The organism is Streptomyces sp. NPDC020362, assembly GCF_040642095.1.
Classification (GTDB): Bacteria; Actinomycetota; Actinomycetes; order Streptomycetales; family Streptomycetaceae; genus Streptomyces.
This window is the reverse complement of the sequence record NZ_JBFAET010000020.1, coordinates 1-56,523: the sequence shown is the minus strand read 5'-3', so window position 1 is coordinate 56,523 and position 56,523 is coordinate 1. Positions and strand designations below refer to the sequence as shown.

At 71.7% G+C, this 56,523-nt stretch carries 48 protein-coding genes, 1 other RNA gene and 3 pseudogenes; 31 read left to right on the top strand and 21 right to left on the bottom strand.

The window, feature by feature from the left end:
- Positions 1-75 precede the first annotated feature (75 nt).
- Complete coding sequence (locus AB0H32_RS11435) at positions 76-951, bottom strand: ABC transporter ATP-binding protein (RefSeq protein WP_361117870.1); 876 nt, start codon at positions 949-951, stop codon at positions 76-78.
- On the bottom strand, positions 944-1,858 hold the full coding sequence (locus AB0H32_RS11430; RefSeq protein WP_361117867.1) for an ABC transporter permease: 915 nt from the start codon (positions 1,856-1,858) through the stop codon (positions 944-946). The genes AB0H32_RS11435 and AB0H32_RS11430 overlap by 8 nt, the downstream gene beginning before the upstream one ends.
- Before the next feature lie 201 nt (positions 1,859-2,059).
- On the opposite strand from AB0H32_RS11430, the gene AB0H32_RS11425 reads away from it, so the two are divergent.
- Positions 2,060-2,686, top strand: a complete 627-nt coding sequence (locus AB0H32_RS11425; protein WP_361117864.1) for a TetR/AcrR family transcriptional regulator — start codon at positions 2,060-2,062, stop codon at positions 2,684-2,686.
- A 226-nt stretch (positions 2,687-2,912) separates the two neighbouring features.
- On the opposite strand, the gene AB0H32_RS11420 is transcribed toward AB0H32_RS11425, so the two are convergent.
- The 4 genes from AB0H32_RS11420 to AB0H32_RS11405 form a co-directional block, all read right to left on the bottom strand.
- Complete coding sequence (locus AB0H32_RS11420; RefSeq protein WP_361117861.1) at positions 2,913-3,848, bottom strand: ADP-ribosylglycohydrolase family protein; 936 nt, start codon at positions 3,846-3,848, stop codon at positions 2,913-2,915.
- An 8-nt stretch (positions 3,849-3,856) separates the two neighbouring features.
- Complete coding sequence (gene galE / locus AB0H32_RS11415; RefSeq protein WP_361117858.1) at positions 3,857-4,837, bottom strand: UDP-glucose 4-epimerase GalE; 981 nt, start codon at positions 4,835-4,837, stop codon at positions 3,857-3,859.
- Between the two features lie 77 nt (positions 4,838-4,914).
- Complete coding sequence (locus tag AB0H32_RS11410; RefSeq protein ID WP_361117927.1) at positions 4,915-6,525, bottom strand: glycosyltransferase family 2 protein; 1,611 nt, start codon at positions 6,523-6,525, stop codon at positions 4,915-4,917.
- Positions 6,526-6,569: 44 nt separating this feature from the next.
- The gene (locus AB0H32_RS11405) at positions 6,570-7,841 is read right to left on the bottom strand and encodes a glycosyltransferase family 87 protein (protein ID WP_361117855.1); all 1,272 of its coding nucleotides are present in this window, start codon (positions 7,839-7,841) and stop codon (positions 6,570-6,572) included.
- A gap of 251 nt (positions 7,842-8,092) precedes the next feature.
- Here AB0H32_RS11405 and AB0H32_RS11400 point away from each other — a divergent pair, with 251 nt between their 5' ends.
- Positions 8,093-9,598: a glycosyltransferase family 39 protein gene (locus tag AB0H32_RS11400; RefSeq protein WP_361117852.1), complete on the top strand. Its 1,506-nt coding sequence runs from the start codon at positions 8,093-8,095 to the stop codon at positions 9,596-9,598.
- Here AB0H32_RS11400 and AB0H32_RS11395 read toward each other — a convergent pair.
- Positions 9,546-10,043 (bottom strand): MarR family transcriptional regulator, encoded by a 498-nt coding sequence (locus AB0H32_RS11395; protein ID WP_361117849.1) that lies wholly within the window; start codon positions 10,041-10,043, stop codon positions 9,546-9,548. The genes AB0H32_RS11400 and AB0H32_RS11395 overlap by 53 nt on opposite strands.
- Before the next feature lie 127 nt (positions 10,044-10,170).
- On the opposite strand from AB0H32_RS11395, the gene AB0H32_RS11390 reads away from it, so the two are divergent.
- On the top strand, positions 10,171-10,584 hold the full coding sequence (locus tag AB0H32_RS11390) for an organic hydroperoxide resistance protein (RefSeq protein ID WP_361117846.1): 414 nt from the start codon (positions 10,171-10,173) through the stop codon (positions 10,582-10,584).
- A 62-nt stretch (positions 10,585-10,646) separates the two neighbouring features.
- Here AB0H32_RS11390 and AB0H32_RS11385 read toward each other — a convergent pair whose 3' ends face one another.
- The 7 genes from AB0H32_RS11385 to AB0H32_RS11355 form a co-directional block, all read right to left on the bottom strand.
- Positions 10,647-12,869 (bottom strand): CDP-glycerol glycerophosphotransferase family protein, encoded by a 2,223-nt coding sequence (locus AB0H32_RS11385; protein ID WP_361117843.1) that lies wholly within the window; start codon positions 12,867-12,869, stop codon positions 10,647-10,649.
- A gap of 6 nt (positions 12,870-12,875) precedes the next feature.
- Complete coding sequence (locus AB0H32_RS11380) at positions 12,876-15,086, bottom strand: CDP-glycerol glycerophosphotransferase family protein (protein WP_361117840.1); 2,211 nt, start codon at positions 15,084-15,086, stop codon at positions 12,876-12,878.
- Between the two features lie 125 nt (positions 15,087-15,211).
- Complete coding sequence (locus AB0H32_RS11375; protein ID WP_361117837.1) at positions 15,212-17,476, bottom strand: bifunctional glycosyltransferase family 2 protein/CDP-glycerol:glycerophosphate glycerophosphotransferase; 2,265 nt, start codon at positions 17,474-17,476, stop codon at positions 15,212-15,214.
- A 154-nt stretch (positions 17,477-17,630) separates the two neighbouring features.
- On the bottom strand, positions 17,631-18,542 hold the full coding sequence (locus AB0H32_RS11370; protein WP_361117834.1) for a carbohydrate ABC transporter permease: 912 nt from the start codon (positions 18,540-18,542) through the stop codon (positions 17,631-17,633).
- Entirely contained in the window at positions 18,539-19,882 is a 1,344-nt protein-coding gene (locus tag AB0H32_RS11365) for a sugar ABC transporter permease (RefSeq protein WP_361117831.1), read from the bottom strand. Before AB0H32_RS11365 ends, AB0H32_RS11370 begins: the two co-directional genes overlap by 4 nt.
- A 7-nt stretch (positions 19,883-19,889) precedes the next feature.
- Positions 19,890-21,272, bottom strand: a complete 1,383-nt coding sequence (locus AB0H32_RS11360) for an ABC transporter substrate-binding protein (RefSeq protein ID WP_361117829.1) — start codon at positions 21,270-21,272, stop codon at positions 19,890-19,892.
- A 163-nt stretch (positions 21,273-21,435) separates the two neighbouring features.
- On the bottom strand, positions 21,436-25,116 hold the full coding sequence (locus AB0H32_RS11355; protein ID WP_361117924.1) for an FHA domain-containing protein: 3,681 nt from the start codon (positions 25,114-25,116) through the stop codon (positions 21,436-21,438).
- Positions 25,117-25,525: 409 nt separating this feature from the next.
- Between AB0H32_RS11355 and AB0H32_RS11350 the strand changes: the two genes are divergently transcribed.
- The 4 genes from AB0H32_RS11350 (at position 25,526) to AB0H32_RS11335 (ending at position 31,424) form a co-directional block, all read left to right on the top strand.
- Positions 25,526-27,214: a serine/threonine-protein kinase gene (locus AB0H32_RS11350; protein ID WP_361117826.1), complete on the top strand. Its 1,689-nt coding sequence runs from the start codon at positions 25,526-25,528 to the stop codon at positions 27,212-27,214.
- 200 nt (positions 27,215-27,414) lie between these two features.
- The gene (locus tag AB0H32_RS11345) at positions 27,415-28,647 is read left to right on the top strand and encodes a serine/threonine-protein kinase (RefSeq protein ID WP_361117822.1); all 1,233 of its coding nucleotides are present in this window, start codon (positions 27,415-27,417) and stop codon (positions 28,645-28,647) included.
- Positions 28,648-29,100: 453 nt separating this feature from the next.
- The gene (gene prfB, locus AB0H32_RS11340) at positions 29,101-30,207 is read left to right on the top strand and encodes a peptide chain release factor 2 (protein ID WP_361117819.1); all 1,107 of its coding nucleotides are present in this window, start codon (positions 29,101-29,103) and stop codon (positions 30,205-30,207) included.
- 305 nt (positions 30,208-30,512) lie between these two features.
- Positions 30,513-31,424 (top strand): hypothetical protein, encoded by a 912-nt coding sequence (locus AB0H32_RS11335; protein WP_361117816.1) that lies wholly within the window; start codon positions 30,513-30,515, stop codon positions 31,422-31,424.
- 105 nt (positions 31,425-31,529) lie between these two features.
- On the opposite strand, the gene AB0H32_RS11330 is transcribed toward AB0H32_RS11335, so the two are convergent.
- Positions 31,530-31,721 (bottom strand): hypothetical protein, encoded by a 192-nt coding sequence (locus AB0H32_RS11330; RefSeq protein ID WP_361117813.1) that lies wholly within the window; start codon positions 31,719-31,721, stop codon positions 31,530-31,532.
- Between the two features lie 241 nt (positions 31,722-31,962).
- Here AB0H32_RS11330 and ftsE point away from each other — a divergent pair, with 241 nt between their 5' ends.
- From ftsE to AB0H32_RS11300, 6 genes are all read left to right on the top strand, one after another.
- Positions 31,963-32,652, top strand: coding sequence for a cell division ATP-binding protein FtsE (gene ftsE, locus AB0H32_RS11325; RefSeq protein ID WP_055707746.1), 690 nt, complete (start codon positions 31,963-31,965; stop codon positions 32,650-32,652).
- Between the two features lie 43 nt (positions 32,653-32,695).
- A complete protein-coding gene (gene ftsX / locus AB0H32_RS11320) occupies positions 32,696-33,613 on the top strand; it encodes a permease-like cell division protein FtsX (protein WP_361117809.1) in 918 nt (305 codons plus the stop codon).
- A 67-nt stretch (positions 33,614-33,680) separates the two neighbouring features.
- Entirely contained in the window at positions 33,681-34,871 is a 1,191-nt protein-coding gene (locus AB0H32_RS11315; RefSeq protein ID WP_361117807.1) for a S41 family peptidase, read from the top strand.
- 58 nt (positions 34,872-34,929) lie between these two features.
- Positions 34,930-35,472, top strand: coding sequence for an SsrA-binding protein SmpB (gene smpB, locus AB0H32_RS11310; protein ID WP_361117921.1), 543 nt, complete (start codon positions 34,930-34,932; stop codon positions 35,470-35,472).
- Between the two features lie 110 nt (positions 35,473-35,582).
- Positions 35,583-35,951: a transfer-messenger RNA gene (gene ssrA / locus AB0H32_RS11305) on the top strand.
- Between the two features lie 111 nt (positions 35,952-36,062).
- Complete coding sequence (locus tag AB0H32_RS11300; protein ID WP_361117804.1) at positions 36,063-36,749, top strand: hypothetical protein; 687 nt, start codon at positions 36,063-36,065, stop codon at positions 36,747-36,749.
- A 23-nt stretch (positions 36,750-36,772) separates the two neighbouring features.
- On the opposite strand, the gene AB0H32_RS11295 is transcribed toward AB0H32_RS11300, so the two are convergent.
- Positions 36,773-38,026 (bottom strand): MFS transporter, encoded by a 1,254-nt coding sequence (locus tag AB0H32_RS11295; RefSeq protein ID WP_361117801.1) that lies wholly within the window; start codon positions 38,024-38,026, stop codon positions 36,773-36,775.
- An 84-nt stretch (positions 38,027-38,110) separates the two neighbouring features.
- Between AB0H32_RS11295 and AB0H32_RS11290 the strand changes: the two genes are divergently transcribed.
- Complete coding sequence (locus tag AB0H32_RS11290; RefSeq protein WP_361117798.1) at positions 38,111-39,082, top strand: LysR family transcriptional regulator; 972 nt, start codon at positions 38,111-38,113, stop codon at positions 39,080-39,082.
- Positions 39,083-39,113: 31 nt separating this feature from the next.
- Here the strand turns inward: AB0H32_RS11290 and AB0H32_RS11285 are convergent, their stop codons facing one another.
- Positions 39,114-39,749 (bottom strand): hypothetical protein, encoded by a 636-nt coding sequence (locus AB0H32_RS11285; RefSeq protein ID WP_361117795.1) that lies wholly within the window; start codon positions 39,747-39,749, stop codon positions 39,114-39,116.
- A 153-nt stretch (positions 39,750-39,902) separates the two neighbouring features.
- Between AB0H32_RS11285 and AB0H32_RS11280 the strand changes: the two genes are divergently transcribed.
- The 3 genes from AB0H32_RS11280 (at position 39,903) to AB0H32_RS11270 (ending at position 43,137) form a co-directional block, all read left to right on the top strand.
- Positions 39,903-41,288, top strand: coding sequence for a nitrate/nitrite transporter (locus AB0H32_RS11280; protein WP_361117792.1), 1,386 nt, complete (start codon positions 39,903-39,905; stop codon positions 41,286-41,288).
- A gap of 94 nt (positions 41,289-41,382) precedes the next feature.
- Entirely contained in the window at positions 41,383-42,534 is a 1,152-nt protein-coding gene (locus AB0H32_RS11275; protein WP_361117789.1) for a uroporphyrinogen-III synthase, read from the top strand.
- 51 nt (positions 42,535-42,585) lie between these two features.
- Positions 42,586-43,137, top strand: a complete 552-nt coding sequence (locus AB0H32_RS11270; protein ID WP_361117786.1) for a YciI family protein — start codon at positions 42,586-42,588, stop codon at positions 43,135-43,137.
- On the opposite strand, the gene AB0H32_RS11265 is transcribed toward AB0H32_RS11270, so the two are convergent.
- A complete protein-coding gene (locus tag AB0H32_RS11265) occupies positions 43,132-43,599 on the bottom strand; it encodes an ATP-binding protein (protein ID WP_361117783.1) in 468 nt (155 codons plus the stop codon). The two genes, AB0H32_RS11270 and AB0H32_RS11265, sit on opposite strands and share 6 nt — an antisense overlap.
- Before the next feature lie 226 nt (positions 43,600-43,825).
- Here AB0H32_RS11265 and AB0H32_RS11260 point away from each other — a divergent pair, with 226 nt between their 5' ends.
- From AB0H32_RS11260 to AB0H32_RS11230, 7 genes and pseudogenes are all read left to right on the top strand, one after another.
- The gene (locus tag AB0H32_RS11260; RefSeq protein WP_361117780.1) at positions 43,826-44,677 is read left to right on the top strand and encodes a helix-turn-helix transcriptional regulator; all 852 of its coding nucleotides are present in this window, start codon (positions 43,826-43,828) and stop codon (positions 44,675-44,677) included.
- 7 nt (positions 44,678-44,684) lie between these two features.
- Positions 44,685-44,882: a DUF397 domain-containing protein gene (locus AB0H32_RS11255; protein ID WP_361117777.1), complete on the top strand. Its 198-nt coding sequence runs from the start codon at positions 44,685-44,687 to the stop codon at positions 44,880-44,882.
- Between the two features lie 98 nt (positions 44,883-44,980).
- On the top strand, positions 44,981-45,175 hold the full coding sequence (locus AB0H32_RS11250; RefSeq protein ID WP_361117918.1) for a hypothetical protein: 195 nt from the start codon (positions 44,981-44,983) through the stop codon (positions 45,173-45,175).
- Positions 45,165-45,689: pseudogene (locus AB0H32_RS11245) on the top strand (DUF6879 family protein). Before AB0H32_RS11250 ends, AB0H32_RS11245 begins: the two are co-directional and overlap by 11 nt.
- Positions 45,665-46,236: pseudogene (locus tag AB0H32_RS11240) on the top strand (DUF5753 domain-containing protein). The pseudogenes AB0H32_RS11245 and AB0H32_RS11240 overlap by 25 nt, the downstream one beginning before the upstream one ends.
- A 95-nt stretch (positions 46,237-46,331) precedes the next feature.
- Positions 46,332-46,556 (top strand): DUF397 domain-containing protein, encoded by a 225-nt coding sequence (locus AB0H32_RS11235; RefSeq protein WP_361117774.1) that lies wholly within the window; start codon positions 46,332-46,334, stop codon positions 46,554-46,556.
- 90 nt (positions 46,557-46,646) lie between these two features.
- Entirely contained in the window at positions 46,647-47,123 is a 477-nt protein-coding gene (locus AB0H32_RS11230; protein ID WP_361117771.1) for a hypothetical protein, read from the top strand.
- On the opposite strand, the gene AB0H32_RS11225 is transcribed toward AB0H32_RS11230, so the two are convergent.
- On the bottom strand, positions 47,107-47,628 hold the full coding sequence (locus tag AB0H32_RS11225) for an anthrone oxygenase family protein (protein WP_361117768.1): 522 nt from the start codon (positions 47,626-47,628) through the stop codon (positions 47,107-47,109). The genes AB0H32_RS11230 and AB0H32_RS11225 overlap by 17 nt on opposite strands.
- A gap of 298 nt (positions 47,629-47,926) precedes the next feature.
- Here AB0H32_RS11225 and AB0H32_RS11220 point away from each other — a divergent pair, with 298 nt between their 5' ends.
- Entirely contained in the window at positions 47,927-48,490 is a 564-nt protein-coding gene (locus AB0H32_RS11220; protein WP_361117766.1) for a helix-turn-helix transcriptional regulator, read from the top strand.
- A gap of 6 nt (positions 48,491-48,496) precedes the next feature.
- Here the strand turns inward: AB0H32_RS11220 and AB0H32_RS11215 are convergent, their stop codons facing one another.
- Positions 48,497-49,036 (bottom strand): peptidoglycan-binding domain-containing protein, encoded by a 540-nt coding sequence (locus tag AB0H32_RS11215; protein WP_361117763.1) that lies wholly within the window; start codon positions 49,034-49,036, stop codon positions 48,497-48,499.
- A 357-nt stretch (positions 49,037-49,393) separates the two neighbouring features.
- On the opposite strand from AB0H32_RS11215, the gene AB0H32_RS11210 reads away from it, so the two are divergent.
- The 6 genes from AB0H32_RS11210 (at position 49,394) to AB0H32_RS11185 (ending at position 56,429) form a co-directional block, all read left to right on the top strand.
- The gene (locus AB0H32_RS11210; RefSeq protein WP_361117761.1) at positions 49,394-49,987 is read left to right on the top strand and encodes a CGNR zinc finger domain-containing protein; all 594 of its coding nucleotides are present in this window, start codon (positions 49,394-49,396) and stop codon (positions 49,985-49,987) included.
- Between the two features lie 270 nt (positions 49,988-50,257).
- Complete coding sequence (locus tag AB0H32_RS11205) at positions 50,258-50,842, top strand: sigma-70 family RNA polymerase sigma factor (protein WP_079071569.1); 585 nt, start codon at positions 50,258-50,260, stop codon at positions 50,840-50,842.
- A gap of 59 nt (positions 50,843-50,901) precedes the next feature.
- Positions 50,902-51,666, top strand: a complete 765-nt coding sequence (locus tag AB0H32_RS11200) for a zf-HC2 domain-containing protein (RefSeq protein WP_361117757.1) — start codon at positions 50,902-50,904, stop codon at positions 51,664-51,666.
- Positions 51,667-51,726: 60 nt separating this feature from the next.
- Positions 51,727-54,084, top strand: a complete 2,358-nt coding sequence (locus AB0H32_RS11195; protein WP_361117754.1) for a UvrD-helicase domain-containing protein — start codon at positions 51,727-51,729, stop codon at positions 54,082-54,084.
- Between the two features lie 376 nt (positions 54,085-54,460).
- The gene (locus AB0H32_RS11190; protein WP_361117751.1) at positions 54,461-55,876 is read left to right on the top strand and encodes an NAD-dependent malic enzyme; all 1,416 of its coding nucleotides are present in this window, start codon (positions 54,461-54,463) and stop codon (positions 55,874-55,876) included.
- A 271-nt stretch (positions 55,877-56,147) separates the two neighbouring features.
- Positions 56,148-56,429, top strand: a complete 282-nt coding sequence (locus AB0H32_RS11185) for an HU family DNA-binding protein (RefSeq protein ID WP_217784782.1) — start codon at positions 56,148-56,150, stop codon at positions 56,427-56,429.
- On the opposite strand, the pseudogene AB0H32_RS11180 reads toward AB0H32_RS11185, so the two are convergent.
- Positions 56,429-56,523: pseudogene (locus AB0H32_RS11180) on the bottom strand (sugar kinase); the annotation flags it as partial. The gene AB0H32_RS11185 and the pseudogene AB0H32_RS11180 overlap by 1 nt on opposite strands.

Sequence of the window (56,523 nt, the reverse complement as noted above, 5' to 3'; positions counted from 1 at the left end):
TCGAGGGACCACCTTTCATAACATACTGTCACTAGAGGTATGAAAGGGATAACCACGCCTGAGGTAAGAGGGGGCTCAGGAAGGAAGAGGCACTTTGGACGCCTCGGGTTTCGCTGCCGTCTGCTTCGGCGTCGTCTTCTTCGCCGTCTTGTCGCTCTTGTCGCCGGTGAAGGCCTCGTACTCTCTCATGACGTCCTCGGTCGGCCCGTCCATGCGCAGTTCGCCGCGCTCCAGCCACAGGACCCGTTCGCAGGTGTCGCGGATCGACTTGTTGTTGTGGCTGACCAGGAAGACCGTTCCCGCGCTCTGTCGCAGTTCACGGATCCGCTCCTCGGAGCGCACCTGGAACTTGCGGTCGCCGGTGGCGAGGGCCTCGTCGATCAGCAGGACGTCGTGGTCCTTGGCCGCGGCGATGGAGAAGCGCAGCCGGGCGGCCATGCCGGAGGAGTAGGTGCGCATCGGAAGGGTGATGAAGTCGCCCTTCTCGTTGATCCCGGAGAACTCGACGATGTCCTGGTAGCGCTCCCTGACCTCCTCGCGGGACATGCCCATGGCGAGACCGCCGAGGTGGACGTTGCGCTCGCCGGTGAGGTCGTTCATCAGGGCCGCGTTGACGCCCAGCAGCGAGGGCTGGCCGTTGGTGTAGATGTGGCCGTTCTCGACCGGGAGCAGACCGGCGACCGCCTTGAGCAGCGTCGACTTGCCCGAGCCGTTGGTGCCGATCAGGCCGATCGCCTCACCCTTGTAGGCGATGAACGACACCGCCTTCACCGCGTGCACCCGGCGCACGCCCGCCGCCTTCTCGGTCTGCTTGCGGCGCATGATGCGGTTGAGGGCGGCGGTGGCGGTGCCGCGGCCGGCGCCGGTGCCGTTGACGCGGTAGACGATGTCGACGCCGTCGGCGACGACGGTGGGGATCTTCTCGGTGTTCGCGGGGGTCTGCTCAGCCACGGCCGTACGTCTCCTCAGCCTTCCAGAAGTAGATGAAGCCGCCGATCCCTGCGAGCAGCGCCCAGCCGGTGGCTGCCGCCCACACGTGCGGGGGCAGCTGCTTGCCGTGGAAGCTGTGGATCAGCGCGTACCGCATGAGGTCGATGTAGACGGCGGCCGGGTTGGTCTCCAGCAGGATCGTGACGATGTGCGGCAGGTGGTCCTTCTTGGTGAGCTTGCCGATGCTCCACATCACGCCGGACACGTACATCCAGGTGCGCAGCACGAACGGCATCAGCTGGGCGATGTCCGGGGTCTTGGCGCCCCACCGGGCCATGATCATCGACACGCCCGCGTTGAAGACGGACTGCAGGATCAGCGCGGGGATCGCAAGCAGCCAGCGGGGGGTGACCGGGATGCCGAAGGACAGGATGATCACGACCAGCGCGGTCATCGAGAACAGCAGTTGCTGGAGCTGCTGGAGGCAGAAGGAGATCGGCATGGCGGCGCGCGGGAAGTGCAGGGCGCGGACCAGGCCGAGGTTGCCCGAGATCGCGCGGGTGCCCGCCATGATCGAGCTCTGCGTGAACGTCCAGATGAACACGCCCGTGACCAGGAACGGGATGTAGTCCGGCACACCCTTGCTGGTGCCCAGGAGCACGCCGAAGATGAAGTAGTAGACCGCCGCGTTCAGCAGCGGGGTCATGACCTGCCAGACCTGGCCGAGCTTCGCCTGGCTGTACTGGGCGGTGAGCTTGGCGGTGGCGAAGGCGGTGATGAAGTGGCGGCGGGCCCAGAGCTGGCGGACGTACTCCGGCAGGGAGGGGCGGGCGCCGCTGACCGTGAGGCCGTGCCGGGCGGCCAGCGCCGCGAGGTCGTCGTCGGCCGGGACCTGAGTGGGGGGCGGTGTGTGGAGGACCTGGCTCACATCCGCTGCTTTCGCTCGGGGGAGGGGGGAGCGTCCGGCTGCCGCCGGGGCTGGGGGGTCCCCGTCCGTCGTCCGGCGTTTCCTTACGCTTCTCTTCATGTTCTCTTACGTCGGGACGGGACCGTATCGTCGCAACGTGAGCGTAGAACCATCGACCGTCGGAACGCAACCGTTTCGTCGTAACGCCCTATGCTGGTCCGCATGACGACGAACGCCGACGAGGCCCCCAAGCGTGCGCGCCGACGGGCCCCCGCCGGGGCCGCCGTGCTCCGGGAGGACGTGACCGAGGCCATTCGCGCGGCCGTCTTCGAGGAACTGGCGGCCGTCGGCTATGCCCGCATGTCCATCGAGGGCATCGCGCGGCGGGCGGGCGTCGGCAAGACGGCGGTGTACCGCCGCTGGCGTTCCAAGCTGCATCTGGTGCTGGACGTGGTGTCCGCGATGGCGGTACTGGGCCTGCCGGTGCCGGACACCGGCTCCCTGGAGGGGGACCTCCGCCTCCTCTACGAGGTCACCTCCCGAGCCCTGCGCCACCCCGTAGCCTCGCAGATCATTCCCGATCTGCAGGCGGAGGCGGCCCGCAATGCCGACATCGCGGAGGCCCTGCAGAAGGCGCTGCGGGACGGGCAGGAGGGGGTCGCCAGCAAGATCGTCGCGGCGGCGGAGCGGCGGGGTGAGGTGCGGGCCGGAGTCGACCCCGACCTGGCCCTGGACCTGATCTCCGGTCCGCTGTACTGGCGCTCGGTGGTGATCCGCTCCCCGAAGCTGCCGAAGGGCTACCTGGAGAACCTGGCCCGGGCGACGGCGGGGGCGCTGAAGGCGCTGTGAGACCGCCCGGCACTGCGGTCGGGAGGGGCCGGACCGCCTGCCCGGGCTTGCGGGGTACCGCCGCGCCCACCCGCGCCGCCTGAGGCCCCCCAGGTCCTTGAGGCAGTGGAGGGGGGACACGACTGCCCGCAGCCGGGAGCGCCCTGAAGGGGCGCGGGGAACTGCGCGACCGGCAACCACGTGCCCGCACCCGGGACACGGCCGCAGCGAATTCGGCGGATGTCCGCTACAGCAACCGCTGGGCGAGGCCGGCCAGATCCGGCGCCCTCAGCACCCGCTCCCCGAACCCCGGCAACGGCACCTGCACCGCCTCGGCCCACCCCACCGGCACCGCCGTCACGCCGTACACCGCTCCCGCCAGTGCCCCGGTGACCGCCGCCACCGTGTCCGTGTCGCCGCCCAGGTCGATCGCCGCGCGTACCGCCTCCTCGTAGGACGCCGTCGTGCGCAGGGCCCAGACCGCCGAGCCGAGGCAGGGCCAGACCGCGCCGTTGAACTCCGTGGCCAGGTCGGGGTGCCAGTCGGGGGAGAGGACGGTCGCGTACCGGGCCCGGTGGTCGGGGTGGAGCGCGGTCAGGGTGGCGGGCAGGGCGGGCAGCGGGTCCGCGCCGGTCAGGGCGATCCGGATCAGCTCGTGCAGGACGGCCGTGCCCTCCCAGGCCGCCCGGTCGCCGTGGGTGAGGGCGGACAGGCGGCGGGCGGCGTCCATGGTGGCCTCACGGCCGTGGCGGGCGAAGTGCACCGCCGAGGGGGCGGCCCGCATCAACGCCCCGTTGCCGGCCGCCCGCTGGTTGACCTGGAAGTGCAGGGCTGCGGCCGTGTCCCAGGGGTCGCCGCTGCTCAGGACCGCCTCCGTCTGCAGGCCTATGTCCTTGGGGCCGGCTGCCGCCCACCGCTGGAAGCGCCGGAAGACGTCCGGGAGATCCAGGCCGCCGCGTTCCAGCAGCGACTCGGCGGTCAGGACCGCCAGTTGGGTGTCGTCGGTCGCCTCGCCGGGGTCCCAGCCGCCGCCCCCGCACATCTCGCCGCCGTACCCGGGGTGCGGGAAGCGGGCCGAGAAGGCGCCCTCCGGGCCGAATTCGAAAGGGGCCCCCAGGGCGTCGCCCACGGCGGAGCCGAGGAGGGTGCCGACGGCGCGGTCGGCACGCGAGGGGGCGGTCATTCCGGGACCTAGGACCTTGCCGCCTCGGGGTGCAGTCGTACCCAGCCCTCCCAGGCCGAGGTGATCATGTCCTGGACGTCGTACTTCGCCGTCCAGCCCAGTTCCGTGGCGATGCGGTCGGCGGAGGCGACGACCCGGGCGGGGTCGCCGGGGCGGCGCGGGGTGACGGTGGGGGGACGGTTGTAGCCGGTGACCGCGTTGATCTGGTCGATCATCTCGCGGACGGAAACGCCCTCGCCGCGGCCGATGTTGAGGGTCAGGTCGTGGCCGGGCGTGGAGCGCAGCGCGCGGGCGACCGCCACATGGGCCTCGGCCAGGTCGACCACGTGGATGTAGTCGCGGACGCAGGTGCCGTCGGGGGTCGGGTAGTCGTCGCCGAAGATGCGCGGGGCCGCGCCCTCGGTGAGCTTCTCGAAGACCATGGGGACGAGGTTGAAGACGCCCGTGTCGGCCAGGGCGGGAGTGGCCGCGCCCGCCACGTTGAAGTAGCGCAGGGAGGCGGTCGCAAGTCCCGTCGCCCGGCCCGTCGCGCGGACCAGCCACTCGCCGGCCAGCTTGGTCTCGCCGTAGGGGGAGAGAGGGAGACAGGGGGTCTCCTCGGTCACGAGGTCGACGTCCGGCATGCCGTAGACCGCCGCCGAGGAGGAGAACACGAACGACGGAACCTGCGCCGCCGTCACCGCCTCCAGCAGGACCCGCAGGCCCTCCACGTTCTGCCGGTAGTAGTGCAGCGGCAGGTCCACGGACTCGCCCACCTGCTTCTTCGCCGCGAGGTGGACGACCCCGGTGACCTCGTGCTCGGCGAGGGTGCGGGCCACCTTCTCGCCGTCCAGGACGGAGCCCACCACCAGCGGCACCTCCTCCGGCACGCGCTCGGCGACGCCCGTGGTCAGGTCGTCGTAGACCACCGTCCGCTCGCCCGCCTCGGCCATCGCACGTACGACGTGCGCCCCGATGTATCCGGCGCCGCCGGTGATCAGCCAGGTCATGTACTGCTGTCCCCTCATCTGCCGGCCGGCGGTGGCCGGCGGCTCTCGGTCACGTGTCGCTCGGTCGGTTCTGGTTCTCAGTGAAGCAGGCGGCGCAGCCGCCCGCGGGCGATCTTGACGACTCCGCGCAGCCCGGTGGCCACGCGCAGTGCCAGCGCGCCGGAGTGTGTGGTGTACGGCTGGACCAGCAGCACCCCGTGCCGGGTGCTGGGGACGGCGCGCCGGCGCAGCCGGCCGGCGCCCACGAGAGCGTGCGCCGTGGCGTCCCGGTGCGTGCCGTCCGCGAAGCGCACGGTCAGGCGCAGGTCCCAGGTGCCCGCGCCGAGCGCGGCCAGGCCGACGGGCACCTCGGCCGCCCAGCCGTCCGCGCCCGAGGGCGTGAAGGGAGCCGTCGCGCGCTGGACCGTACGCCCGTCCTCCCTGCACTGCCATTCCACCTCCACCTCCTGCGGACCGGCTTCGGCCAACCGCCCGTACAGCTCGTGCAGCCGCAGGTGCAGGCGGGTGTCACGCGCGCGTGGGCGCAGTTCGCCGTCCACGGTGAGAGGCAGGACCCGGGGCGGGCGGGTCAGGAAGGGGGTGAGGGTGACCTGGGGGAGGTCGGCGGACCAGACGGGCGTGCCGTCGGGGATGCGGGCGTAGGGCGGGAGCAGCCGGGCCGGGCGGGCGGCCAGCTCCTTCAGGCGGGGCAGGTCGCACGGCTCGGGGGACTCCAGGACGACCCGGGCGAGCAGCCGGCCGGGCGCCGTCGGGTTCAGCTCCCAGTCGGCGGCGTCGTAGCGTGCGAGGTACTCGCGGGTGTGCGCCCACCACGCGCGCTGGTAGGACGCGTCGCGCAACCCCAGCTCGCGCGCGTACATGCGCACCTCGTGGTCCAGGAACTTGGCCCGCGCGGCCCGCGCCAGTTCCTTCTGGCCGGCGCCGAGCAGGATGTCGTACGCCAGTGCGCACGCCTCCGTACGCGCCTTCCAGTTGTCGATGCGCCCCCGGTCCAGGGAGAGCGACAACCGCTCGGCGGACCGGCGTACGTGCCACACGTACACGAGGTCGGGCACGAGCGCCATGCGCGGTGTGGCGGCCAGGACACGCGCCGTGAAGACGATGTCCTCGTAGAGGAAGCGCCCTTCGGGGAAGCGGATGCCGTGCTCGCGCAGGAAGTCGGTCCGGTACAGCTTGTTGACGCACAGCGTGTCGTGGACCAGGCGGGGGCGCTGTGCGGGGCGCGCGAGGACGGTGTGCGCCGCGTAGAGGGGCTCCTGCCAGGGCTGTTCATGCCCCGAGGGCAGCTCCCGGCGCACGCACAGGCCACCCGCGACCTCGGCCTGCGCCCCTGTGGCAGCCGCCAGCAGGGCGTCCACCGCACCGGGCGGCAGCACGTCGTCGCTGTCCAGGAACATCGTGTACGGCTTCGTCACCGCGTCGATCCCGGTGTTGCGCGGGCTGCCGCAGCCGCCGCTGTTCACCTCCCGGCGCACCACCCGCAGCCGGGGCTCCTCGGCGGCCAGCCGCGCGAGCAGCTCGCCGCTGCCGTCGGTGGAGCAGTCGTCCACGGCGACGACCTCACCGACCGCCGGCCCCTGACCGAGCGCCGAACGCACGGCCTCGGCGACATGGGCGGCGTCGTTGTAACCGATGACGACGACGCCGACCTGAGGGGTCGGCTGCGGGTCTGGTGAGTCCGGAAGCATGAGTTCCACAGGCAGGGAGCGTAGAAATGCTCGGTAATAACCGGTTAAGAGATGCTTAGCGCTCGATCCTGAAGACGGTCGGAATCGGGTCGGGGTTCCGTCGCGGGCGCAGACTTTCCGGCGGGCGGCCGCGCGGAGCGCCACAGCCGGACGAAGGACAGCACCGCCGCGCCCACCAGCAGCCCGTTGCGGGCCAGCATCAGCAGGCAGCCCGTCCAGGTGCCGTCGACCACCTCACGGTAGTACACCGGGAACGCCACGCTGCTCAGCGCGCTCGCTGCGAGGACCAGCAGGGCCACCGGGCGCTGGCTGGTGTACCGCGAGGTCAGGCACACGGCGGCCAGGCCCAGCAGCCAGATCATGTACTGCGGGCTGATGACCCGGCTGGTGACGGTGAACAGCAGCACCGCACTCAGCGCGGCGTCGAACGGCGTCGCCTCGTTCCACTGCCGCGCCCGCACCCGCCACAGCAGCAGCAGCCCGAAGGCGGCCGCGGTGAGCCCGAGGGAGGCGGTGGCGACGGCGGCGGCGTGCGGGCCGACCAGTTCGATCGCGCCGTACCGGTAGCGGATCCTGCCGTGCCAGCCCGCGTGCCTGCCGAGATTGAGCGCCGTACCGCCGAGCGACTCGATCTGTACACCCCGGCCGCCCTGCTGTTGCAGGAAGGCGAGCGAGTTGTGGAACGAGGTCGCCAGGAGTGCGAGGGCGGCGGCCCCGGCTCCCAGCGCCCATGTCCACGCCGTCCGGGTCGCACGCCCGCGGGGCGTCCCGAGCAGCACCAGCGCCGGCCACCCCTTCACCAGGGCGCCCAGTGCCCCGTACACGCCGCCCGCACGCGGAGAGCGCGCCAGCGTCAGCAGGGAGACGACGGCGAGTGCGGTCACCTGCACGTCGTAGCGGACCAGCGGCATGTAGAGCAGCAGCGGCAGACCACCGGTCCACACGACCGCGCCGAGCAGGCTGCGGCCCGGGCGCCTTCCCGTACGGGCCAGGGCCGTTGTGACCAGCGCGTCCGCGGCCAGCGTCAGCACCACGAACGCCTGAAAGTACGTCAGCCAGGGCAGGAGGCCCGGCGCCAGCAGCACCACGCCCGCGCCGGGCGGGTACTGCCACGTGGTGTCGTGCGCCGGGAACGCGCCGTGCGACAGGACGCCGGACCAGTGGACGTACAACCGCCACACCTCACGGGCCACCGAACCCCCGCCGAGCAGGCGTGCGCTGCCGTGGACGAGCAGCCACAGCATCAGTGCACGGGTGGCGAGCCAGACGGCGGCGAGGGCGAGGACCGGGCCGGGGGTGACACGGAGACGGTTCATCACGTGGGAGCCTAATGCTCGGGGATGGTGTATCCATGCCGATACGCCGTCAATGAGCGGAAAAGGTTGGCTAATCGCAAAAGATTCGAGCCGTGGTGAATGTCAGGCCTCGTGTGAAACCGAAGTCGCACAGGACGGCTGCAGCGGCCGTCGGCGTCCCGACGGGTGCAACGACCGAGGAGGCGCGTGGTGCGCCGAGTGCGCCCGATGCGCCGGGCCGCATCCCGTGGCGTGCCCGGTGCGCCGTCGCCGTGTCCGTGCCCGCGCTGGTGATGTTCGCCCTCGGGCTCTGGGGTCTCGACCGCGGCGGGATGTGGCGGGACGAGGCGGTCACCTTCCAGGTCTCGCGCCGTACCCTGCCGCAGATCTGGCGGCTGCTGCAGGGGGTGGACGCGGTGCACGGCCTCTACTACCTGCTCATGCACGCCGTCCTCGCCGTCCACCCCGACGAGGTCGTCCTCAGGCTTCCGTCCGTGTGCGCGGCGGCGGTCACCGCGGGCCTGGTGGCCGCACTCGGCGCCCGGCTGGTCCGGCCGCGGGTGGGGCTGTGGGCCGGGCTGCTCTACGCGATCGCACCGATGGCCGGCCACTACGCGCAGGAGGGCCGCTCCTACGCCCTGGTCGCGGCCGGCGCCACGGGGGCGACGCTGCAGTTCGTCCGGGCCGTGCAGGGGGGTTCCTGGTGGGCCTACGGCGTCGTTCTCGGCCTTACCTGCTGGCTGCACGAGTTCGCGGTCCTGCTGCTGCTCGCCCACGCGGTGGCGCTGGCGCTGGCCCGGGCAAAGGCGGGGGTGTGGCGGGGCTGGGGGTGTGCGGCGGGCGCGGCGGGTCTTGCGCTGCTGCCGATGGTCCTCGTCTCGCGTGCACAGTCGGCGCAGGTGGCGTGGTTGCGGGAGCCGGGCGTGGAGACGGCGCAGGGGCTGCTGCGGACGTTTCTCGGGCCCACGGACGGGGTGTACTGGGCGTGTCTGGGGCTGGCCGTGCTGGGGCTGGCGGGGTTGGTGGGGCGGCGCGGGGAGGTGACCTGCGCGGGGGTCTGTCTGCCGCTGAGCGTGGTGCCGCCGGCCGTGCTGATGCTGGTGTCGCAGCTTTCACCGCTGTACGTCGACCGGTACGTGCTGTACGCCCTGTCGGGGGCGCCGCTGTTGGTGGCGGCGGGGGCCGAGCGGGTGGCCGGGGCGGCCGGCCGGCTGTGGGCGAGAGGGCGCCCGGCGTGGCACTCCCCGCTTTCCACCCTGGCCGGTCTTCTCGCCCTCGGGCTCGTCCTCGCCCAGCAGCTTCCCCTGTTGCGCGGTGATCGCAGCCCGGCCCACCGGCCCGATGACCTCGCCTCCGTCTCCCGGACCGCCGAGCGGCGACTGCGGGCCGGGGACTGCGTGCTCTTCCTTCCGGTGCAGACGCGGAATGCGGCCCTCACCTACCCGGGGGCGTTCCGGGGGGCCCGGGACGTGGCGCTGGCGAGGACCGCCGCCGACTCCGGGACGCTGTACGGGCAGGAGGTCTCCCCGGGCACCCTGCGCCGTCGGACGGCCCGGCTCGAGAGGGTGTGGGTCGTCGCCGACCGGGACCTGCTCGGCGGCCGGTGGAGGCCGGGCAGCCCCACCGAGCGGGCCAAACTCGCCCTTCTCGCGCGGGAGTTCGTCCCCCGCGAGGAGTGGGTGCAGGACGACGTGGCCGTCCGGCTCTACGTCCGGCCGGGCCGGGTCAGTGGTCCTGCGAAGCCTCTTGCAGAGCCGCCGCGTCCAGCGCGGTCGTGAGCCGGTCGAGCCGGTCGCGCAGGTCGCCGATCTCCGTCGGTTCGAAGCCCGTCGCCGCCAGGATGCGGCGGGGCACCTCCAGGGCCCGCTCGCGCAGCGCCGCGCCCTCCCCGGTCAGCCGCACCTGGACCGACCGCTCGTCGTGCGCGCTGCGCTCGCGCCGCACCAGACCGGCTCCCTCCAGTCGCTTGACCAGCGGTGACAGCGTGCCGGAGTCCAGACGCAGATGCTCGCCGAGGCTCTTGACGGGCAGGTCGCCCTGCTCCCACAGCACCAGCATCACCAGGTACTGCGGGTAGGTGAGCCCGAGGTCCTTGAGGAGTACGCGGTAGACGCCGTTGAAGGCGCGGGACGCGGCGTGCAGGGAGAAGCAGATCTGGCGGTCCAGGCGGAGCCAGTCCGCTTCGGAAGCGGTGGCGGTCTCAGGGGTCGGCGAGGCGGTCATGGCTCCAGGATAGCTCTGGCGAGCCATTTAGTTGTGCACAACTTAATTGTGTGCTCTACTTGTGGTCGTGAAGGCGGCGGACAGGAGCCGCCGGACTGCAGATGACTTTCGAGAGGGATGGTCTTCCATGGACGCGCTCTACACCGCTGTCGCCACTGCCACCCACGGCCGCGACGGCCGCGCCGTCTCCTCCGACGGCAAGATCGACCTCAAGCTGGCCCCGCCGGTGGAGCTCGGCGGCAACGGCGAGGGCACCAACCCGGAGCAGCTCTTCGCCGCCGGCTACGCCGCCTGCTTCGGCAGCGCCCTCGGCCTCGTCGGCCGCCAGGCGAAGGTGGACGTCAGCGACGCCGCCGTGACCGCCGAGGTCGGCATCGGCAAGCAGGGCGAGGGCTTCGGCCTGAAGGTGACGCTGCGCATCGAGCTGCCCGAGAGCGTGGACGAGGCGACCGGCCGCAAGCTGGTCGAGACCGCCCACCAGGTCTGCCCCTACTCCAACGCCACCCGCGGCAACATCGAGGTCGACCTCGTCATCGAGTAGGACCGGCGGGACCCGCAGGAGGCCTGCGAGTCCGGTCCGGCCTCACCGGTGGTCCGCCGGCCTCACGTCGAGGCCAGCAGATCACCGGCGACGGTCTGGCCGGGGATCCGCGCGGCATCCGGCCCGGCGGCGGGCATCGACTCGCCGAGCAGCAGCGTCCGTACGACCCGCTCGGCAGCCCGCCCGTCGTCGTACTCGCAGAACCGCGCCCGGAAGTCCGACCGCAGCCGCGTCGACTCCTCGTCCCGCCACGAGCCGGACGCGAACAGCCACGCCAGCTCCCGGTAGGTTCGCGAGACATGGCCCGGCGCCTCCGCCGTGATGTCCAGGTAGGCGCCCCGGCTCGCGGTGTGTGCGGCCCAGTCGTCGGCGTGGACCACGATGGGCCGGTCCAGATTGGCGTAGTCGAACATCAGTGCCGAGTAGTCGGTGACCAGCACGTCGGAGGCGAGCATCACCTCCTCGACGTGCGGCTCGTCGGTCGCGTCGACCACGGTCCCGCGCCGGGCCAGCTCGGTCAGGCCCATGCCGCGCGCCGGACCGGCCGCCAGGGTCGGGTGCAGCCGGACCACCAGGGTGTGGCCCTCGCCCAGGTCGGCCGCGAACCGGGCCAGGTCGATCCGGTCCACGAGCCCGCCCCGGCGGTAGTCCCGGCGGGTCGGCGCGTACAGCACCACGCGGTGGTCCTCGGGGATGCCGTGCCGCATCCGGAAGCCGGCGCCGGCCCCCTCGGCCGCGCCGACCAGCACGTCGTTGCGCGGGCTGCCGGTGCGCACCGAGGTGAAGTGGCAGGGGTAGGCCCGCTCCCAGACCAGCTCGGAGTGGCGGTTGGCGACCAGGCTGAAGTCCCAGCGGTCGGCCCGGCGCAGCATCTGCGGGACATCGAAGCCGAGCCGGGCGCCGGGCTTGTCCAGCAGGTCTGCGCCCATGTACTTCAGCGGGGTGCCCCGGTGGGTGTGGATGTGCACGCTGCCGGGCCGCTTGGCCAGCGAGCCGGGCCAGTTGACGTCGTTGACGAAGAAGCCCGCCCGCGCGGTGACCTCCAGATAGCGCCGGGAGCCCACGATCACGTGCTCGACGTCCGGCGGCAGCTGTGCCGCGGTCTCCTCGTCCCGGACCACCCACACCCCGCGAAGCTGCGGCGCGATCTGAGCCGCCTTGCGGTGGACGGCGGCCGGATCACCCAGCACGCCCTGGTGCGAGGACGCCGAGTACACCACCAGATGCGGGTCCAGTGGCAGGCGCGTGTGCAGCCCGGCCCAGCCGCGCCGGGCCCGTGCGGCGGCCGTCCGGCGTGTCTGCACCGCCCGCCGCCCGGCCTCCCGGCCGGCCAGCGCGGCTTTCCGCCTCAGCCGGTACGCGGCGTAGCCGCCCTCCAGGAGGGCGACCTCACCGTCCACGAGGGCGTCCTGCGGCCGGTGCCTGCGGAACATCTCCGCCGTGCGCCGGAAGAACTCCGCCTTGTCCGCGGGCGGCAGCCGGTCCGGCTTGGCGAGGATGTCCAGACAGTGCTCGCCCATCTTCCGGTGCAGATACGGCCGCCAGGCCCACAGCCCCTCGCGCTCCGCCACGAAGGCGAAGACCCGCTCGTACTGGTCGTGGATGTCGAAGTGCTTGCGGCTGGTGGTGGACAGGATGTTGCCCTGCCGGCGCTGCCGGTAGTTCAGGCAGATCCGGTCCAGGGCGGCGATCCGGCGGGCACTGAGCAGGACCGGGAAGGTCCAGGGGGTGTCCTCGTAGTACCCGGGCGGGAACGTGAAGCCGTGCCCCTCGACGAAGTCGCGCCGGTAGACCTTGTTCCAGACCACCATCAACAGGTCCAGGACCTGCGGCCGGTCGGCGACCGTGAAGGTGTCCGCGCCGGCGTCGGCCAGCACCTGCGCGAGCACGTTGCGCCGGGTGCCGCCCCACCAGTAGGTGCGCGCGTAGTCGAAGACCAGGACGTCCGGGTCGCCGGTCTCCGCCAGCCGGTCGGCCATGGCGCGCAGCGCTCCGGGGGTGAGGGTGTCGTCGCTGTCCAGGAAGAACAGATAGTCGCCGGTGGAGTGCGGCAGACCGGCGTTGCGGGCCCGGCCGAGGCCGACGTTCTCCTGCAGGTGCAGCACCTTCACCCGCGGGTCGCGCTCGGCGTACTCGTCCAGGATCGCGCCGCAGCCGTCGGGCGAGCAGTCGTCCACGGCGATCAGTTCGAGGTCGCTGAAGGACTGCAGCAGCACCGAGTCCAGGCACTCGCGCAGGAAGCCCTGCACCTTGTAACAGGGGACGATGACACTGAAGCGGGGCACGGCGGGTCAGCTCCTCACGAGGGTCGCGGCGGCGGGGGCGGGGATGCGCTCCGCGAGCGGGATCACCGGCTGGATCGCCTCCGGCGGCTCGCCGAGCAGCACCCGCCGTACGACGCGCTCGGCGGCGTGTCCGTCGTCGAACTGGCAGAACCGCCCACGGAACGCGGCCCGCAGGGCCCTGGCCTCCGGTCCCGCGTACGAGCCGTCGCGGAAGACGCGGGCCAGTTCCTCGGGAGTGCGCACGACCGGACCCGGCGGCTCGGTCATCAGATCGAAGTAGACGCCCCGCGTCTCCTGGTAGACCTCCCAGTCGTCGGCGTACACGACGATCGGCCGGTCCAGGTTCGCGTAGTCGAACATGATGGAGGAGTAGTCGGTGACCAGCGCGTCCGCCGCCAGGCACACGTCCTCCGCGGAACGGTGCGCGGTGACGTCGATGATCCGGTCGGCCAGGCCCGGGCTCCGGCCGCGGCCCCGGTCGTAGAAGTAGTGGGCGCGCAGGAGCACGACCACGTCCTCGCCGGCCGCCGCGCAGAACGCCTCCAGGTCCGGGCCGGCCTCGAAACCGGTGTGGTGGTCGCGGTGGGTCGGCGCGTACAGCACGGCCGTCGCCCCGTCGGGCACGCCCAGCTCGCGGCGGATGCGGGCGACGTCCTCGGCGGTCGCCGAGTAGTAGATGTCGTTGCGCGGATAGCCGTACTCCAGATGCTCGTACGAGCCGGGGAAGGCACGCTCCCACATCTGGGTGGAGTGACGGTTGGAGGAGAGGTTGAAGTCCCAGCGGTCCACCCGGCTCAGCAGCTTGGTGTAGCTGCCGGACTGTGCGGCCACCACCGGGTACGTCGACTGGTCCACGCCCATCGTCTTCAGCGGGGTGCCGTGCTGGGTCTGCAGATGCACACTGCCCCGCCGCTTGACGACGCCCTCGGCGAAGTTGGCGTTGTTGACCAGGTACGTGGCGCGGGCCAGCACCTCCCAGCAGCGGCGTGAGCCGATCACCGCGAAGTCGACGTCCTTCGGCATCGCCGCGGCCTGGTCGGCCTCGACCAGGAACACCGGGTGGATGTGCGGGGCGAGTTCGCGGGCCTTGGCGTGGATGGCGGCCGGGTTGCAGGTGTAGCCGCGGCCCCAGTAGGCGCAGAACACGGCCAGACCGGGATCGAGGGGGCGGCGCAGATCGCGGGCGTAGCGCAGCCGGGTGCGCAGCATGTGCGGGCGCGGGAGACCCTCGGCGGCCTTCGCCGCGGCCTGGTTGGCGCCGCGCAGCGTGCGGAACGCGGTGTACGCGCCGGCCGCCAGCAGCCGGTGCTGCAGGCCCAGGCTGCCGCCCGGCGTGCGGTACCCCGCGGGCCGGTGCGCCCGGTACAGCCGGCCGGCCCGGCGGAAGAACGCCCGGTGCCCCGAGGACAGCCGCTCCGGCCGGGACGCCGTCTTCAGCACATGCACGAACAGCTGATCGAAGAGTGCCCGGGTCCGCGCGGCGGGCAGCCCCGCCCCGGCGGCCCGGGTCAGCACCAGCTCCACCTGGTCCAGCAGGGTGTGCTGGTGCGTTCCGGGCAGGTTGAGCCGGCTGCCCTGCCGGCGCAGCCGGTGCCGTACGACGACCTGGCGCAGTGCCGCGATCCGCCGGGCGGCGAGCGTGGTCAGCCCGCCCCATCCGAGGTCCGTGAAGTGGCTGTCGGGGAAGGTGAGTTCGTGCTCGAGGAGGAAGGCGCGCCGGTAGACGGCGCTCCACGCAGGGAGCTGCACACCCGTCAGCTCGGGGAGCCGCTCCGGCGCGAAGGCGCCCTGCGGTGCCCTCGCCAGCAGCGGGGCGGCCGGGTTCGTCGGCTCGCCCTCCCACCAGGGCGCCCGCTCGTGCTCGGCGTAGAGCACGTCGACCCCTGCGGTCTCGGTCAGGCGCGCGTCCAGCGCCGCCAGCGCGCCCGGCACGAGCAGGTCGTCGCCGTCGAGGAACAGCACGTACGCGCCGGTCGCCACCCGCAGCCCGGCGTTGCGCGCCCCGCTCAGACCGGCGGACGGTGGTGAGGTGGCCGGCGTCACCCGGGAGTCCCGCTCCGCGTATCCGGCGGCCACCACGGCGGCCGGGGCGTCGGGAGCGTCACAGACCGGGATCAGCTCCAGGTCGCCGAAGGACTGGCACAGGACCGAGTCCAGCGCCTGGGACAGCCGGCCAGCGACCCCGTGGGACGGGACGATGATGCTGAAGCGGGGCATTCTGCTCTTTCTGTCGTCTTGCGGACGCGGCTGGGCCGTCCGGCGGGACGCCAGGTGGACGGCCGGACCGGAGTGGGCCGCGTCGTACTGAGGGGCATGGGAACTCCCGGAAGGACCAACGCTGTTCAGCGGCTCTCGGTGACGGGGAGGGAGCCGGAAGGTTGCGGCACGGTGGCGAGCGGGGAGCGCGCGAGCCCGGAGGCGGCCGACGGCACCGGCCGCCGCTCGGCGAGCGGAACGAACGCCGGCCGCGCCTGCGTCTCGCCCAGCACGACATGCCGTACGACGCGTTCGGCGGCGTGTCCGTCGTCGTACGGGCAGAACCGCTCCCGGAAGGCGGCCCGCAGCTGGGCGGAGCGCGAGCCGCGCCAGTGGCCGGTGGCGAAGATGTCGATCAGTTCTTCCTCGCTGCGGGCGACCGCGCCCGGCGGGAAGGCGCGCAGGTCGAAGTAGGTCCCGCGGGTGGCCTCGTACGCGTCCCAGTCCTCGGTGTGCACGACGATCGGCCGGTCCAGGTTGGCGTAGTCGAACATCAGCGACGAGTAGTCGGTGACCAGCGCGTCCGAGGCGAGGCAGAGGGTCTCGACGCTCGGGTGGCCGCTGACGTCGATGATCCGCTCGGCGCTGGACCGGGCGAGCGGGCCGCCGTGCCAGTAGTGCGCGCGGGCCAGGACGACGAAGCGGGGGCCGAGGCGGCGCAGGACGCGCTCCAGGTCGAGCGCGGGCTGCTGGGTGCGGCGGTAGTCGCGGTGGGTCGGGGCGTACAGGATCGCGACCGTGCCCTCGGGGATGCCCAGCAGGGACCGCATCCGGGCCACGTCGTCCGAAGTCGCCGTCTGGAAGACGTCGTTGCGCGGGTAGCCGTACTCCAGCGTGGTGTAACCGCCGGGGTAGACGCGCTCCCAGGTCAGTGTGGTGTGGCGGTTGGCGGACAGGACGTAGTCCCACTTGTCGACGCCCCTGAGCAGTTCCCCGAAGTCCATGTCCCCGGCGGCCGCCGGGTGTTCCTGCAGGTCGAGGCCCATGTGCTTGAGCGGGGTGCCGTGCTGGGTCTGGACGAAGACCTGACCGGGGCGCTTCTTCAGCCGGCGGTCGAAGTTGACGTTGTTGACCAGGTACTTGGAACGGGCCAGCGCCGTCCAGTAGGCGGCCGTGCCCGGGCGCAGCCGGAGCGGGCCCGGCGGGAGCGTCTGCTGGTGCTCGGGGCGGGTGATCCACGCCGTGCGCACCTGCGGGGCGTACTGGCGGAACGCGGCCTCCAGCGCGCCCGGGTTGCAGCTGTGGCCGCGGCCCCAGTAGGCACCGAAGACGGCGCGGTCGGCGCGCAGCGGGAGGCGAAGCTGGATGCGGTAGTGCAGTTGCAGCACCGCCGCCTTCAGGGCCCGGGCGAGCTTGACGGCGAGCTTGAGCGTGCGGCGGCGCACGGCCATGGCCAGCTGCAGGGCCCGGTAGGTGCGGTGCAGCCCCAGGCGGACCAGGCTGTGCCGGAGCCGGGTGCGCAGCGGGACGGCGCCCCCCGGGGTGCAGTAACGGCGGTAGTGGGACCGGGCCGTGCGCAGGAACTCGGCGCGGGCGCCGCGCGGCAGCCGGCTCCTCTTAGTGAAGATCGTCGTGAAGTGGTCGATCATGCGGCGGAACAGCACCGGGCGCCAGCGCGCCAGTTCGGGGTGCCGGTCGACGAACGCGAAGACGCGGTCGTACTGCTCGAAGACGTCGAAGTGCTTGCGGCTGGTGGTGGCGAGGATGCTGCCCCGGCGCTGCCGGTAGTGGACGCACACCCGGTCGAGGGTGGTGATCGACTCCGCGGCCATCAGCACCGGGTACGTCCAGGGCGTGTCCTCGTAGTAGCCGGCCGGGAACTCGAAGCCCTGCTGCTCGACGAACTCGCGCCGGCAGACCTTGTTCCAGGCGACCATCAGCACCCGCAGCAGCCCCGGGCGGTCCACGAGCCGGAACGGCGCGGGACCCTGCTGGCTCAGCTGGGCGGCGAACTGGTTGCGGGCCGTCTCGCCGTTCCAGTACGTGCGTGCGTAGTCGAAGACCAGGACGTCCGGCTCACCGGTCTCCTTGATCCGGTCGGCGATCGCGCGCAGCGCGTCCGGGGTGAGCGTGTCGTCGCTGTCCAGGAAGAGCAGGTAGTCGCCCGTCGCCTCGGCGGTGCCGGCGTTGCGGGCGCGGCCCAGTCCTCTGTTCTCGGGCAGGTGGACGGGCTTCACGCGCACGTCGCGGGCCGCGTACTCGTCGATGATCGCGCCGCAGCCGTCCGGCGAGCAGTCGTCCACGGCGATCAGTTCGAGATCGGGGTACGACTGCGAGAGCACCGAATCCAGGCACTCGGACAGGTACGCCTGGACCATGTACGCGGGGACAATGACACTGAACCTGGGCAAGGGACATCCATGGGTCGGTCGGCGCGGGCGTTCTGCCCGGGAACGGCCGATGGAGTGACTTGGTTACGGTTCGTACGGCATGTGGGGGACGCCCGGCGAACGCCGAGGGACGGGCCGGTGAAGGCCCGCCCCTCGAAAGATGTCCTCTCCGTGGCTACTTGACGGCGCCCGCCATCACCCCGGTCACGAACTGCCGCTGGAACGCGAAGAACACGACCAGCGGGATCACCATCGAGATGAACGCACCGGGGGCCAGTACGTCGATGTTGTTCCCGAACTGCCGCACCTGTGTCTGCAGGGCGACCGTGATCGGCTGTGAGCCGGACTTGGTGAACACCAGCGCGACCAGCATGTCGTTCCACACCCACAGGAACTGGAAGATGCCGAGGCTCGCGATCGCCGGCCCGCCGAGCGGCATCACCACCCGGGCGAACAGACGCAGTTCACCCGCGCCGTCGAGGCGGGCCGCCTCCAGCAGCTCCCGCGGGATCTCCGCGAAGAAGTTCCGCAGCAGGAACACCGCGAACGGCAGGCCGAAGCCGACATGGAACAGGATCACCCCGAAGATCGTCCCGAACAGCCCGATCCTGCCGAACAGTTCGGCGATCGGGATCAGCGCCACCTGCACCGGCACCACCAGCAGGCTGACCACCCCGAGGAACCACCAGTCCCGGCCCGGGAACTCCATCCACGCGAACGCGTAGCCGGCCAGTGAGCCGATCACCACGACCAGGATCGTCGCCGGGACCGTGATCAGCACGGTGTTGACCAGGGAGTTGGTGATGTCGCTGTTCTCCAGCAGCTTCTGGTAGCTCTCGAAGGTCAGCTGGGAGGGCTGCGAGAACACCTTCCACCAGCCGCTCGCGCTCATGTCGTCCGGTGCGCGCAGCGAGGAGATGAGCAGGCCGATGGTCGGGACCAGCCAGAACAGGCCGACGAGGACGAGAAGGACGCGGACCAGTCCGCCGCCCAGCCGCTCGGTGATCTTCGAGCCCAGCGACTGCCGGGCCTTCACCGCCGTGTCGGCGGGGACCGCGTTCCCGATGTTTCCGGCGGTCGCCGTCATCGCCGCACCTCCCGCCTGAGCCTGCGGATGTTGAACCACATCACCGGGATCACGAGCAGCAGCAGGAACACCGCGATGGCGCTCGCGATGCCCGGCTGGCCCTCCGAGAAGCCCTTGCGGTACAGCTCCAGGGCCAGCACGTTCGCGTCGTCCTGGGAGGAGCCCGGCGCGATGATGTAGACGAGGTCGAACACCTTCAGGACGTTGATCATCAACGTGACGGTGACGACCGCGAGGACCGGTGCGAGCAGTGGCACGGTGACCCGGCGGAACACCTGCCACTCGCTCGCGCCGTCGACCCGCGCCGCCTCCAGCAGCTCCCGGGGCACGCCCGCGAGCCCGGCCGCGATCAGCACCATCGCGAAGCCCGCCCACATCCATACGTAGGACCCGATGATGGCCGGGGTGACCAGCGTCGGGCCGAGCCAGTCGACGCCGTTGTACGGCTCCTTGAAGTTGCTTGCGGGAAGCCTCAGTTGGGCCCCGTCGGCCTTCGCCGGCAGCGTGAACGTGCCGTCGCCGGCCGCCTTGGCGGTGGCCACCACCTTGCCGTCCTTGACCGCCTCGATCCGCATCCCGGCATAGCCCAGCTCGGACGGGTCGGGCACGCCGAGCCTGCCGACGCCCTTGCCGCGTGTGAAGTCCTGCCAGGTGGTGCCGGTGATCTTCCCCGGCTCCGGTGCGGCGGCCACGGCCTTCTTCGCGCCGTCGGGCATCTGGTCGGGGGCGACGCCGACCAGCGGGAGCGTGACGGCCCGGCCGGTGTGCACCGTGGCCGTGGTGAGGAAGCCGCCCCCGTCGGGCTTCAGGGGCGAGTTGCGGCCCGGGTGTGCTTTCGGGAACGCCGACGACTGGGCGAAGGTGTCGTGGACGCCCACCCACACCGCGTTGGCGACGCCCTTGTCCGGGTCCTGGTCGTACACCAGCCGGAAGATGATCCCGGCGGCCAGCATCGAGATCGCCATCGGCATGAAGACGACCAGCTTGAACGCCGTTCCCCAGCGCACCCGTTCGGTCAGCACCGCGAAGATCAGGCCGAGTGCGGTGGAGACCGTGGGCGCGAACACCACCCAGATGATGTTGTTCTTCAGTGCCGTCCGGATGCCGTCGTCGGTGAACAGCGCCTTGTAGTTGTCGAAGCCGGCGAAGCCGTCGCCCGAGGCGTTGGAGAAGCTGCGGACGACCGAGTACCCGATCGGGTAGACCACGAGCGCGCCGAGCAGCACCAGGGCGGGCAGCAGGAAGAGAGCTGCCACGGTCCTGCGGGTGCCGGTCACGCTCTTGCGGCTCTTCGGCGCGGCGGGGCCCGGTGGGGCCCCGGCCGCCGCTGCCGACGCCATCGCCGGCTCAGCTCCCGTTCCCGTAGGCCGCCGCCGCGTCCTTCTCCAGCTTCGCCTGGGTTCCCGCCACGTCCTTCGGGTTCGTCAGGAAGTCCTGCAGGTCCTTCCACTCGCCCTTGCCGGGGGTGCCGCCGAAGGCCTGCGGGGCCTGGTCGGACATGTCGAAGCGGAAGTCGTCGCCGGACGCGACCAGCGCCTTGGCGATCTTCTGCTGCACCTCGTTCGGATAGGCGGAGTCCGGCACGTTCTTGTTCGGCGAGAGGTAGCCGCCCAGCTTGGCCTGGATGGTCGCCGCGTCCGGGGAGGCCAGGAAGGTGGCCAGCGCCTGCGCCGCCTTGGAGTCCTTCAGGATCACCGCCGCGTCACCGCCGGAGACCACCGGTGCGGCCGAACCCACCGCCGGGAACGGGAACACCTTCGCGTCCGTGCCCACCTTCGCCTTGGTGTCACCGATGTTGACCTGCACGAAGTCGCCCTCGTAGACCATCGCCGCCTTCGGCTGCTCGCCGCCGGTGAAGGTCTGCGTGACGGAAGCCGGGAACTCGGTCTGCAGGGCGCCGTCCGCGCCGCCCGCCACATAGTCCTTCTTGCCCCAGATCTGGGCCAGCGTGGTCAGGGCCTGCTTCACCGACGGATCGGTCCACTTGATCTTGTGCTGGGCGAGCTGGTCGTACTTCTCGGGGCCCGCCTGGGACAGATAGACGTTCTCGAACCAGTCCGTCAGCGTCCAGCCGTCGGCGCCGCCGACCGAGAACGGGGTGACGCCGGAGTCGTACACCGCCTGCGCGGTCTTCAGCAGCTCCTGCCAGGTCTTCGGCTCCTTGGCGCCCGCGTTCTCGAACGCCTTGGCGTTGTACCAGATCAGCGACTTGTTGGCCGCCTTGTAGTAGACGCCGTACTGCTTGCCGTCGACCTTGCCGATGTCCTGCCAGCCCGGCGAGTAGTTCTTCTGCAGTTCCCTGAGCGCGTCCGGGCCGAGTGGCTTGGCCCACTTCTTGTCCACGGCCTGCTTGATCGCCCCGGGCTGCGGCAGCAGCGCGACGTCCGGCGGCTGACCGCCCGCGATCTTCGAGCCGAGGAAGTTGATGATCGGGTCCTGGGCGGGCACGAACGTCACCTTCGCGCCGGTGCGCTTCTCGAACTCCGACAGGACTTTCTTGAAGTTGTTCTGTTCGGTACCGGTCCAGACGGCGGCGACCTCCAGGCTCGCGCCGTTCAGCTTCGGCAGGGTGAGCGTGGACCCGGAGGTGGTGGCCCCGCTGCTCTTGCTGCCGCTGTCCTTCTTGTGGTCGCTGCTGGAGCAGGCGGTGAGCGCGAGGGCTCCCGCGAGCAGCGCGGCGAGTGTGGAGACGGCCCTGCTTGTCCGGATGGTGTTGCTGTTGCTCTGCATCACTTCCCCGTTCGTCGTTCTCCGTCGAACTCAGAACACTGTCCGTGCGCTCCGGTCTACGCCGGGCCCCACAAGGGCGGCAAGGGCGCCTGCGCCGTCCGGCGGCCCATCGTGACCGGCTCGTGATCAGGGAGGTATGCCTACGGATTCCGGCTGGTTCCGGTCAGAGCAGTGAGGGCACCTCCGCCGCGGCGACCTCGCGGGCCGCGCGCTCCACCGCGCTCGCCAGGAGTGCCAGGTCGGTGGGGCCGTTGCCCAGTTCACGGACGGGCCGGCGGGCCGGCGGGTCGCCCATGCGCTGCCACTCCAACGGGACGACCGTGGGCCGCTGGGTCGCGGTGCGCGGGATGCGGCCCGTCACCCGGCCGCCCTGGAAGGCGACCGCCCGCCCGTCCGGGTACGTCAGCCTGCCCCGTCCCGGTGCCGGCTCGTCCGGCCCGGCGGACGGCGCATCCAGTGCGATGCGCAGGGTGGCCCTCCTGGCCGGCTCCGTCTCCGCCGTACGGCCGCCGCTCCCGGTCGCCGCCACCAGGTGCACGCCCAGCCGCTCGCCCTCCCGGGCCACCGCCTCCAGCGCCCGCATCACCGATCCGGCGGCGGGCCGTCCCGGTGAGCCGAGCGCGGGGGAGACCAGCGCGTCCAGGTCGTCCACGACCACGACCAGCCGGGGCAGCGGCGGTGCGGCCTCGGCGTGCTGCCGTGCGGCGGAGCCGGGCCGCAGCCGCAGCGTGGTGCTGGGGGGTGCCTCTATGTCGCCGGTTCCGAGCGCGGCCGGCCGGCCGCCCACGGTGCGCTGGGCGACGATGCGGCCCGACACCTCCCGCCCGGTGTGCCACTGGGCGAAGTCCGTGCGCCCGATCAGCTCCGTGCGCCGCTTCAGCTCGGCGCTCAGCGACTGGGCGAACTCCCGCATGCGGACCGGGTCGTTGGCGATGAGATGGGTCGTCACATGGGGTATGTCCGTACAGACGTGCAGCCCTTCGCCGCGCCCCGTGCCCGTGCCGATGCCGTCCCGGCCGTCCATCAGCACCATGCCCAGCCGGTCGGGCCGCTCGGCCGCGGCCAGCGAGGCGACCACCGCGCGCAGCAGCTCCGTACGGCCGCTGCCGGACGGTCCCTCGATCAGCAGGTGCGGCCCGTCCGCCACCAGGTCCGCGGTGAGCGGACCACGCGGCCCGGCACCGAGCACCGCCCGGGCCCGCCCGCCCAGCGACTCGGTGTCGTCGGCCGCGTCCGCCCAGCGGGCCATCAGCGAGGCCGGGGTGGCCCGGGCGAGCCCCAGCTCGTCCAGCAGCCGCGCCGACTGGGGCAGCGGCGCGGCCACGCGCGCGTGCCGTTCGCCGACAGGGCCGTCCGGGCGCAGGGGCGCCAGCGCCCGCGCGAACCGCTCCGCCCAGGCGGGGGAGACGGCGTCGACGGCGGCGAGCGCACCGGGGCCGACGGGACCGCCGGGCGCGACGCGCATCAGTTGCAGGGTGCCGGCCACGTCACCGCTGAGCAGCGCGACGGCTCCGCAGTGCCGGAAGGTCGGCGTGGCCGCGCAGGCCGCCTCGTACGTCTGCGCCACCGGCGAGGCCGGGGTGGCGGCCGTGGTCTCGGCGAGGCACACCACATGGATCCCGGCCCGCGGCCCGGCCACGGCCAGCCGTGCCACGGCCTCCCGCAGGGCGGCGCCGCCCGGATCCCCGTCCACGACGACCACGGTGTACGGCCCCGGAAAGCCGCCCGGACCGTCCGGCCCGGCACCCTCCCGGGCCCAGGAGGGACGACGGGCAGGGGCGTGCTGGGGGGAACCGGCGAGCGCGTCGGCTCCGAAGGCCGGGGCGGCCGGGTGGGCGGCGGACGTCTCCGCTCCGGGACGGCCGCCTTCCGCGGCTGCGGCCTGCTCGGCCATGCCGGGCGCGAGGGCAGCCCCGGACGGGGGCGCGGTGCCGGCCGCCGGTGCGGCGGCATCCGGCACCGGGGCCGCGGGCAGGGCGGCCGGTGTGCCTGCCGGAGGTGTGTGCGCCGGGGCCGGCTCGGCCGTGCTGCGGCCCGATGCCGCGTACTCCTCCACCCGGCGCAGGAGTTCCTCCGTGCGGGCCGCCGCCTGCTCGCGGTCGTAGGCCAGCAGGAGACGGCAGTCCTGACCGTGGCCCGGTCGGACGTGCGGGAGCCATCCCAGCCAGGACCACTCGGCCGTGCGCTCCTCCTCCGGGCGGGAGTGGTCCGCGCTGATCAGCACGATCTCCAGCAGGTCGGGCGAGTGCAGCGTGGCCAGCTGGGCCAGCACCGCGCGGGCCAGCCCGGACAGCCGGGGGCGCGGACCGGCCAGGCCCAGCGCGCCCGCCTCGCGCAGGGCGGCGGTCACCGGCACGGCGGGCAGCACGCCCGAGCCGTCCGGTGTTCTGCGGTCCGCCGTGCCGAGCCGCACGGTCAGCGCTTCCGGGTGTCCCGGCCCGCGCTCCCACAGCCGGGGCCCGGGCCCCAGCGCGGTCAGCAGCAGGGCGGCGGGGTCCGGCCAGGTCTCGGGCTGATTCCGGACGGTGGCCACCGGTGCGCCCGCCGGGCCGGCGGCCTCACCGCCGTACTCCTGCTGTCCGGCGGCCGGCTGCTCCCCGCGTCCGCCGGTCAGCCGCCGGGCCCACGCGCCGAGCCCGCCCCGCCGCCGGGCACCCTGAGGCACGTCGATGCCCCGCAGCGGCGTGCCCTTGCGGCCGCCGCCGTCCGTGTCGTGCAGGCCGGAGTCCGGGCCGGAGGAAGCCCCGCCCGGCGTGGAGAGGGAGGCGGACCCGTCGGCGTGTGCCGCGTACGCGGATCCGTGCACGCCGTCCGGGCCGCCGACGCCGTGGCGCCCCGCGTGGGTGTCCCCCGCGTCCGCGACTTCGCCGCCGGCGGGCGCCCCGGCTGCCGGACGCCACGTCCCCGCGCCCGTGCCCCGGCTCTCGATGTGCGGCGCCCCGGCCTGGCCCGGCACCGTCGGCTGTTCCCCGCGGCGGTGCTCCTGAGCCCCCGGGCCTGCGCCCGAGGATCCCCAGCCGGCCGAGCCGTAGGCATGGTGGGTCGGTCCGGAGGGGCCCGGGGCGCGGGTGCCCGGGGCGGGCTCCACGCGCGTGTGCCCCGCGGCACCGGCGTCCGCATCCGGCTCAGGGCCCCCCGCGCAACCACCGGCTGCCCCGGCCGCCCCGCCGTCCGGGGCGACCCGCACGCACCCCTCCCCGTCCGGCACGGTCCGCACCCGGGCGCCGGGACCCCCGGACGGGGTGACCCGCAGGGCGGATTCGCCGATCCTCAGCAGCGCACCCGACGCGAACCGCACCGGGCGGTCGCCCACGCGCGTGCCGTCCAGGGCCGTGCCGTTCGTGGAGCCGAGGTCGGCCACCGAGACGCGGCCGTCGGCGGCGACCGTGACCGCGCAGTGCAGGCGGGAGACGTCCGGGTCGTCCAGCGGGACGTCGGCGTCGGCGGAGCGGCCGACCGTGATCCGGCCGCCGTGCAGCAGATGGACCCCGCCCGCGTCCGGACCCGCGACCACGTGCAGCTGGGTCGGGGCGTCGTCCAGCTCGGGATGCGGCTCGGGGGCCGCCGGGGCGCCCAGGGACAGCACGGCGCCGTCGACCAGGGGAGGCTCGCCGAGGATGCAGCGGCGGGCGTCCAGCCGCTCGGCACCCGCGTACAGCACGACCGCCGCGCCGCTCGACTCCCGGCCCGCGGCGCCCTCTCCGGTGACCGCCGCGGCCAGCGTGGACGCCACCGCGGCCAGATCCGTGCCCGTGGGCGCCGTCACCAGCACGTCGCGGCTGGAGACACGTCCCCGCTGCGCGGACGGGCCCTGCGGGTCTACGACGGTCAGCCGGATCTGCATCGCCGTCAGCGGTCCCTTCTGCCCGGGCGCGGACATCCCCCACCCCCGCACGAGCACGTCGGCCAGTACTGCACGCATCCTCGCACCTGTCACTGACAGCGCGCCCACGGCCCGGTGCCAAGTGATCTTGATTGGTCAGCTCTGCCCCCAAAAGTGCCTGACCAATGCCGCACGGATGATCAGTTGAGATCGGTCACGTGCGGAGCGCGGCAACCAGGAGACCGAGGTGAGCGTCTTTCCTTCGAACCTGGGCGGGAACGCGGACGTGAACCCGGGCCGACACGGCCCGGGAGCACCGGCGAACATCGTCGGCAACGCATACGTAGTGCCCAGTGGACCGGCACTAGAGTGGGCCGGAACACCGGAATCCAGGCAAGCAAGCAGCCATAAGCAGCAGGGAGCGCGTGACGTGCGGCCAGTCGGCAGCAAGTACCTGCTCGAGGAGCCGCTCGGACGCGGCGCCACGGGCACCGTCTGGCGTGCCCGCCAGCGCGAGACCGCAGGTGCCGAGGCGGCCGTCGCCGGCCAGCCCGGTGAGCTGGTCGCGATCAAGGTCCTGAAGGAGGAGCTGGCCGGCGACCCGGACATCGTGATGCGCTTCCTGCGCGAGCGGTCCGTTCTGCTCCGGCTCACCCACCCGAACGTCGTCCGGGTCCGCGACCTGGTCGTCGAGGGCGAGCTGCTGGCCCTGGTCATGGACCTCGTCGACGGCCCCGACCTGCACCGCTACCTGCGCGAGAACGGCCCCTTCACCCCGGTCGCCGCGGCGCTGCTGACCGCGCAGATCGCCGACGCGCTCGCCGCGAGCCACGCCGACGGCGTCGTCCACCGCGACCTCAAGCCCGCCAACGTGCTGCTGCGCCAGGACGACGGCCGGATGCACCCGATGCTGACCGACTTCGGCATCGCGCGCCTCGCCGACTCCCCGGGCCTGACCCGCACCCAGGAGTTCGTCGGCACGCCCGCGTACGTGGCGCCCGAGTCCGCCGAGGGCCGCCCGCAGACCTCCGCCGTCGACATCTACGGCGCCGGCATCCTGCTGTACGAGCTGGTCACCGGCCACCCGCCGTTCTCCGGCGGCAGCGCCCTCGAAGTCCTGCACCAGCACCTGAGCGCCGAGCCGCGCCGCCCCTCCACCGTCCCGGACCCGCTGTGGACGGTCATAGAGCGCTGCCTGCGCAAGAACCCGGACCAACGGCCCAGCGCCGAGAACCTCGCGCGCGGCCTGCGCGTGGTCGCCGAGGGCGTCGGCGTGCACGCCAACGCCGCCCAGATCGCCGCGGCCGAGGGGGTCGGCGCGCTGCTGGCCCCCGACCCGGACCCGACCGCCGTCCCCGGCGCCGCCGACCCCACCCAGGTGCTGCCGACGAACGCGCCGCAGGGGGCGTACGGCCAGCACGATCCGAATGCGGCGACCAGCGTCCTGCCGCACACCGGCGGCCCCGTCGGCGCCGCCGACCCCACCGCCGTGCTGCCGAACACCGGTGCCGCGGACCCGACGGCGGTCATGCCGCCGATGCCGCAGGGCCCGCCCGGCGGCCAGGGGCAGCAGCCCGATCAGCCGCACCCCTGGCAGACCCAGCTGCGTGCCGCCCGGGACCGCAACGAGCAGACGCAGATCCAGTACCTCGACCCCGACGAGGACCCGCTGCGCCGCCGCCCCCAGCGGCAGGTCGCCCGGCCCCAGCAGCAGCCGCGCCAGGCGCCGCAGGCGCGCCCGCAGCGTCCGCAGTCGCGCGGACGGCAGCAGCAGCCGGCCGGATACGGCCAGCCGCAGCAGCAGCCCCAGCAGTACGCCCCGCCGCAGCCCCAGCGGTACGCGCCGCCCGCCCCGGAGCCGCAGCGGCCCGCGCGCGAGCCCCGGGCGCCGCGGCAGCGCAGCGCCAACCGGATGAAGATCCCCGGGCTCGGCTGCCTGAAGGGCTGCCTGTTCGTGATCATCATCCTGATCGCCGCGAGCTGGGCGATCTGGGAGTGGACCCCGCTGCACACCTGGGTCGGAGAAGGCAGGAGCTACTGGCACGAGGTGAAGGACCTGGTGGGTTCGGTGAGCCACTGGGTCAAGAAGCTGGACAGCTCCTCCGGTGGCGGCAACTGACCGCTGGTTTGGGTATTTGTCGACACCTGGCGGGTGATTTCCGTCTCCGCCGTGAAGGTTGGCTCGTTCGACGCGTAGTTTTGTCGGCTGGGGGTTCTGGTCTGTCGGCTGGGAGTCCGGGGGCCCGCGGCGGTTAGCCGCCGAGTGTCCGGGTCCCTGGAATGACGCAGCAGCGACAACACGCGTCTGTAGGAGCAGTCTTGGCACGGAAGATCGGCAGCCGGTACACCGCGCACCAGATCCTGGGGCGGGGCAGCGCCGGCACGGTGTGGCTGGGCGAGGGGCCGGAGGGTCCCGTCGCCATCAAGCTGCTGCGCGAGGATCTCGCGTCCGACCAGGAGCTCGTGGGGCGGTTCGTGCAGGAGCGCACCGCACTGCTCGGTCTGGAGGACCCGCACGTCGTCTCGGTGCGCGACCTGGTGGTCGACGGCAACGACCTGGCCCTGGTCATGGACCTGGTGCGCGGCACCGACCTGCGCACCCGGCTGGAGCGTGAGCGCAGGCTCGCGCCCGAGGCGGCCGTGGCGATCGTCGCCGACGTCGCCGACGGGCTGGCGGCGGCCCACGCCGCCGGGGTCGTCCACCGCGACGTCAAACCCGAGAACGTCCTGCTGGACATGCAGGGACCGCTCGGCCCGGGAGGCGCCCATCCCGCGCTGCTCACCGACTTCGGCGTCGCCAAGCTGATCGACTCGCCGAAGCGGACGCGGGCCACGAAGATCATCGGCACGCCCGACTATCTGGCCCCGGAGATCGTCGAGGGACTGCCCCCGCGGGCCGCCGTGGACATCTACGCCCTGGCGACGGTCCTGTACGAGCTGCTCGCCGGCTTCACGCCGTTCGGCGGCGGCCATCCCGGCGCGGTGCTGCGCCGGCACGTCACGGAGACCGTCGTGCCGCTGCCCGGCATCCCCGACGAGCTGTGGCAGCTGATCGTGCAGTGCCTGGCGAAGGCGCCGGCCTCGCGGTTGCGGGCGTCGGAGCTGGGGGCGCGGCTGCGGGAGCAGCTGCCGATGCTGGCGGGGATGCCGCCGCTGGACGTGGACGAGCCGGAGGCGGAGACCCCCGAGGAGGGGGAGGGGCCGCAGGCGGCGTCGGCGCCGGACGCGTCCGGGGAGCCGGTGCGGCGGCGTGGTGCGGTGTCCCTGGTGCCGGGGGCGAAGCCGGACTCCAACCGGGACACGCATACGTCGATGAGGGTGCCCGGGGCCGATGAGCTGGCGGGCGGGGCACGGGGGACGGCCCGGGTGCCGCGGGCGTCGGGGGCGCCGAGGCCCGGGTCGGCGCGGCATCGCGCTGTTGCCCGGCGCCGCAGGATCACTCTGGGGGTTGCCGGGGTGGTGCTGGCCGCGGCGATCGGGATCGGGGCGTGGGCGGCGACCTCGGGGGACGACGAGTCTCCCCAGGACACCCACAGCACGTCGGGCCCCTGACCTCCCGGGGCTCCACCCCCTGCCCTCCCATCTCGCCCACCCACCCGACTCGCTCGGTCAAGGGACACCTGGTCGGCGCTTGGCCGCCTGCGAGGCTCACGGCCTCCTGCCCGCTCGGCTCGGTCGGCCAGGAGGTGCCCGGCCGGCGCTTCGCCCGCCTGCGATGCGCCCCCCAATCGCCTGCCTGCCCGCCCGGCTCGGTCGGCCGGGAGACGCCCGGTCGGGGCCTTGGCCGCAGGCAAGGCCCACGGCCACCCGCCGCTGCCCGGCAACCGGACTGGAGCGCCCCTGGCCGACCACTGCGCTCAGCCCTGAGCACCCCGCCTCCTGAAGGGGCCCTCGCCGGCCGCCCCCGCAGGCCCCCCACCTTCGCGGCCACCCCCGCAGGCCCCCACCTCCGCGGCCGCTCCCCGGTCGGCCCTCGGCGGTCGGTGGAGCCGTTACGCTGGAGGCGTGGCAGTCGTCGATGTATCCGAAGAGCTGAAGTCCCTCTCCTCGACCATGGAGTCGATCGAGGCCGTTCTGGACCTTGACAAGTTGAGGGCAGACGTCGCCGTGCTCGAGGAGCAGGCGGCCGTGCCGTCCCTGTGGGACAACCCGGACGAGGCGCAGAAGATCACCAGCAAGCTCTCCCACCTCCAGGCCGAGGTCAGGAAGGCGGAGGCGCTGCGCGGCCGGATCGACGATCTCGGTGTGCTCTTCGAGATGGCCGAGGAGGAGGACGACCCGGACACCCGCGCCGAGGCCGAGTCCGAGCTGGCCGCCGTGCGCAAGGCGCTGGACGAGATGGAGGTCCGGACGCTGCTGAGCGGTGAGTACGACGCCCGTGAGGCGCTCGTCAACATCCGCGCCGAGGCCGGTGGTGTCGACGCCGCCGACTTCGCGGAGAAGCTGCAGCGCATGTACCTGCGCTGGGCCGAGCAGCGCGGCTACAAGACCGAGGTGTACGAGACGTCGTACGCGGAGGAGGCGGGCATCAAGTCCACCACCTTCGCCGTCCAGGCGCCCTACGCCTACGGCACCCTCTCCGTCGAGCAGGGCACCCACCGCCTCGTGCGCATCTCGCCCTACGACAACCAGGGCCGCCGTCAGACGTCCTTCGCCGGTGTCGAGGTGCTTCCCGTGGTCGAGCAGACCGACCACATCGAGATCGACGAGTCCGAGCTGCGGGTGGACGTGTACCGCTCCTCCGGCCCCGGCGGTCAGGGCGTGAACACCACCGACTCCGCGGTGCGGCTGACCCACCTCCCCACCGGCATCGTCGTCTCCTGCCAGAACGAGCGGTCGCAGATCCAGAACAAGGCCACTGCGATGAACGTCCTCCAGGCCAAGCTGCTGGAGCGGCGCCGCCAGGAGGAGCAGGCCAAGATGGACGCCCTCAAGGGCGACGGCGGCAACTCCTGGGGCAACCAGATGCGTTCCTACGTGCTGCACCCGTACCAGATGGTCAAGGACCTGCGTACCGAGCACGAGGTCGGCAACCCCGAGGCCGTGTTCAACGGCGAGATCGACGGATTCCTGGAGGCCGGCATTCGCTGGCGCAAGCAGCAGGAGAAGTAACTTTGTCGACATGACAACTGCCGCCCGAGTGGCGGCAGTTGTCATTTGTCTGGGTTTTACATCACACTCACAGGCTCCAAGTCCCGGCAAACGCCGCCCCATCGGACATTGCGCGCGCAACGGCCTTGACGTTGCTTTGAAAAATCGGAAGGCTGAAGCGTGGCATGCGTATCTCTGGGGCGCATGTGAACCGGGGGAATGGGATGACTCGGACGTCGATTCCGGTTTCGTCGGCTGCCTCCGTCGATCACGGCAAGCCCCGCACGCCGCCTCATTGACGAACAGCTACTGGGGGTAGCAACCATATGACGAAGAAGACGCGGATCCGGGTCGCGCGGATAGCCGCCGGCGCCGTGATCGCGGCGGGAGCCTCGCTGACCGCCGCTGGTGCGGCTTCCGCGCTGGACCTCGGTGTCCAGGCGGGTCCGATCAAGCTCGGTGTGAGCACGGACGGAAACGACGACGGCGGTACCGGCGGCGGCTGTGACCCCATCGGCATCTGCGACACCACAGGCGGCACCTCGACCGGCGGTGACACCACCGGCGGCGACACGACCGGCGGTGACACCACGGGTGGTGACACGACCACGGGTGGCGACACCACGGGTGGTGACACGACCACGGGCGGCGACACCACGGGTGGCGACACGACGACCGGCGGTGACACGACCGGTGGTGACACGACCACGGGCGGCGACACCACGACCGGCGGCGACACCACGGGCGGTGGCACCACGACCGGCGGTGACACCACGGGCGGTGGCACCACGACCGGTGGCACCACGACCGGCGGCGGCTCCACCACCGGCTCCACCACTGGCGGCGACAACGGTGGCGGCAACGGTGGCAACGGCGGCTCCGGCAACGGCGGCGGCTCCAGCACCGGTGGTGACAACGGCGGCGGCTCCGGCAACGGCGGCGGTCACGGCGGTGGCAACTCGGGCGGCGGCAACGGCGGCGGCTCCAGCACCGGCGGCGGCAACGGCCACACCACCCCCGACGGCGGCAACAACAATGCCTCCCAGGACGAGGGCTCCTCGGCCCTCACCGACACGGGCTCGGACACCTCGGCCCAGGGGCACGACAAGCAGCTCGCCGAGACCGGTGCCGGACAGACCATGTTCCTGCTGATCGGCGCCGCGACGATGATCGCCGGCGGTGTCGGCTTCCGGATTCTGCCCCGTCTGGTGAACGGCCGGGGCGGCGCGGCCGCCTGAGCGTAGCCGTACGGCCACGCTGCGTACGCGCAGTCTGACGCCGAAGGGCCCGGAGCGTCGCGCTCCGGGCCCTTCCGGCGTTCTTGCCGGGCTCTTCCGGTCTTCTTACGCGGTCTGGTGCGCCAGCAGCGCCACCGCGGCGATCAGCATCGCCAGCAGGGCGATCAGCGCCATCGGGTTCAGGCCTGCGAAGAAGCTCTCGTGCTGCAGTCGCTCGCGGTTGGCACGGCACACCGGGCACCGGCCCTCGTTCACGGGCGCCGCGCAGTTCGCGCACACCAACCGGTCGTACGTCATGCGGTCGCCCTCCTTGCTCCGGCCATCACCCATACAACGCTTCCGGGAACGAGAACGTTCCCCCTCCACTCTGCCAGGTTCCCGCTGAGCCTGCGCGGGCGCTTGCAAAGAGGTGGTCTCCGGTGCGATGCAGCCGTACAAAAAGGCACAAGTGTCACCCAACCGCAACCGGGCCCTGCGCTTGTGCACCCGGTTCGCGTATGGTCACGCTCATCTACCCCCGGCTACCCGTGGTGCATCCGTGATCCGATTCGACAACGTCTCCAAGGTCTACCCCAAGCAGACCCGCCCCGCACTCAGGGATGTTTCCCTGGAGGTGGAGAAGGGCGAGTTCGTCTTCCTCGTGGGGTCCTCCGGCTCCGGAAAGTCCACCTTCCTGCGGCTCATCCTCCGCGAGGAGCGGTGCAGCCACGGCCAGGTGCACGTCCTGGGCAAGGACCTCGCGCGCCTCTCCAACTGGAAGGTGCCGCAGATGCGCCGCCAGCTGGGGACCGTGTTCCAGGACTTCCGCCTCCTGCCCAACAAGACGGTCGCGGAGAACGTGGCCTTCGCGCAGGAGGTCATCGGCAAGTCCCGCGGCGAGATCCGCAAGTCCGTGCCGCAGGTGCTCGACCTCGTCGGGCTCGGTGGCAAGGAGGACCGGATGCCGGGCGAGCTGTCCGGTGGTGAGCAGCAGCGCGTGGCCATCGCGCGGGCCTTCGTCAACCGGCCCAAGCTGCTCATCGCCGACGAGCCCACCGGCAACCTCGACCCGCAGACCTCCGTCGGCATCATGAAGCTGCTCGACCGGATCAACCGGACGGGCACCACCGTCATCATGGCGACGCACGACCAGAACATCGTGGACCAGATGCGCAAGCGCGTCATCGAGCTGGAAAAGGGCCGCCTCGTCCGCGACCAGGCCCGCGGCGTCTACGGCTACCAGCACTGACCCGCACCCCGAGTCACGTCCACGGAAAGGCTTAACCCGAGGCATGCGCGCCCAGTTCGTCCTGTCGGAGATCGGTGTCGGTCTCCGCCGCAATCTGACGATGACCTTCGCCGTCATCGTCTCCGTCGCCCTGTCCCTGTCCCTCTTCGGTGGCTCGCTGCTGATGAGCGACCAGGTGAGCACCATGAAGGGCTACTGGTACGACAAGGTCAACGTCTCGATCTTCCTGTGCAACAAGAGCGATGCACAGTCGGACGTGAACTGCGCCAAGGGCGCGGTCACCGAGGACCAGAAGAAGCAGATCCTCACCGACCTGCACAAGATGCCGATCGTCGCGACGGTCACGTACGAGTCGCAGGACCAGGCGTACAAGCACTACAAGGAGCAGTTCGGGAACTCCCCGCTGTCCAGCTCGCTCACGCCGGACCAGATGCAGGAGTCGTACCGGATCAAGCTCAAGGACCCGAAGAAGTACCAGGTGATCGCGTCCGCGTTCAACGGGCGTGACGGTGTGCAGTCCGTGCAGGACCAGAAGGGCATCCTGGACAACCTCTTCCAGCTGCTCGGTCTGATGAACCGCGCGGCGCTCCTCGTGATGGCGATGATGCTGATCGTCGCACTGCTGCTGATCGTCAACACCGTGCGGGTCTCCGCGTTCAGCCGCAGGCGCGAGACCGGGATCATGCGCCTGGTCGGCGCGTCGGGCTTCTACATCCAGGCGCCGTTCATCATGGAGGCGGCGGTCGCGGGCCTGATCGGCGGCGGCCTCGCCTGCGTGTTCCTGGTGATCGGCCGGTACTTCACCATCGACCACGGCATGGCCCTGGCCACCAAGCTCCAGCTCATCAACTTCGTCGGCTGGGACGCGGTGTTGACCAAGCTCCCGCTGATCCTCGCCACCAGTGTGCTGATGCCCGCCCTTGCCGCGTTCTTCGCGTTGCGCAAGTACTTGAAGGTGTGACGCACGCCAAGAGGGCCGTACGGGCATCCGCCCGTGCGGCCCTCCGCCGTGTCCTAGACTCACGGCCATGTCAGGCCGAGACCTGTTCTGCCAGCCCCGCCGCACCCGCCGCGGGGCCGCCCTGACATTGGTCTTCGCCGGCGTTCTGGTCGCCGGCGCCGCCACCGGCTCCTTCCCGGACACCGGCCCGGCGGACTCCGCGGGCCGCAGGACGCCCGCCGGCGCCCAGCGCCACGCTCCCCGGCACGAGGACGTGCAGAAGGCCGCCGCCGAGGCCATGGCCGACGGAAAGTCGCCGATGGAGGCCGCCGAGCGGGCCGTCAGCCGCAGCGGGGACCGCTGGGGCGCCGTCTACTCCGAGGGCGAGTACCAGGAGTTCCAGGAGGCCCTGGACGGTCAGTACACCGGCGTCGGCCTGTGGGCACGGCGCGAGCGGGACGGCCGTATCCAGGTGACGAAGGTGCAGCCCGGCTCGCCCGCGGCCGACGCCGGCATCCGCAAGGGCGACCGGCTGCGCAGCGTCGACGGGGACAAGGTCGACGGGCGGCCGGTCACCGAGGTGGTCTCCTTACTGCGCGGCGACGCCGAGGACGCGCCCGCCGGTACGACGGTCACGCTGGGCCTGCAGCGCGGCACGCGCGCGTGGACCGAGACCCTGCACCGGGTGCGCCTGTCCACCGACTCCGTGACCGTCCGCACGCTGCCCCGCGGGGTCACCGTCATCAGCATCGCCGCCTTCACCAAGGGCTCCGGCAACGCCGTGCGAGCCGCGGTGCGCGAGGCCCCGGCCGGCACCGGCGTCGTGCTCGACCTGCGCGGCAACTCGGGCGGTCTGGTCACCGAGGCCGTGGCCACCGCCTCCGCCCTCCTCGACGGCGGCCTGGTCGCCACCTACGACGTCGACGGCGCCCAGCGCTCCCTGCACGCCGCCGGCGGCGGCGACACCAGCCGGCCCCTGGTCGTCCTGGTCGACGGCGGCACCATGAGCGCGGCCGAGATGCTCACCGGCGCCCTCCAGGACCGCGGCCGCGCGGTCGTGATCGGCTCCCGCACCTTCGGGAAGGGCTCCATCCAGATGCCGACCGAGCTGCCCGACGGCTCGGTGGCCGAGCTGACCGTGGGCCACTACCGCACCCCTTCGGGCCGCGCCGTGGACGGCCGGGGCCTCACCCCGGACCTGGAGACGGGCCCGCGAGAGGCCCTCCCGCGGGCGGAGACGGTCCTCACCGGCCTCGGCGACCCCTCCCAGCACCCTTAATACGCTTCCCACCCACCCCCTCCGTGGTGCGAAAATGGTCGGCACTATGAGCAAGGGAATGTACGTACCGAAGGAGTCCCAGCCCAAGCAGGGCAGCGGGGCCGCCAAGGCCAGGGACGGCGAGAAGGGCGGCAAGCGCAAGATCGTCGCCCAGAACAAGAAGGCCCGGCACGACTACGCGATCGTCGACACCTACGAGGCCGGACTCGTGCTCACCGGCACCGAGGTCAAGTCGCTGCGCGAGGGACGGACCTCGCTGACCGACGGCTTCGTCCAGATCGACCGAGGTGAGGCGTGGCTGCACAACGCCCACATCCCCGAGTACCACCAGGGCAGCTGGACCAACCACTCCGCGCGCCGCAAGCGCAAGCTGCTGCTGCACCGCGAGGAGATCGACAAGCTGGAGTCCAAGGCCCAGGAGACGGGTCACACCATCGTGCCCCTCGCCCTGTACTTCAAGGACGGCCGCGCGAAGGCCGAGATCGCGCTCGCACGAGGCAAGAAGGAGTACGACAAGCGGCAGACCCTGCGGGAGAAGCAGGACCGGCGTGAGTCGGACCGTGCGATCGCGGCGGCGAAGCGGAAGCAGCGGGGCGTCTAGCCGAGCCGCCGGGAATAAGCTGGCACGCGGGTGCGTTGGTCACGTAAGATGGCACCGCACTCCACAGAGGGTGCGCGCCCCCTCTCCGGAGGGGATTGAAAAATCAACATGGGGATGATCGGTTTCGACAGCGGCTGTCGAAGCAGGGGAAGCGTGTCGAGGAAGCGGCAATGATCTCGTAAACCATATGTCGCAAAAAATAATCGCCAACACCAAGCGCGATTCCTTCGCCCTCGCTGCCTAAGTAGCGACTTGCGAAGTGTCAGCCCGGGGCTGTTCCCGACCCGGATCCTGGCATCAGCTAGGGGACTAAACCTTGATCCCGGTCACGGGGTGAAGAGGGAAATCAAACAGTGACTGAGCCCGTCGGCGACTTGTTCGCGTGATCGCCGGGGCTGAGAAAATCACAGCGGACTGCACACGGAGAAGCCCTGATTCCGCACCGTTGGACGCGGGTTCGATTCCCGCCATCTCCACCATCTGGAGGCACTGCCCCCAGACCCCATGTGGGCACAGGCCCCGTCGCGATGAGCGGCGGGGCCTTTGTCATGGCCGGATGTCACGGGCGGACGGAACGGAGCACCTCCACGATGGACAGCGACAAGGGCCCCCGGCACCTCCTCATACGGGCGCACGACGAGCCGTCCCCGCTGTTCGGGGCGGACACCCCCGGGCTCCCCGGGCCCGACGACTTCACGACGAGCGTCGCGATCGGCTCCCTCGGCCTCCCCGACCAGCTGGCCCACCGGCTCCGGTCCTGGTCCGAGGCCCGCCCGCCCGGCGGATTCACCGCGCGTCCGGCGCTGCGCAAGCACGTCGGGCAGGGCGTGGAGATCGGCCGGGAGGTGGCCGCGCACCTCGGCCCCCGCTGGGCGGTCCGCTACTGGGACGAGCGTCACCGGAGCGCGAAGTTCGTGTGCTGGGGCTGCGACCGCCTGCACTGGACCCTGGAGGCCCACGGTCACTCGCTGCCGCCGCACCCGGTGCACATCACCGTCCGGGGCGAGTACAAGTGGTACCCGCTGCGGGCCGACGGCATCGGAGACTTCGCCCCGGACGACCCCGCACTCGCCCTCGGCCTGTCCGACGCCCTGGTGGCCGCCTTCCACGCCTGGGCGGCGGCCGTCGACGAGGCCCTGGACACCTGGATCAGGGACCGGGACGACCTCCGCCACGACGCCGAGCGCGCCCGCCTGGAGGCCGAGGGAGCACAGCTGGCCGCCCGCCTGGCCGACGAACTCGGCCCCGACCGGACCGTCACTTACCTGGGCTGCTAGCGGACCCGGCCGCGACCGGACCGTCACCTGGCTGGGCTGCCGGCGAAGCGCCGACTGCGCGAACGTACGGCCTGCGCCGCCGAGTTGATGAGCAGGGCCACGGCCGCCGCGGCGGCCGGGACCGCGAAGGCGGTGGCGGGGGAGACGCGCTCGGCCGCCCAGCCGCCCGCCGCCGAGCCGCACGCGACGCCGGTCAGCAGGGCGGTGACGACCAGGCTCATGCCCTCGTTGAGCCGGTCGGCCGGGGTGCGCTCCTGCACCAGGGTCATCGCGGTCACCATCGTCGGCGCGGTCGCCATGCCCGCCACCAGCAGGGCACCCGCCAGGGCCACGAGCGAACCGGCGGCGGTGGCCGCGAGCCAGGGCAGGGCCATCAGCACGGCCATCGCCGGCAGGCACTGGGCAAGGCGCAGGCCCGCCGGTCTCAGCGCCCCGTACAGCAGGCCCGCAGCGCACGAACCGGCCGCCTGCAGCGCGAGGACGGCACCGGCCGCCGCGCGATGCCCTTGCGCGTCGGCGTAGGCGATGGTGACGACCTCCATCGAGCCGAACACCGCGCCGGTCGCCACGAAGCAGGCCAGCAGCGGCGGGATCCCCGGGCTGCGCAGGGGCGACGGCGCCTTCGACCGGGGCTGCGGGGGCGGCTCGGTCGCCCGCTGCGCGGTGAACAGCAGCATTCCGGCCAGCAGCAGCGCGGCCCCGGCGAGCGTGCCCGCCTCCGGGAAGAAGGTGCCGGTCAGGAAGGAGGCCAGCACCGGGCCGAGCATGAAGCACAGCTCGTCGGCGGCCTGCTCGAAGGAGTTCGCGGTGTGCAGTGCGCCGGGGTCCTCGCGCAGCAGGTGGGCCCAGCGGGCGCGGGACAGGCCGCCGATGTTCGGGGTGGCAGCGGTGGCGGCGTACGCGGCGAACAGGGTCCAGTCCGGGGCGCCGTAGCGGACGCACAGCAGCAGCGCGAGGCTGCCCAGCGCCGCGGTGAGGGTGGCCGGTACGGCGACGCGGGCCTGCCCGTGCCGGTCGACGAGCCGCGCGATCCAGGGCCCGGCCACCCCGGTCGCCGCGAGCCCGGTGGCGGTGACGGCACCGGCGAGGGCGTAGGAGCCGCGGGAGGCGGCGATCATCACGACCGCGCTCACACCGAACATGCCCATGGGCAGGCGGGCGATCAGATTGCCGGTGGTGAAGGCCCGGGTGCCGGGGAGGGAGAAGAGGAGGCGGTATCCGGTGCGTTGCTCCTGCCGGTCGGTCATGCGGCTGTGTTCGGTGGTCTGTTGCGGCATGGCTCCACGGTCGCCCGGAACGGATCATGCGGTCCAACACCTTCTGGGCGCCGATTCACGCACCCGTGTTGTAAATTCGCCGCCATGTCCGCCCCGGCCTCCATAGACCCCCGCCTGCTGCGCGCCTTCCTCACCGTTGCCGAGGAACTGCACTTCACCCGGGCCGCTGCCCGCCTGTACGTCGCCCAGCAGGCGCTCAGCCGGGACGTGCGGCGGCTGGAGCGGGAACTGGGGGCCGAACTGTTCGTACGGACCACCCGGCAGGTGACGCTGACCGCCGACGGCGAGCGGCTGCTGCCGCACGCCCGGCGGGTGCTCGCCGCCCAGGACGACCTGCTCGCCGACTTCGGCCAGGCCCGGCCGCTGCTGGTCGACCTCAACTCCGCGGGCCTGCTCACGGGCCGCCGAGTGCTGCACCGGGCCCGGGAACTCGCCCCCGACTGCGAGTTGATGGCCCGCTACGAGAGCGGTTTGACGGGAGCCGCGGCCGACCTGCTCGCCGGCCGGCTGGACGCCTCCTTCGGGCGCTTCGCGGGCCTGGAGGCGGCCCTGCGCTCCGGCCTGGAGCAGCAGCCGGTGCGCTACGAGCCGATGGCCGTCGTGCTGCCCGAGGAGCACCCCCTGGCCGGCCGGCCGGTGGTGCCGCTGGCCGCGCTGGCCGGGGAGGCGGTGTACGCGGGCGCCGGGAACCCGCGCACCCGGGAGTGGACCGACCTCGCCCTGCGCCTGTTCGAGGGGCGCGGCATCCGGCTCGCCTCCCCCCTTCCGCTCGCGGTCGGGGACGAGGAGTTCGAGCGGATCATGGCCAGGACGCGGAATCCCGTGCTGGCCGTGGTGGACTTTCCGCAGATGCCGCGCACGGTGCTGCGGCCGCTCGTCGACCCCGTGCCGCTGTCGCCCGTGTCGCTGGTCTGGCGCAAGGGGCTGGTCCATCCCGCACTGGCCGCACTCCGCAGGGCCGCGGCCGAGGTCGCCGGGGCCGAGGGGTGGCTGCGACGCCCCGCCGGCGCCTGGATTCCGGCGGCCGACGACAAGGTGATGAGCCTGAACACCTGACATACGACCGGCGCCCGGCCGGACCGCCGGCTCACTCGTCGAACCACACCACCAGCCGCACACCGTCGTCGCCGTGCACGCCGGCCAGGGCGCCCATGATCGTCCACACCGGGTGCCAGGTGCCGTCGGGCGGGACGGCGTCGCGGCGGCGGGAGCGCTCGACGCAAAAGATCGAGGCCCCCGACTCCCACCGGGTCCCCTCCGGCCACCGGTCGGGAATGCTCGACGGGTCGGTCGTCAGCGTGTTGACCCCGGCCGCGCGGGCGAAGGCCCGGCTCCAGACCCAGGGCCGGCGCAGCCGGAGGGTGCCGTCGGGGGCCCGGTGGTACTGGGCTATGTGGGTGGAGCGGGGGAGCGCCGGTTCGTCCCAGTCGACGGACCGCGCCTCGGCCCAGGAGAGCCAGGTGGCGCCGAAGGCGGCCTCGCCCCATGACTCCCGTTCGGCCCGGACCGGGGCCGACGTGTCCGCCGGCAGGCCCCGGTCGGCGGCCACATGGCGCCACCGGGCACCGAAGTCCCGAACGCCGAAGAGGCAGGCGAAGGCCTCGTAGTCCCGGGGCATCGCGAGCATCGCCAGGTCGAGGGCCGGGCACCAGGCCGTCCCACCGGGAGCCAGACCCTCCCTCCAGGTGCGGCATTCGATCCAGCCGTGGATGTCCGTTCCCATGGCCCCCGATATTCCCTCACCGTCTCCCGGTGCCGCGAGTGAGAGCAACGTTCCCTTCCGGTCACCCACAGCCACAGGCAGGAAACGCACCCTGCCTACCTTCTGGACTCATCACCGCGAACCACCCGAGCCCCGGAGCACCGTGGAGGCGTCATGACGGCCCCAGCCCCAACCCCGACCCCACCCCCTCGTAGCAGCCGCTGGATCGAACGCTGGGATCCGGAGGACGAGGGATTCTGGCAGGAGACCGGGGAGAAGACCGCCAAGCGGAATCTCTGGTTCTCCATCCTCTCCGAGCACATCGGCTTCTCGATCTGGACCATGTGGTCCGTGCTCGTGCTCTTCATGGGGCCGGAGTACGGGCTCACCCCCGCCGACAAGTTCCTGCTGACCTCCATGGTCACGCTCGTCGGCGCCGTTGTCCGCGTGCCCTACACCTTCGCCGTCGCCGTCTTCGGCGGACGGAACTGGACGATCGTCTCGGCCGGTCTGCTCCTCGTGCCGACCACCGCCGCCTTCGTCGTCATGAAGCCGGGGACGTCCTTCTCCACCTTCCTCCTCGTGGGGCTCCTCGCAGGCATCGGCGGCGGCAACTTCGCCTCCAGCATGACCAACATCAATGCCTTCTTCCCGCTCAGGAAGAAGGGGTGGGCCCTCGGGCTCAACGCGGGCGGCGGGAACATCGGCGTCCCGGTCATCCAGCTCGTCGCCCTCGCGATCATCGGGGCGAGCGGCGGGCCGCGCGTGCTGCTCGGCATCTACATCCCGCTGATCGTCGTCGCCGCCCTCCTCGCCGCGCTCTTCATGGACAACCTCGCGTCCGTGAAGAACGACACCGGCGCCGCGAAGGACGCCGCGAAGGACCCGCACACGTGGATCATGTCCTTCCTCTACATCGGTACCTTCGGCTCCTTCATCGGCTACAGCTTCGCCTTCGGGCAGGTGCTGCAGAACCAGTTCGGCCGTACGCCCCTGCAGGCCGCGTACCTCACCTTCATCGGCCCGCTGCTCGGCTCCCTCATCCGGCCCGTCGGCGGCTGGCTCGCGGACCGGTACGGCGGAGCGCGCATCACCCTCTACAACTACGTCGGCATGGCCGCGGCCACCGCCGTGCTCGTCGTCGCCAGCATGCAGAAGTCGCTGCCGCTGTTCGTGTCGGTCTTCGTCGTGCTGTTCGTGCTGAGCGGGCTCGGCAACGGCTCGACGTACAAGATGATCCCCGGGATCTTCCAGGCCAAGGCCGTCGCGAAGGGGCTCACCGGCGAGGAGGCGGCCGCGTACGGCCGGCGGCTGTCCGGCGCCTCCATGGGGCTCATCGGAGCCGTCGGCGCACTCGGCGGTGTCGGCATCAACCTCTCCTTCCGCCAGTCCTTCCTCTCCTACGGCTCCGGCACCGGCGCGTTCGTCGCCTTCCTCGCCTTCTACGGCGCCTGCTTCGTGGTCACCTGGGCCGTATACCTTCGCCGGCCGGCCGGGCAGGTTCACGCCAATACTGCTGCCTCGGAGGCGAAGCCGCAGCTCAGCTACGCCGAGGTGTGACGTCGTATCGGTAACACCGACGACATCAAGCCGAACCGAGCCTGTCACGCGCCGTTGACAGGCTCGTTCGGTATGCGGGCCAGGTAGGAGAGCCATGTACGACACACAGCAGCAACCCGATCAGGGACCCCTCGCCGGGTTCACCGTGGGGGTGACGGCCGCGCGCCGGGCCGACGAGCTGGGCGCGCTGCTCCAGCGGCGCGGCGCCACGGTGCTGCACGCGCCCGCCCTGCGCATAGTGCCCCTTGCCGATGACGGCGAACTGCTCGCCGCCACCAAGGAGATCATCGATCACGTCCCGGACGTGGTGGTGGCCACCACCGCCATCGGATTCCGGGGCTGGATCGAGGCCGCCGACGGCTGGGGCCTCGGGGAGCCGCTGCTCGGGCGGCTGGGCGGGGTGGAGCTGCTCGCCCGCGGGCCCAAGGTGAAGGGTGCCGTCCGGGCCGCCGGGCTGACCGAGGAGTGGTCGCCGTCGAGCGAGTCCATGGCGGAGGTGCTGGACCGGCTGCTGGAGGAGGGCGTCGACGGACGCCGGATCGCCGTACAGCTCCACGGGGAACCACTGCCGGGGTTCGTGGAGGCGCTGCGGGCCGGGGGAGCGGAGGTCGTCCTGGTGCCGGTGTACCGCTGGATGCCGCCGGAGGACATCGGGCCCGTCGACCGGCTGCTGGACTCCGTCGTCGCGCGCCAGGTGGACGCGCTCACCTTCACCAGTGCGCCGGCCGCCGCGTCGCTGCTGTCGCGGGCCGAGGAGCGGGGGCTGCTCGGCGAACTGCTGGCCGCGCTCGGCCATGACGTGCTGCCCGCGTGCGTGGGCCCTGTCACCGCGCTTCCCCTGCAGGCCCGGGGCGTGGACACGGTGGCGCCGGAGCGGTTCCGGCTCGGGCCGCTCGTCCAGCTGCTGTGCCAGGAACTGCCGGGCCGGGCCCGGGCATTGCCGATCGCCGGGCACCGGGTGGAGATCCGGGGGCACGCGGTGCTGGTGGACGGCGAGCTGAAGCCGGTGCCGCCGGCCGGCATGTCCCTGCTGCGGGCACTCTCGCGGCGGCCGGGATGGGTGGTGGCCCGCGCCGAACTGCTGCGCGCGCTGCCCGGCGCGGGCCGCGACGAGCACGCCGTGGAGACGGCGATGGCGCGCCTCCGCACGGCTCTCGGGGCGCCGAAGCTGATCCAGACGGTGGTGAAGCGGGGATACCGGCTGGCGCTGGACCCGGCGGCGGACGCGAAGTACGCGGACGCGTAGCGCCGGGAAACTCGCTCGCCCCGGGCGCCTCCTTGAAGAGATCCTCCGGGCATGGAGTTCCTCTGCTACCACCGCGACCGGCCCGGCTCCGTGGCACTCCGGTACGAGCTGCTGGAAGAGCACTGGTCCTACATGGACCGGTACGCGCGGGAGATGATCGCCCGGGGCCCGACCCTGGCCGACGACGGCGACACACCCACCGGAAGCGTGCACATCCTCGACCTGCCCGGCCCCGCAGCCGCCCGCGCGTTCGCCTTCGACGAGCCGAACCACCAGGCCGGCGTCTACCGGGACGTGCTGCTGCGACGGTGGCGCAACCTGCTGGGACGGACCATGTGGGACTTCCCGGGCGGCCCGACCGACGGCAACCGCTACCTGGTGCTCGGCCTCGGCGCGGGGCAGGCCGCCGACCTCGCGGTGCCGGCCGACCGGGACGAGCTGATCGCCTACGGACCCCTGCTGTCCGACGACGGCACCGCCTGGCTCGGCACGGCGGCGCTGCTGCGGGCACCGGACCCACAGACGGCACGCGGCCTCCTGACCCCGGACCGGTACGCCGGCATCGAGGTGCACAACTGGCAGTTCGGCGGCCGACGCTCATGACCTGAGGACCTCCGGCCGACGCCCACCCACCTCGAACCAGAGCAGCTTCCCGGCGCCACGGTCCAGCGGGCTGTCGGCGAGGGCCAAGCCGCCCCACGAGTCGGCGTATTCCTGTACGAGGTGCAGCCCGCGTCCGTTGTCGGCGTCCGCCGGGGCGAGCGGTACGCGGTCCCGAGGCGGCTCGCCGAAAGGGGCGGGGATCCGGGGATGGCCGTCCCAGACCCCGACCCGCAGCCGACCGTCCGCGAGAGCGGTGAGCCGCAGGGACGCGGGGCTGTTCGTGTGCCGGTAGGCGTTGGCGACCAGTTCGGACGTCAACAGCTCTACGTTGTCGAGGACGTCGAGTCTTCCGTGGGACTTCAAGGCCGCCCGTACGGTCATACGTGCGACGCGTGCCGCACGCGGATCATGGGGCAGGCGAAGGGCGTACACCCAGGTGTCGGGCAGGGATACGGTGCCCATGGAAACCTCCGGGAAGAGAAGGGAATCGGGCCGACCCAACGACCGCGCCGGGCGGTGGCTCTGCCTGGGGTGGGTGCGCTTCCGGCTTATGGGTGGGGGGAGTTGGGCGGTGCATCATCACCGTAGAGCAGGCGGTTAGATGCATCTAACGGAATGGATTGAAAGCATCCATGCTTCACTCCTGTGAGGGAGCGCGGCGCCGCGTTGCGGCCGGGAAGGAGAGGGCGTGCCGCCCACCAACAGCCCTACGCTCCGACAGCGACGGTTGGGTGCCGAGCTGCGCAAATTGCGTGAGCGGGCTGGACTCACCGCCACGGGTGCCGCCGAACTCCTCGGCGTCAACCAGGCGCGCGTCAGCATGATCGAGACCGGCCGCACCCCCATCAGCGCCGACCGGCTGCGCTCCATGGCACGTGTTTACGCCTGCTCCGACGAAGAACTCGTGGACGCACTCGCCTCGATGACAGGCGGACGCACCCGAGGCTGGTGGGACAGCTACCGCGATCATCTGCCCGTCGGTCTCATCGACCTTGCCGAGCTGGAACACCATGTGGCGGCACTGCGTGTTGCCCTGGTGATTCACATCCCCGCGCTGCTCCAGACAACCGACCACGCCCGGGCCCTCTTCAAGGAGGCGGTGCCGCCACTGCGGCAGTACGAGATCGAGCACCGGGTAAGCCACCGGATCAAGCGGCAGGAAATCCTCCACCGCGAAGACCCGCCCCGGTACACGGCAGTGATTCACGAGTGCGCACTCCACATGGGGTACGGCGGCTCCACCATCGTGCGTGAACAGCTCAAGCATCTGCTGACCATGAGCGAGCTGGAGCATGTGACCGTGAAGATCATCCCGTTCGGCAGGGGCTCCTACCCGGGCACAGGACAGTCCGTCGACTATCTGGTGGGGCCGGTACCTCAGCTCGACACTGTTCAGTTGGACACCCACCACGGATGCGAGTTCCTCGATGCCGAGGCGCAGTTGGAGAAATACCGTCTCGTTCTCGACCGCATGGAGGCGAGCGCTCTCGAACCCGAAGAGTCCCGTGACCTGATCCACCACATCGCCCAGACCATCTGAGGGAACCATGTCCGAACTCCACTGGCAGAAGTCGACGTACAGCCCCGACGCCTCGAACTGCGTCGAGATAGCCACCACCCCCTCCGCCATCCACATCCGCGACTCGAAGACCAGCACCGGCCCCCACCTCACCGTCACGTCCTCAACCTGGGCGGACTTCCTCTCGTACGCGGCAGAGGCCGAAGTCTCATCCGCTTCGTGTTGACGGTTTCCAGAAGCGGAAACCAGAGACCCCTGCCGGACGCCGGACACGATCAGGACGATCAGTGGTGACAACCGGCCCACGTAAGGGAGGAGCCTGTGGTGGTAACGCTGACTCGGCTGGTGGGTGAGTGCGACGAGGGTGAGTGCCCAACGCTGTACGCCACCGACCGGGGGACCTTAGTCGTGCAGGGAGGCCTTCTGGCCGACCATGGTCGTGATATCCCGGCGCACGAAGCCCTCGTCGAAATCCCCGTCGAGCTGATCCGGAAGGCTGTCCGTGGCAATCTCGTCTAGCCGCACCCTGGGGGACTGGTTCACCGCTTTCCAGCGGGAAGCGTTCCGGCTGGAGACGTTGGACGACTACAGCCAGTCGGGAGGGGTCGACGCCTATCAGGCGTTCCTGGCAGGGCAGGATCAGCCGGAGTCGTACAAGACAGCCGCGTGGCTGACAACGGTCGGGGACGCCACCAAGGCCGGCAAGCGTGTCTACCGCGTGCACATTCTGGCCCGCCCGCTCACGGACTATCTCCGGTTCGAACTGCCCTGGGGGTACCGGCGGAACATGACGGCAGGCGAGGAGTTCTTCATCCTCGACACCACCGAAAGTCAGAACCCGGTTCCCGACGCGCCCGACTTCTGGACGTTCGATGACAGAGTGACAGGGGCGATGGCGTAGGACGAGGCCGGGAAGTATCTCGGCAGCGAGTTCGTGGAGGAAGACCGGCTGGCTGAGTTCCGGGCCTACCGGGACACGGCTCTCGCGTACGCCGTTCCGTTCACGGAATGGTGGGCGCGGCACGGGGAGTGAACAAGGCTGAGACTGCCATAGGGGTGTCCGACGCCGTCAAGGCCGAGTACATGTCGGTCGCCAGGGCAGCGGCGACCGAGGCGACGGCATGGCGCCTGTAGGACGCAAGCAGCTCAACGAGGAACAGCTCACGCGTGCCGTAGGGGCAAGAATGGCGAGACAGCGGATTCTCTACGAACCGGGGCGGCAGCTTCGCTTTATTGTGACGGAGTCGGCGCTGAGATGGAGAATCGTGCCGCCTCTGGTCATGGCCGGGCAACTCGACAAGCTCGTCTCCGTCTCCCGGTTGCCTGGTGTCGATCTCCGGGTCGTGCCGCTGGCGGTGCGGCAGACGGACTTCCCCAGTCACTCCTTCTCGATCAAGGATGATCGCATGGTGACGGTGGAGACCGTCCATGCAGAGCTGGTTGTGACCGATCCGCGGGATGTCGCACTGTACATCGAGAAGTTCGAAGGTTTTGAACGCATCGCGGTTTCTGGAAATGCCATGCGGTCCATGGTTGAAGGAATCCGGGACGAGTTCTTGCAGCAACAGGAAACAGGCTAGATGTCCCTCCTGTGTCGGCCGACCATGAACCTGTGCCCATTGAAGGGCGGTTGACGGCCCGTTCCGCGGCCGTAATCACCATCAGGAGGCAGTTGATGCAGAACGGCACCGACCTGTACGCCCTCGACATCGACGCGGTGGATTTCGTCCAGGCCTGCGGCGGCCCATGCACCGAAGGATGCGTCGTGCTCGCCCGGATCGGTGAGGACGCCTGGGCCCTGGGTGACGGCAAGCGGCCGGAGCTGGAGCCGCTGCGCTTCACGTCGACGGAACTCGCGGCGGCCGGGATCGAAGCGGCCCGCTTCGGCCTGAGCGCCTGACCTCGCCCCACGGCGCGGCCCGCCCCGTCACCTCCCTGGGGCGGGCCGGGCCCGCGCCCGGATCTCCACTGCGCCCCATGGGAACGACTGGTGCATCATCACGGCTATCTGTGGACGGGCTCGAAAGAGCGCTTCGACACCGAGGCTCTGCGGCGACCCCCGCATCCCGAGCCGCCGCCGGCCGGAAGCAGGCCGGAGCTGATCCAGCGCTGTCGCGAGGTGGCGGCGGAGTTCCCGACTGTGGATCTTCCTCCGTTGGAGACGGCGTACTGGCTCGTCAAACCACGTTCCCTGGTTCGTGGCACGTGGGGTGGGGCGGAGGATGCAGCCGCCTGGATCGGGGCTCGCGTGGCCGAGTACGTGCCGCGGTTCGCCTCCGAACGGGAGCGCAACGTCAGTGATCTTCCGCGGCTGGTCGACTCCGCTGCCGAGAAGCTGAGGTCGGGCGGCGACATGGCACTCGGGTTCTACCTGGAGCGGCCCTCGTATCTCTCTCTGGCCGTCGTGACATGTTCTCCGAACCGGACGATGCCCGGACTCACCTGCCCGGTCATGCGGAGCGGCTGACGCGGCCGTGCACCAGCAGCGCCCGGATCAGCAGTGCCAGCGCCGTCGTGGACCCGACCGCCCGCAGCACGTTCCACGCCACCCACGGTCCTTCGAAGTGCTGTCGCAGGGCGGACGGATCCCCCTTCGCCGCCAGGGCGTTGTTCAGCGGGATGTTGAACGCCACCGTGACGAGGAAGACCAGGGCGTACGCCACCAGGGCCGCCCAGACCCAGCGGGCGGCGGCCGAGCCCCGCAGCTGCCATGCCGATATCCCCGTCAGCACCAGCGCCCCCATGAAGCTCAGGAAGAACACCGGGTTCTGGATCACGGTGTTGATGTTGCGCATGACCTCGACGTACGTCCGGTCGTCGCTGCGCGTCAGCGCCGGCATCACCGCGCAGGCGAAGATGTAGAAGACCCCGGCGATCAGGCCCATGGCGACCGTGGCCGCGCCCAGGACGAGCGTGCTGCTGCGCGCTTCCCGTACGTCCCGCGTATCCCGCGTATCCCGCGCGTCCTGCACACCCCGTGAATTCCTCGTGTTCCTCATGCCTTCAGCCAACCGGAGCGCCCCCTGCCCCGCCCATGGCCGAAGCGCGCGCCCGCATACGCGGGCGTCCAGACCGCGGTGCCGGCCTCACCACTCGGGTCCGTTCCTCCCCCGTGCGGGTCCGGCCGCCCCGCGCGGCCGTGCGCGTGCGACCTCGTGTGCTCCGGCCGGCCGGGCGTGCGCTCTGCCGGGTGCCGCGGGAGGGACGGCAGGCTGTCGGGGCGGGGCCGCACCGCGGGGGGCGGGGCGGCGAGCACACGGGGGGACGGGAATGACACGCTGGCAGCCCCTGCCGGATTCGCTGCCGCGCGAGGCTCGGTACCTGGTCGAGCGGTTGCGCGTACTGAAGGACCGCACCGGACTGAGCCTTGCCGAACTGGCCCGTCGCACGGCGTACAGCAAGTCGTCCTGGCAGCGGTATCTCAGCGGGGCCAAACCGCCGCCGAAGGGGGCGGTCCAGGTGCTCGGCCGGCTGGCGGGAGCGGACCAGGCGCGGCTGCTGGCGCTGTGGGAGATCGCCGAGCAGGCGTGGCCACGGCGCACGGCGGAGCCCGCCGGCCCGTCGGCGGCCGCGGCCGCCGACGTCGCCGCCGGAGCCGGGCCGGAGCCGCGCGGTGCGGCGCACGGGCGGTGGCGCAGGGCGGCGCCGGCCGCGTTCGCCGTCGTCGTGCTGCTGGTGGCGGGGCTGCTGTGGGCGCTGCCCCGGGCGCGGGCGACCGTTCGACCGCCGGTCCGGGGCCGGGTGGCCGTACGACTGCCGGTCCGGGGCCGGGGGGCCGCACGATTGCCGGTCCGGGACCAGGGGGCCGTACGTTCCCCCGCCCCCGGACCGTAGGCGTCCTCAGCCGAGCTTGTCGTAGTACGCGAGCTTCCAGGGGCCGGTGCCCTTGATCCGCACCCGGTACTTGCCGCTGATCCGCTTGAAGGTGACGTTCCGTGCGTCTCCCAGGTACGTGACGACGTTGCCCGAGGACGGGCCGCGGAGCCAGCGCTGGGCGAACGTCCAGCTCTGGTCGGTGACGACGCCGTCGTTGTCGGAGAGGTGGTAGTGCTCCTGCCACCACTGGGTGGCCGATTCCGTCTCCGGGCCGAACGAGCCGTCGATCTGGCCCCTGGTGAAGGAGTGCCAGTCGCCGTCGTCGTCCTGCCACTGGGCGCCGTCCGCGTACAGCACGGTCTCCCACAGGGCCGTGGCGTTGCTCCGGGCGTAGTCGTCGATGCCGAGGTTCTCCTCGTCCTGCCAGTCGTCGGTGACGCCCCCGCCGCCGTCGACGCCGTGGTAGGAGGCGGCATTCGCGGCGGGTGCCAGGGCGATGCCGGTGGCTCCGGTGCCCAGCAGTGCGGCCGTCGCCATCGCGACGACCCTGGTGCGCATGCTCATGAACGTCCCTTTCTGAACCGCCGTCCCCCGTGGTTCCCCCTGGGGCGGCTCCGGTGCTTTCGCAGGACACAGCGTCACGGCCGGGTGCCGCAGCGGCGAGGCCTGAGGGCGTATCCGGACCGGAAGGGACGGACCCACGCTCCCAGCACCGTCGTCCCCGCCGGGGACGGGCCGCCCGGGGACTTCGCGGGCCGGGGTGGCACGGCACGGTCCGAAGGCGCGTGCCCCGAGCGGTACGAGGGGTTTCGGATGGGTGCGTGGGCAGGCACTGTGAGAGAAGGAAGCGAAACCCCACCCCTGCCGGATCCGCCTCTCTGCCGGATCCCCACCCTGGTGACCCTAGGCGGTGACAGGCACATGGCACTGGGTACGGCCACGGCCCCGTACGAGCTGCGGTTCGACGCCGGACGGCTCTGTCTGGATCTTCTCGCGACCACCCACCCGGTCGAACGGCTGGACGCCGTCGGGCCGTTGCGGGCCTGGATCGCCGGGTCCGGGCTGGTGCCGCCCGGCACGTCGCTGGGCCACGCCGACGCCTCCTGGCTGGTGGGGTTCCGGGAACTGCGTGGGCACGTCGGACAGTTGGTACGCAGTTCCGACCCGCCCGACGCGCGGTCGTACGATCAGGCTCTCGGGCAGGTCAACGAGGTCGCCCGTGCCGCGCCGCCGGCCCCGTGCGCGGTGCGCGGCGAGGACGGAATGCTGGTGCGGGAGTTGGTCCGGGAGCCCGGATGCGCGGGGCTGCTCGCCGTCGTCGCGCGGGACGCGGTGGAACTGCTCACCGATCCCGTGGCGCGGGCGGCGGTCAGGGAGTGCGAAGGGGACAACTGCCCCCTCGTGTACCTGGACACCTCACGGGGGCGCCGGCGCCGCTGGTGCTCCAGCGAGGTCTGCGGGAACCGCGAGCGGGTGGCCCGGCACCGGAGGCGGGCCGCCCTCGCCCGGGCTTGAATGTCCGGTACGGTACTTGTGCCGGATTGCTCCCGCGGGACGGCCGACGTGATTTCGGCAACACCCGGTTTGCCTCCGGTCCCGCGCGGGCAGCTCGGCCACCCTCCGGCGATGTGTCGGAAATGTAAAGATCATGCGGTGGGAATGTGCGCGCATGTCCCGCTCGTCACGTCACCTGCAAGAAAACTCTCAGGTCGCGTTGAACGCCCTGCCACCCCCATCCGTACGGGTGGGCGAGCGACCGACTGGGGGAACCCCCGGACACCGGAGGTGGGCGTGCGCAAGGATGCGGCCGTGGCCAATGAACGTGGAACGAGGGCCCGACATCGCATGTCCTCACAGCCCTCGGAACCGGATGAGGAGCTGATGCGTGCGCTCTACCGTGAGCACGCCGGACCTTTGCTTGCGTATGTCCTCAGGCTGGTCGCCGGTGATCGGCAGCGCGCCGAGGACGTCGTGCAGGAAACGCTCATCCGTGCCTGGAAGAACGCCGGTCAGCTCAATCGGGCGACCGGATCGGTACGCCCCTGGCTGGTGACGGTCGCACGCCGCATCGTCATCGACGGCCACCGCAGCCGGCAGGCCCGGCCGCAGGAGGTCGATCCGTCGCCGCTGGAGGTCATCCCCGCGGAGGACGAGATCGACAAGGCGCTGTGGCTGATGACGCTGTCTGACGCGCTCGACGACCTGACCCCGGCCCACCGGGAGGTGCTCGTCGAGACGTACTTCAAGGGACGTACCGTCAACGAGGCGGCGGAAACTCTGGGCATACCGAGCGGAACCGTCCGTTCCCGGGTGTTCTACGCCCTGCGGTCGATGAAGCTGGCACTGGAGGAGCGGGGGGTGACGGCGTGATGAGCGGGTACGGGGGTATGCAAGGGTTCGGCACGGGTGGTTCGGGTATGTCTGGCTCCATGCAGGGATCACAGGCCCCGAACGAGCACGAGACCGTCGGCGCCTACGCCCTCGGGATCCTCGACGATGCCGAGGCAACCGCTTTTGAGGCACACCTCGCCGGTTGCGAGTGGTGTGCCCAGCAACTGGACGAGCTGGCCGGGATGGAGCCGATGCTGGCCGCCCTCGCGGATCTGCCGGGCTCCGGCAGCACGCCCGCGATCGGCGAGTCGCTGTCCGCCAGGCCGAGCCCCCGCCTGATGGAGAAGCTGGTCGACGAGGTCGCCGAGCGCCGGGCACAGAAGCGGCGCAAGGGCTTCTACATGGTCGCGGCCGCGGCCGCACTGATCATCGGCGGCCCGATCGCCGTCATGGCGGTGAGCGGCGGCGGCGACTCTGGGCAGCAGGCCACGCCGCTGGCGGCCACGGCCCAGACCACCTTCGACCAGATGCCGAAGAAGATCTCGGGCACGGACAGCACGACCGGCGCCTCGGCGACCGTCGGCTTGGCGGAGAAGGACTGGGGCACCTCGACGGTCCTCCAGCTCAAGGGCGTCAAGGGTCCGCTCAAGTGCTCCCTGGTCGCCGTCGCCAAGAACGGCGAGCGCCAGACCCTGGGCTCCTGGTCCGTCCCGAAGTGGGGCTACGGCATCCCGGAGGCCAAGACCGAGCAGTCCAAGAATCCGCTGTACATCGGCGGCGGCACGGCCCTCAAGCCGAACGAGATCGACCACTTCGAGGTGATGACCTTCGACGGCAAGAAGCTCGTCGAAGTGGACGCGTAGCCTCTGCGGGCCCCCTTCGCGTACGGTTGACGGCTGCCCAGCACGTCAGAAGGGGGCCCGGTGGCCGCTCAGGCTCAGCAGGAAACCGCGCTCGACTCGGTCCGGGACCGGGAGATCAGCGTCGAACAGGAACACCTCGACCGGGTGTACCGCCGCCTCGAGGAAAAGATCCACGAGGCGGAGTTCCTCATGAACGACGTGGCCAAGCGCGGCCAGGTCGGCACGCCGGGTGCGCTCGCCGAGCGGGACGCCCAGGTCTTCCGGGCCGGTATCCACCTCAACCGGCTCAACAACGAGTTCGAGGACTTCCTCTTCGGACGGATCGACCTGCTTCTCGGCAAGGACGGGAAGAAGGGCCCCGACGGGGCGTACACGGCGGTCGAGCCCGCCGACGGCGCGGTGCGGCCCGACAACACCGCCGACATCGCCGAGACCCTGCACATCGGCCGGATCGGCGTGCTCGACGAGGACTACTCCCCGTTGGTCATCGACTGGCGGGCACCCGCCGCCGCCCCCTTCTACCGGTCCACCCCCGTCGATCCGGGCCGGGTCGTGCGGCGCCGGGTCATCCGCTCCAAGGGCCGCCGGGTCCTCGGGGTCGAGGACGACCTGATGCGCCCCGAGCTGACGGCCTTCCTCGACGGCCGGGAGCTGCCCGCCATCGGCGACGGCGCCCTCATGGCCGCCCTCGGCCAGGCCCGCAGCCACACCATGCGGGACATCGTCTCCTCCATCCAGGCCGAGCAGGACCTGGTCATCCGCGCCCCCGCCGCCTCCGTGACCTACGTCGAGGGCGGCCCCGGCACCGGCAAGACCGCGGTCGCCCTGCACCGCGCCGCCTACCTGCTCTACCAGGACCGCAGACGCTACGCGGGCGGCATCCTGATCGTCTCGCCGACCCCGCTGCTGGTGGCCTACACCGAGGGCGTGCTGCCCTCGCTCGGCGAGGAGGGCCAGGTCGCCATCCGCGCGATCGGCTCGCTCGTCGACGGCGTGGAGGCCACGCTCTACGACTCCCCGTCCGTGGCCCGCGCCAAGGGCTCGCACCGGATGCTGAAGGTGCTGCGCAAGGCCGCCCGGGGCGCGCTGGAGCTGGGGCGGGGCGGCGGCGCCCCCCTCGGACAGCTCGCGTTCGACGACGACGGCGACACCGCACCACAGGCCCCCGCCGGCCCGCCCGCCCGGCTCCGGGTCGTCGCCTTCGGGCGCCGCCTCGAGCTGGAGGCCGGCGAGCTGGAACGTATCCGCCGTACCGCTCTGGGCGGTACCGCGCCGGTCAACCTGCTCCGGCCGCGCGCCCGCCGGCTGCTCCTGGACGCCCTGTGGGCGAAGTCCGGCGGCGCCTCCCGGCACACCGACCCGGAGCTGGCCGCCGAGCTGCGCTCCTCCTTCGACGAGGACGTCACGAGCGAGGACCCCTTCATCGCCTTCCTGGACGCCTGGTGGCCCGAGCTGACCCCGAAGGGGGTCCTGGCCGCCATGGCGGACGAGCGGCGCCTGGGCCGCTGGGCGCGCCGGATCCTCAACCCCGGCGAGGTCCGCCGGGTCGCCCGCTCGCTCAAGCGCGACGGGCACTCCGTGCACGACGTCGCCATGCTCGACGAACTCCAGGCGATCCTCGGCGCCCCGGCCCGGCCGAAGAAGAAGCGCGAGCTGGACCCGCTGGACCACCTCACCGGCCTGGAGGAGCTGATGCCGGTGCGCGAGGAGAGCCAGCGCGAGCGGGCCGAGCGGCTCGCGCAGGAGCGCACCGAGTACGCGCACGTCATCGTGGACGAGGCGCAGGACCTCACGCCGATGCAGTGGCGCATGGTCGGCCGCCGCGGCCGGCACGCCACCTGGACGGTCGTCGGCGACCCGGCCCAGTCCTCCTGGTCCGACCCGGACGAGGCGGCCGAGGCCCGCGACGAGGCCCTCGGCACCCGCCCCCGGCGCCGCTTCCAGCTCACCGTGAACTACCGCAACCCGGCCGAGATCGCCGAGCTGGCCGCCAAGGTCCTGGCCCTGGCCATGCCCGGCTCCGAGGCGCCGTCCGCCGTACGGTCCACCGGCGTCGAGCCGCGTTTCGTGGTCGCCCGGGACTCCCAGGAGCGGACCGTGCGCGCGGCGGCCGAGCTGCTCCTCGACCAGGTGGACGGCACCGTCGGCGTGGTCGTCGCGATGAACCGGCGCGAGGAGGCCCGGCGCTGGCTGGCCGGGCTCGGCGACCGGGTGGTCGCGCTCGGCAGCCTGGAGGCCAAGGGCCTGGAGTACGACGCGACGATCGTGGTGTCCCCGGCGGAGATCGCGGACGAGTCACCGGCAGGCCTGCGCGTGCTGTACGTGGCGCTCACCCGGGCCACCCAGCAGCTGACGGTCGTCTCCGGCGAGCGGGACGAGCCCGACGCGACGGGGGTGCCGGACCTGCTGCGGGACTGAATCCTGTGAACTCGTCCGGCGGGAATGGCCTTGCGGGATCCGTTTGTTAGCCTTGGTGTGGCACCGGCCCGATCCAAGCCCCCGGGCCCAACCTTCGTCCCTGCGAGGGACCACTTGCCGCGAGGCGAGCATGGCGGGTCGGTGTCATCAGCGTGTGGGAGGCCCACGTCACGGATGTGATGTGGGCCTCTTGCTTTGCCCGGACAGCCCCTTTCCCTGAGTGATCTGCTCTCGTATGGTGGAAGTGGTTTTCCGAAATTAAGCGCCTGCCGTGAACAAAACGTCCGCAATCCGGGGCGACTACCGCGTACTCAGGGGTAGGTGCGACGATCGGACGGCACAACTCGCGACACGGTGAAAGCAGAGGAAGTCGGCCATGGCAACGGCGCCCAGCGTCTCCTACTCGATGACCATCCGGCTGGAGGTGCCCGCGAGCGGAACCGCCGTCTCGCAGCTCACCACCGCCGTGGAGTCCTCCGGAGGCTCGGTCACGGGCCTCGACGTCACCGCGTCCGGCCACGAGAAGCTCCGCATCGACGTCACCATCGCGGCCACCTCGACCGCGCACGCCGAGGAGATCGTGGAGAAGCTCCGCGGCATCGAGGGCGTCACGCTCGGCAAGGTCTCCGACCGTACGTTCCTCATGCACCTCGGTGGCAAGATCGAGATGCAGTCCAAGCACCCCATCCGCAACCGTGACGACCTCTCCATGGTCTACACGCCGGGTGTGGCCCGCGTCTGCATGGCGATCGCCCAGAACCCCGAGGACGCCCGCCGCCTCACCATCAAGCGCAACTCCGTTGCGGTCGTGACGGACGGCTCCGCCGTGCTGGGCCTCGGCAACATCGGCCCCAAGGCCGCGCTGCCCGTCATGGAGGGCAAGGCGGCCCTCTTCAAGCGCTTCGCCGGCATCGACGCCTGGCCGCTGTGCCTGGACACCCAGGACACCGACGCCATCGTCGAGATCGTCAAGGCGATCGCCCCCGGCTTCGCCGGCATCAACCTGGAGGACATCTCCGCGCCGCGCTGCTTCGAGATCGAGGCCCGGCTGCGCGAGGCCCTCGACATCCCCGTCTTCCACGACGACCAGCACGGCACCGCGATCGTCGTCCTCGCCGCCCTGACCAACGCACTTCGCGTCGCGGGCAAGGCGATCGAGAACATCCGCGTCGTCATGTCCGGCGCCGGCGCGGCCGGTACGGCCATCCTCAAGCTGCTGATCGCGGCGGGCGTGAAGAACGCCGTCGTCGCCGACATCCACGGTGTGGTGCACTCCGGCCGCGAGGACCTGGTGGACGCCCAGGCCGACTCCCCGCTGCGCTGGATCGCCGACAACACCAACCCCGAGGGCCTCACCGGCACCCTCAAGCAGGCCGTGCGCGGCGCCGACGTCTTCATCGGCGTCTCCGCCCCGAACGTCCTCGACGGCGACGACGTGGCCGCCATGGCGGACGGCGCGATCGTGTTCGCTCTTGCGAACCCGGACCCCGAGGTCGACCCCGCAATCGCCCGTCAGACGGCGGCTGTTGTGGCCACCGGCCGCTCCGACTTCCCGAACCAGATCAACAACGTGCTGGTGTTCCCGGGTGTCTTCCGAGGCCTGCTGGACGCCCAGTCCCGTACGGTCAACACCGAGATGATGCTCGCCGCCGCAAAGGCCCTGGCCGACGTGGTGACCGAGGACGAGCTGAACCCGAACTACATCATTCCGAGCGTCTTCAACGACAAGGTCGCGGGCGCCGTGGCCGGTGCGGTCCGCGAGGCCGCGAAGGCGGCCGGAGCGGCGTCCTAGGCGCTTGTGACGTACTGTGCAGGGGCTGTGAGGATCGCCACGGCGGCCCCTGCACCGGCGCGTCGCGGAACCACCTGGCGGCGGGCGCCCTCTAGGGTGACGGCCGAGCAGGCGCTTTTCGTGTGACTCCCTAGGGTGTTCTCACGACTCCTACGGGTGCCGGATTGGCTTTCCCGCCGCAGGTAGGGGCAGGATGCGTCCCTAGGCGCGAGCGCATCGGCATCGATCTCACCTCACGCCTCAACGGCAAGAAGAACACGGGAGTAACAACATGAACCGCAGTGAGCTGGTGGCCGCGCTGGCCGACCGCGCCGAGGTGACCCGGAAGGACGCCGACGCCGTTCTGGCCGCGTTCGCCGATGTCGTCGGCGACATCGTCTCCAAGGGCGACGAGAAGGTCACCATCCCCGGCTTCCTGACCTTCGAGCGCACCCACCGTGCCGCTCGCACCGCGCGCAACCCGCAGACCGGTGAGCCCATCAACATCCCGGCCGGCTTCAGCGTGAAGGTCTCCGCGGGCTCGAAGCTCAAGGAAGCGGCCAAGGGCAAGTAGCCGGTGAACGCGTCGCCGGCGCCCGTGGTGTCGACGGGCGTCGCCGCCGCTGCCGGAACCCGGGCGACGACGCTCCCGGAGCAGGCCACCAGCG

Excerpts from the sequence above, each read along its gene's own strand:
- AB0H32_RS11390 (WP_361117846.1), top strand. The coding sequence starts at position 10,171 with ATGGACGCGCTCTACACCGCTGTCGCCACTGCCACCCACGGCCGCGAC.
- AB0H32_RS11210 (WP_361117761.1), top strand. The coding sequence starts at position 49,394 with ATGGCACTGGGTACGGCCACGGCCCCGTACGAGCTGCGGTTCGACGCC.
- AB0H32_RS11290 (WP_361117798.1), top strand. The coding sequence starts at position 38,111 with ATGTCCGCCCCGGCCTCCATAGACCCCCGCCTGCTGCGCGCCTTCCTC.
- AB0H32_RS11200 (WP_361117757.1), top strand. The coding sequence starts at position 50,902 with ATGCAGGGATCACAGGCCCCGAACGAGCACGAGACCGTCGGCGCCTAC.
- AB0H32_RS11365 (WP_361117831.1), bottom strand. The coding sequence starts at position 19,882 with ATGGCGTCGGCAGCGGCGGCCGGGGCCCCACCGGGCCCCGCCGCGCCG.
- AB0H32_RS11330 (WP_361117813.1), bottom strand. The coding sequence starts at position 31,721 with ATGACGTACGACCGGTTGGTGTGCGCGAACTGCGCGGCGCCCGTGAAC.
- AB0H32_RS11370 (WP_361117834.1), bottom strand. The coding sequence starts at position 18,542 with ATGACGGCGACCGCCGGAAACATCGGGAACGCGGTCCCCGCCGACACG.
- AB0H32_RS11285 (WP_361117795.1), bottom strand. The coding sequence starts at position 39,749 with ATGGGAACGGACATCCACGGCTGGATCGAATGCCGCACCTGGAGGGAG.
- AB0H32_RS11380 (WP_361117840.1), bottom strand. The coding sequence starts at position 15,086 with ATGCCCCGCTTCAGCATCATCGTCCCGTCCCACGGGGTCGCTGGCCGG.
- AB0H32_RS11360 (WP_361117829.1), bottom strand. The coding sequence starts at position 21,272 with ATGCAGAGCAACAGCAACACCATCCGGACAAGCAGGGCCGTCTCCACA.
- ftsX (WP_361117809.1), top strand. The coding sequence starts at position 32,696 with ATGCGCGCCCAGTTCGTCCTGTCGGAGATCGGTGTCGGTCTCCGCCGC.
- AB0H32_RS11300 (WP_361117804.1), top strand. The coding sequence starts at position 36,063 with ATGGACAGCGACAAGGGCCCCCGGCACCTCCTCATACGGGCGCACGAC.
- AB0H32_RS11235 (WP_361117774.1), top strand. The coding sequence starts at position 46,332 with ATGCAGAACGGCACCGACCTGTACGCCCTCGACATCGACGCGGTGGAT.
- AB0H32_RS11215 (WP_361117763.1), bottom strand. The coding sequence starts at position 49,036 with ATGAGCATGCGCACCAGGGTCGTCGCGATGGCGACGGCCGCACTGCTG.
- AB0H32_RS11185 (WP_217784782.1), top strand. The coding sequence starts at position 56,148 with ATGAACCGCAGTGAGCTGGTGGCCGCGCTGGCCGACCGCGCCGAGGTG.
- AB0H32_RS11405 (WP_361117855.1), bottom strand. The coding sequence starts at position 7,841 with ATGAACCGTCTCCGTGTCACCCCCGGCCCGGTCCTCGCCCTCGCCGCC.
- AB0H32_RS11395 (WP_361117849.1), bottom strand. The coding sequence starts at position 10,043 with ATGACCGCCTCGCCGACCCCTGAGACCGCCACCGCTTCCGAAGCGGAC.
- AB0H32_RS11190 (WP_361117751.1), top strand. The coding sequence starts at position 54,461 with ATGGCAACGGCGCCCAGCGTCTCCTACTCGATGACCATCCGGCTGGAG.
- AB0H32_RS11335 (WP_361117816.1), top strand. The coding sequence starts at position 30,513 with ATGACGAAGAAGACGCGGATCCGGGTCGCGCGGATAGCCGCCGGCGCC.
- AB0H32_RS11270 (WP_361117786.1), top strand. The coding sequence starts at position 42,586 with ATGGAGTTCCTCTGCTACCACCGCGACCGGCCCGGCTCCGTGGCACTC.
- AB0H32_RS11265 (WP_361117783.1), bottom strand. The coding sequence starts at position 43,599 with ATGGGCACCGTATCCCTGCCCGACACCTGGGTGTACGCCCTTCGCCTG.
- galE (WP_361117858.1), bottom strand. The coding sequence starts at position 4,837 with ATGACCTGGCTGATCACCGGCGGCGCCGGATACATCGGGGCGCACGTC.
- AB0H32_RS11410 (WP_361117927.1), bottom strand. The coding sequence starts at position 6,525 with ATGCTTCCGGACTCACCAGACCCGCAGCCGACCCCTCAGGTCGGCGTC.
- AB0H32_RS11280 (WP_361117792.1), top strand. The coding sequence starts at position 39,903 with ATGACGGCCCCAGCCCCAACCCCGACCCCACCCCCTCGTAGCAGCCGC.
- AB0H32_RS11420 (WP_361117861.1), bottom strand. The coding sequence starts at position 3,848 with ATGACCGCCCCCTCGCGTGCCGACCGCGCCGTCGGCACCCTCCTCGGC.
- AB0H32_RS11220 (WP_361117766.1), top strand. The coding sequence starts at position 47,927 with ATGACACGCTGGCAGCCCCTGCCGGATTCGCTGCCGCGCGAGGCTCGG.
- AB0H32_RS11425 (WP_361117864.1), top strand. The coding sequence starts at position 2,060 with ATGACGACGAACGCCGACGAGGCCCCCAAGCGTGCGCGCCGACGGGCC.
- AB0H32_RS11355 (WP_361117924.1), bottom strand. The coding sequence starts at position 25,116 with ATGCAGATCCGGCTGACCGTCGTAGACCCGCAGGGCCCGTCCGCGCAG.
- AB0H32_RS11295 (WP_361117801.1), bottom strand. The coding sequence starts at position 38,026 with ATGCCGCAACAGACCACCGAACACAGCCGCATGACCGACCGGCAGGAG.
- smpB (WP_361117921.1), top strand. The coding sequence starts at position 34,930 with ATGTACGTACCGAAGGAGTCCCAGCCCAAGCAGGGCAGCGGGGCCGCC.
- AB0H32_RS11255 (WP_361117777.1), top strand. The coding sequence starts at position 44,685 with ATGTCCGAACTCCACTGGCAGAAGTCGACGTACAGCCCCGACGCCTCG.
- AB0H32_RS11275 (WP_361117789.1), top strand. The coding sequence starts at position 41,383 with ATGTACGACACACAGCAGCAACCCGATCAGGGACCCCTCGCCGGGTTC.
- AB0H32_RS11315 (WP_361117807.1), top strand. The coding sequence starts at position 33,681 with ATGTCAGGCCGAGACCTGTTCTGCCAGCCCCGCCGCACCCGCCGCGGG.